Source organism: Nostoc sp., from assembly GCF_036919555.1.
Taxonomy (GTDB): Bacteria; Cyanobacteriota; Cyanobacteriia; order Cyanobacteriales; family Nostocaceae; genus Nostoc.
The window spans coordinates 1-57,671 of record NZ_JBALCS010000004.1 but is presented as its reverse complement, the minus strand read 5'-3'; the positions used below and the strand labels follow the sequence as shown (position 1 = coordinate 57,671).

Annotated in this window: 45 protein-coding genes, 1 other RNA gene and 5 pseudogenes (1 of these 51 running past the window's edge); 22 read left to right on the top strand and 29 right to left on the bottom strand. The window is 42.6% G+C overall.

Features of this window, described 5'->3' with window-relative positions; all coding sequences use genetic code 11:
• Positions 1-586, bottom strand: partial view of a GNAT family N-acetyltransferase gene (locus tag V7K36_RS00960; protein WP_335112430.1) — the 5' portion only. The gene continues 593 nt to the left of window position 1, outside the view; only the first 586 of its 1,179 coding nucleotides appear in the window; it begins with the start codon at positions 584-586; its stop codon lies off the left edge, out of view.
• Between the two features lie 111 nt (positions 587-697).
• Positions 698-1,438: a RibD family protein gene (locus V7K36_RS00955; protein WP_335112428.1), complete on the bottom strand. Its 741-nt coding sequence runs from the start codon at positions 1,436-1,438 to the stop codon at positions 698-700.
• Positions 1,439-1,732: 294 nt separating this feature from the next.
• Here V7K36_RS00955 and V7K36_RS00950 point away from each other — a divergent pair, with 294 nt between their 5' ends.
• Together V7K36_RS00950 and V7K36_RS00945 are read left to right on the top strand one after the other, a co-directional pair.
• On the top strand, positions 1,733-3,862 hold the full coding sequence (locus V7K36_RS00950) for an ATP-binding protein (protein ID WP_335112426.1): 2,130 nt from the start codon (positions 1,733-1,735) through the stop codon (positions 3,860-3,862).
• Between the two features lie 179 nt (positions 3,863-4,041).
• Positions 4,042-4,158, top strand: a pseudogene (locus V7K36_RS00945) (Ycf66 family protein); the annotation flags it as partial.
• 66 nt (positions 4,159-4,224) lie between these two features.
• On the opposite strand, the gene V7K36_RS00940 reads toward V7K36_RS00945, so the two are convergent.
• From V7K36_RS00940 to groL, 8 genes are all read right to left on the bottom strand, one after another.
• On the bottom strand, positions 4,225-5,298 hold the full coding sequence (locus V7K36_RS00940; protein WP_335112424.1) for a Gfo/Idh/MocA family protein: 1,074 nt from the start codon (positions 5,296-5,298) through the stop codon (positions 4,225-4,227).
• A 322-nt stretch (positions 5,299-5,620) separates the two neighbouring features.
• The gene (rnc, locus tag V7K36_RS00935) at positions 5,621-6,340 is read right to left on the bottom strand and encodes a ribonuclease III (RefSeq protein ID WP_335112422.1); all 720 of its coding nucleotides are present in this window, start codon (positions 6,338-6,340) and stop codon (positions 5,621-5,623) included.
• Positions 6,341-6,428: 88 nt separating this feature from the next.
• Positions 6,429-6,611, bottom strand: coding sequence for a hypothetical protein (locus tag V7K36_RS00930; RefSeq protein ID WP_334906029.1), 183 nt, complete (start codon positions 6,609-6,611; stop codon positions 6,429-6,431).
• Positions 6,612-6,805: 194 nt separating this feature from the next.
• A complete protein-coding gene (locus V7K36_RS00925) occupies positions 6,806-7,780 on the bottom strand; it encodes a family 43 glycosylhydrolase (protein WP_335112420.1) in 975 nt (324 codons plus the stop codon).
• 559 nt (positions 7,781-8,339) lie between these two features.
• Positions 8,340-8,766: RNase P RNA component class A (gene rnpB, locus V7K36_RS00920), an RNA gene on the bottom strand.
• 49 nt (positions 8,767-8,815) lie between these two features.
• Positions 8,816-9,511 carry a hypothetical protein gene (locus V7K36_RS00915; RefSeq protein ID WP_335112418.1) on the bottom strand — a complete coding sequence of 232 codons (696 nt, stop codon included), beginning with the start codon at positions 9,509-9,511 and terminating at the stop codon, positions 8,816-8,818.
• A gap of 64 nt (positions 9,512-9,575) precedes the next feature.
• A complete protein-coding gene (corA, locus tag V7K36_RS00910; protein ID WP_335112416.1) occupies positions 9,576-10,718 on the bottom strand; it encodes a magnesium/cobalt transporter CorA in 1,143 nt (380 codons plus the stop codon).
• A gap of 397 nt (positions 10,719-11,115) precedes the next feature.
• Complete coding sequence (gene groL / locus V7K36_RS00905) at positions 11,116-12,810, bottom strand: chaperonin GroEL (protein ID WP_335112414.1); 1,695 nt, start codon at positions 12,808-12,810, stop codon at positions 11,116-11,118.
• A gap of 157 nt (positions 12,811-12,967) precedes the next feature.
• Here groL and V7K36_RS00900 point away from each other — a divergent pair, with 157 nt between their 5' ends.
• Positions 12,968-14,050: an MraY family glycosyltransferase gene (locus V7K36_RS00900; protein ID WP_335112412.1), complete on the top strand. Its 1,083-nt coding sequence runs from the start codon at positions 12,968-12,970 to the stop codon at positions 14,048-14,050.
• A gap of 1,034 nt (positions 14,051-15,084) precedes the next feature.
• On the opposite strand, the gene fabG is transcribed toward V7K36_RS00900, so the two are convergent.
• Positions 15,085-15,831 carry a 3-oxoacyl-[acyl-carrier-protein] reductase gene (gene fabG / locus V7K36_RS00895; protein WP_335112410.1) on the bottom strand — a complete coding sequence of 249 codons (747 nt, stop codon included), beginning with the start codon at positions 15,829-15,831 and terminating at the stop codon, positions 15,085-15,087.
• 358 nt (positions 15,832-16,189) lie between these two features.
• Here fabG and trxA point away from each other — a divergent pair, with 358 nt between their 5' ends.
• Together trxA and V7K36_RS00885 are read left to right on the top strand one after the other, a co-directional pair.
• A complete protein-coding gene (gene trxA / locus V7K36_RS00890; RefSeq protein ID WP_334832771.1) occupies positions 16,190-16,507 on the top strand; it encodes a thioredoxin in 318 nt (105 codons plus the stop codon).
• Positions 16,508-16,622: 115 nt separating this feature from the next.
• Positions 16,623-17,031 (top strand): annotated as a pseudogene (locus V7K36_RS00885) (Rpn family recombination-promoting nuclease/putative transposase); the annotation flags it as partial.
• Between the two features lie 104 nt (positions 17,032-17,135).
• Here V7K36_RS00885 and V7K36_RS00880 read toward each other — a convergent pair.
• Positions 17,136-18,233: a CobW family GTP-binding protein gene (locus V7K36_RS00880; RefSeq protein WP_335112408.1), complete on the bottom strand. Its 1,098-nt coding sequence runs from the start codon at positions 18,231-18,233 to the stop codon at positions 17,136-17,138.
• 136 nt (positions 18,234-18,369) lie between these two features.
• On the opposite strand from V7K36_RS00880, the gene cysS reads away from it, so the two are divergent.
• The 3 genes from cysS (at position 18,370) to V7K36_RS00865 (ending at position 22,997) form a co-directional block, all read left to right on the top strand.
• Complete coding sequence (cysS, locus tag V7K36_RS00875) at positions 18,370-19,836, top strand: cysteine--tRNA ligase (protein WP_335112406.1); 1,467 nt, start codon at positions 18,370-18,372, stop codon at positions 19,834-19,836.
• Between the two features lie 13 nt (positions 19,837-19,849).
• Entirely contained in the window at positions 19,850-21,289 is a 1,440-nt protein-coding gene (locus V7K36_RS00870) for a TldD/PmbA family protein (protein WP_335112404.1), read from the top strand.
• A gap of 361 nt (positions 21,290-21,650) precedes the next feature.
• Entirely contained in the window at positions 21,651-22,997 is a 1,347-nt protein-coding gene (locus V7K36_RS00865) for a TldD/PmbA family protein (protein WP_335112402.1), read from the top strand.
• A 130-nt stretch (positions 22,998-23,127) separates the two neighbouring features.
• Here the strand turns inward: V7K36_RS00865 and V7K36_RS00860 are convergent, their stop codons facing one another.
• The 3 genes from V7K36_RS00860 to coaD form a co-directional block, all read right to left on the bottom strand.
• On the bottom strand, positions 23,128-23,454 hold the full coding sequence (locus V7K36_RS00860) for a Ycf66 family protein (protein WP_335112400.1): 327 nt from the start codon (positions 23,452-23,454) through the stop codon (positions 23,128-23,130).
• A 145-nt stretch (positions 23,455-23,599) separates the two neighbouring features.
• Positions 23,600-24,268, bottom strand: coding sequence for a DivIVA domain-containing protein (locus V7K36_RS00855; protein WP_335112398.1), 669 nt, complete (start codon positions 24,266-24,268; stop codon positions 23,600-23,602).
• Positions 24,178-24,729: a pantetheine-phosphate adenylyltransferase gene (gene coaD / locus V7K36_RS00850; protein WP_335112396.1), complete on the bottom strand. Its 552-nt coding sequence runs from the start codon at positions 24,727-24,729 to the stop codon at positions 24,178-24,180. Before coaD ends, V7K36_RS00855 begins: the two co-directional genes overlap by 91 nt.
• Before the next feature lie 300 nt (positions 24,730-25,029).
• Here coaD and lgt point away from each other — a divergent pair, with 300 nt between their 5' ends.
• Together lgt and cobM are read left to right on the top strand one after the other, a co-directional pair.
• Positions 25,030-25,905: a prolipoprotein diacylglyceryl transferase gene (gene lgt / locus V7K36_RS00845; protein WP_335112394.1), complete on the top strand. Its 876-nt coding sequence runs from the start codon at positions 25,030-25,032 to the stop codon at positions 25,903-25,905.
• Positions 25,906-26,109: 204 nt separating this feature from the next.
• Complete coding sequence (gene cobM / locus V7K36_RS00840; protein ID WP_335112392.1) at positions 26,110-26,934, top strand: precorrin-4 C(11)-methyltransferase; 825 nt, start codon at positions 26,110-26,112, stop codon at positions 26,932-26,934.
• A gap of 266 nt (positions 26,935-27,200) precedes the next feature.
• Here cobM and V7K36_RS00835 read toward each other — a convergent pair whose 3' ends face one another.
• The 6 genes from V7K36_RS00835 to V7K36_RS00810 form a co-directional block, all read right to left on the bottom strand.
• The gene (locus V7K36_RS00835) at positions 27,201-27,482 is read right to left on the bottom strand and encodes a hypothetical protein (RefSeq protein WP_335112390.1); all 282 of its coding nucleotides are present in this window, start codon (positions 27,480-27,482) and stop codon (positions 27,201-27,203) included.
• Between the two features lie 97 nt (positions 27,483-27,579).
• Complete coding sequence (locus V7K36_RS00830) at positions 27,580-28,593, bottom strand: AAA family ATPase (RefSeq protein WP_335112388.1); 1,014 nt, start codon at positions 28,591-28,593, stop codon at positions 27,580-27,582.
• Entirely contained in the window at positions 28,590-29,951 is a 1,362-nt protein-coding gene (locus tag V7K36_RS00825) for a WD40 repeat domain-containing protein (protein WP_335112386.1), read from the bottom strand. The genes V7K36_RS00830 and V7K36_RS00825 overlap by 4 nt, the downstream gene beginning before the upstream one ends.
• Positions 29,944-30,408 (bottom strand): hypothetical protein, encoded by a 465-nt coding sequence (locus V7K36_RS00820; RefSeq protein ID WP_335112384.1) that lies wholly within the window; start codon positions 30,406-30,408, stop codon positions 29,944-29,946. The genes V7K36_RS00825 and V7K36_RS00820 overlap by 8 nt, the downstream gene beginning before the upstream one ends.
• 49 nt (positions 30,409-30,457) lie before the next feature.
• Positions 30,458-31,570: an AAA family ATPase gene (locus tag V7K36_RS00815; RefSeq protein ID WP_335112382.1), complete on the bottom strand. Its 1,113-nt coding sequence runs from the start codon at positions 31,568-31,570 to the stop codon at positions 30,458-30,460.
• A gap of 536 nt (positions 31,571-32,106) precedes the next feature.
• The gene (locus V7K36_RS00810; RefSeq protein ID WP_335112380.1) at positions 32,107-34,104 is read right to left on the bottom strand and encodes a PP2C family protein-serine/threonine phosphatase; all 1,998 of its coding nucleotides are present in this window, start codon (positions 34,102-34,104) and stop codon (positions 32,107-32,109) included.
• A gap of 211 nt (positions 34,105-34,315) precedes the next feature.
• Here V7K36_RS00810 and V7K36_RS00805 point away from each other — a divergent pair, with 211 nt between their 5' ends.
• The 5 genes and pseudogenes from V7K36_RS00805 (at position 34,316) to V7K36_RS00785 (ending at position 40,033) form a co-directional block, all read left to right on the top strand.
• Positions 34,316-34,750: an NfeD family protein gene (locus V7K36_RS00805; protein WP_334827613.1), complete on the top strand. Its 435-nt coding sequence runs from the start codon at positions 34,316-34,318 to the stop codon at positions 34,748-34,750.
• Between the two features lie 117 nt (positions 34,751-34,867).
• A complete protein-coding gene (locus V7K36_RS00800; RefSeq protein WP_335112378.1) occupies positions 34,868-35,875 on the top strand; it encodes an SPFH domain-containing protein in 1,008 nt (335 codons plus the stop codon).
• Positions 35,876-35,949: 74 nt separating this feature from the next.
• Positions 35,950-39,134: pseudogene (locus V7K36_RS00795) on the top strand (pentapeptide repeat-containing protein).
• Between the two features lie 184 nt (positions 39,135-39,318).
• Positions 39,319-39,666, top strand: a complete 348-nt coding sequence (locus V7K36_RS00790) for a DUF433 domain-containing protein (RefSeq protein ID WP_335112376.1) — start codon at positions 39,319-39,321, stop codon at positions 39,664-39,666.
• Positions 39,667-39,682: 16 nt separating this feature from the next.
• Complete coding sequence (locus V7K36_RS00785) at positions 39,683-40,033, top strand: DUF5615 family PIN-like protein (protein WP_335112374.1); 351 nt, start codon at positions 39,683-39,685, stop codon at positions 40,031-40,033.
• Positions 40,034-40,087: 54 nt separating this feature from the next.
• Here the strand turns inward: V7K36_RS00785 and V7K36_RS00780 are convergent, their stop codons facing one another.
• Together V7K36_RS00780 and V7K36_RS00775 are read right to left on the bottom strand one after the other, a co-directional pair.
• A complete protein-coding gene (locus V7K36_RS00780; protein WP_335112372.1) occupies positions 40,088-40,324 on the bottom strand; it encodes a type II toxin-antitoxin system Phd/YefM family antitoxin in 237 nt (78 codons plus the stop codon).
• A gap of 440 nt (positions 40,325-40,764) precedes the next feature.
• Positions 40,765-41,169, bottom strand: a complete 405-nt coding sequence (locus tag V7K36_RS00775) for a Fur family transcriptional regulator (protein WP_335112370.1) — start codon at positions 41,167-41,169, stop codon at positions 40,765-40,767.
• Positions 41,170-41,313: 144 nt separating this feature from the next.
• Here V7K36_RS00775 and purS point away from each other — a divergent pair, with 144 nt between their 5' ends.
• Positions 41,314-41,592, top strand: a complete 279-nt coding sequence (gene purS / locus V7K36_RS00770) for a phosphoribosylformylglycinamidine synthase subunit PurS (RefSeq protein ID WP_335112368.1) — start codon at positions 41,314-41,316, stop codon at positions 41,590-41,592.
• Between the two features lie 133 nt (positions 41,593-41,725).
• Positions 41,726-42,400 carry a phosphoribosylformylglycinamidine synthase subunit PurQ gene (gene purQ, locus V7K36_RS00765; protein ID WP_335112366.1) on the top strand — a complete coding sequence of 225 codons (675 nt, stop codon included), beginning with the start codon at positions 41,726-41,728 and terminating at the stop codon, positions 42,398-42,400.
• A gap of 140 nt (positions 42,401-42,540) precedes the next feature.
• Here the strand turns inward: purQ and V7K36_RS00760 are convergent, their stop codons facing one another.
• On the bottom strand, positions 42,541-43,038 hold the full coding sequence (locus tag V7K36_RS00760; protein WP_335112364.1) for a DUF427 domain-containing protein: 498 nt from the start codon (positions 43,036-43,038) through the stop codon (positions 42,541-42,543).
• 677 nt (positions 43,039-43,715) lie between these two features.
• Here V7K36_RS00760 and V7K36_RS00755 point away from each other — a divergent pair.
• Positions 43,716-44,084 carry an antibiotic biosynthesis monooxygenase family protein gene (locus V7K36_RS00755; RefSeq protein ID WP_335112362.1) on the top strand — a complete coding sequence of 123 codons (369 nt, stop codon included), beginning with the start codon at positions 43,716-43,718 and terminating at the stop codon, positions 44,082-44,084.
• A 26-nt stretch (positions 44,085-44,110) separates the two neighbouring features.
• Here V7K36_RS00755 and V7K36_RS00750 read toward each other — a convergent pair.
• The 5 genes and pseudogenes from V7K36_RS00750 to V7K36_RS00730 all read right to left on the bottom strand — a co-directional run bounded on the left by V7K36_RS00750 (position 44,111) and on the right by V7K36_RS00730 (position 53,633).
• Positions 44,111-45,065, bottom strand: a pseudogene (locus V7K36_RS00750) (IS982 family transposase).
• A gap of 515 nt (positions 45,066-45,580) precedes the next feature.
• Complete coding sequence (locus V7K36_RS00745; RefSeq protein WP_335112360.1) at positions 45,581-47,161, bottom strand: HlyD family efflux transporter periplasmic adaptor subunit; 1,581 nt, start codon at positions 47,159-47,161, stop codon at positions 45,581-45,583.
• 175 nt (positions 47,162-47,336) lie between these two features.
• Positions 47,337-50,339, bottom strand: coding sequence for a peptidase domain-containing ABC transporter (locus tag V7K36_RS00740; protein ID WP_335112358.1), 3,003 nt, complete (start codon positions 50,337-50,339; stop codon positions 47,337-47,339).
• Between the two features lie 1,102 nt (positions 50,340-51,441).
• The gene (locus V7K36_RS00735; RefSeq protein WP_334827584.1) at positions 51,442-51,864 is read right to left on the bottom strand and encodes a hypothetical protein; all 423 of its coding nucleotides are present in this window, start codon (positions 51,862-51,864) and stop codon (positions 51,442-51,444) included.
• Between the two features lie 131 nt (positions 51,865-51,995).
• Complete coding sequence (locus V7K36_RS00730) at positions 51,996-53,633, bottom strand: CTP synthase (protein WP_335112356.1); 1,638 nt, start codon at positions 53,631-53,633, stop codon at positions 51,996-51,998.
• A gap of 84 nt (positions 53,634-53,717) precedes the next feature.
• Here V7K36_RS00730 and V7K36_RS00725 point away from each other — a divergent pair, with 84 nt between their 5' ends.
• From V7K36_RS00725 to V7K36_RS00710, 4 genes and pseudogenes are all read left to right on the top strand, one after another.
• A complete protein-coding gene (locus tag V7K36_RS00725) occupies positions 53,718-55,493 on the top strand; it encodes an N-acetylmuramoyl-L-alanine amidase (protein WP_335112354.1) in 1,776 nt (591 codons plus the stop codon).
• Between the two features lie 104 nt (positions 55,494-55,597).
• Positions 55,598-55,912, top strand: a complete 315-nt coding sequence (locus tag V7K36_RS00720; protein ID WP_335112352.1) for a hypothetical protein — start codon at positions 55,598-55,600, stop codon at positions 55,910-55,912.
• Positions 55,909-57,030, top strand: a complete 1,122-nt coding sequence (locus tag V7K36_RS00715) for a DNA cytosine methyltransferase (RefSeq protein ID WP_335112350.1) — start codon at positions 55,909-55,911, stop codon at positions 57,028-57,030. The genes V7K36_RS00720 and V7K36_RS00715 overlap by 4 nt, the downstream gene beginning before the upstream one ends.
• 60 nt (positions 57,031-57,090) lie before the next feature.
• A pseudogene (locus V7K36_RS00710) lies at positions 57,091-57,671 on the top strand (hypothetical protein); the annotation flags it as partial.

Here is a 57,671-nt window from a genome sequence, read left to right as displayed (position 1 = left end):
CGTTAAACACTTTCAAGTAATCATCAAAAGTTTTAAAGCCAGCATTTTCCCAGACATAGCTATGGTGCAGCCAAGTTGTAAAACCATGCCGTTCCAGCATCGGACGCCATTGGGGATCGACGTAGAGAAAATGACAGCCAGAAATCCGATTTTTGGAGCAAAAAGTGTCAATCTCATGCACCATCATCGCTGTGATTTCATCCTCATCTTCTCCTGGGGCGATTAAAAACCGATAACCTTCAGCTGGGGTAAATGGTGACATTCCCAGCAATTTTGGGTAATATTGGACTCCGATGCGATCGGCTAACTCTGCCCATTGGTGATCGAAAACAAATTCACCAGAACTATGTCCTTTGAGATAAAGTGGCGCAGCAGCAATCAACGTTCTATCTCGCCACAATGTCAAGTGATTTGGCAACCAACCAGTTTTAGCCATAACACTCTGGGAGGTTTCGAGATTGTTCAGCCACTCCCATTCTAAAAACGGCGTTTTGAGTGGCATTGCCAAAGCATTCCAGGCATTTTGGGGTACTTCAGCGATTTTGTTCGTCCAAACGACAGAATAGCGAGGCTTAAGGTGTTCCACTTTTTAGGGCAGTAGGGAGTAGGGAGTGGGGATTAGGGAGTAGAAGACAAGGGGACAAGACGAATAATCAATCCTCAATGCCCAATGCCCAATAACTTAACTTAGCGTAATCTAATCTCCTGGTCGTTGCAGGCGATAGTGCAAAAACACTTCTTGCTCAACTCTATGAACTTCTAGAAGTTGCAACTTGGGAGCTAAATCGGATAAAAATCCTTTCCCTTCGACGGGTGTGGGTGCGGTATTACCACCTAAAATCAGTGGGCAGACAGTCAGCCATAATTCATCAATTAAATCTAATTCCAGTAAGGAAGCGACTAATTCACCTCCACCCAAGACCACCAAGCGTGTTATATGTAGAGTGGCTAGATGTTTCAAAGCTGCGGGAATGTCAATTTCTCGCGTTGGTGTTTCAAAAACTAGAATTTGCTCAAATTCTGGAGGACATTCCCGTACTCTGGTTTCCATAGTTGAGGGAAGCGTCTGTAAGCGTCCTTTCCATGAAACTGCTCCTGCTGTTGTCGTGAGTAGCCAGCGTCTAACTGGTTGTTTAAAAAAGTGAATTTCCGGATTCAGGTTTGCAGAGTGTGTAGTTACTATATGAACTGGCTGCGGAGGCTTCCCCGCTTGCACCCGAAGTTGCACTAAAGTTGGATCTCTGACGGTGAGTGTTGTTCCGTAGGCGCCCAGAGTACCAGCACCGAATAAAACCGCATCAGCAGCAGCGATTTGTTTTTCTAAGTGTGCTTTATCAACCCTTGAGCCAAATCGAGCAGGCGATCGCCTAAAATCTGCTATTTTGCCATCTGCACTCATTGCTAAAACAACTGTAGTATGAGGACGATGTTGCAACATTAAATTGATTTGATAGTTTTAATATTTTCTTTGATCCTGTGTAGATTCTCAAAAAAATCCATGCCTGCAAGCTACTGTTTTACAATTTCACTACTGTATTCATCTACAACACAAATCGCTTCTACATCTAGTATATATGACTTTTGGTATAAGACGTTTCTTTTTGAATTATAGCAATTTGTTATTTTTAAACATTGAAAATAAAATTCTGATAATCTAATAAAATGTCTCATGTAGCTGGTCTAATTAGATATCTTTGGTGTTGTGGTTTGCAGATGCAAAGTGAGACACTCGATGGCTAATTCCCGCCAATCTTCCTTTCGTCGAATTTTAGTAACGAGAATATTGCTGCTGTTTGTCCCAGTTTTATTTACAGGTGAGATTGTTGCCTTGAATAAGGCACGTTCTAGCATATTGGAAACTGCACGTCAAAATTTAGCAGAAAGCGCTATCAGTAAAGGGGAGAGAATTGGAGATGCGATCGCAATCTTAAAAGCTAATTTGCTGAGTGTAAGTAAAACAACGGTGATTCCGTCGGGTTTGCCGATACAAGAGCAAGAAATTCTCACGCAGTTAAGGCAAGAACTTCCAGCCAATATTGAGTGCATCCAATTAACGAATCTCCTAAACCAGAAGATAATTGCCAGTAGCTGTGGGGATCAAGCTATTGGAGAATTGACATTACCTTTGCCTAGTGACGGAATTGATGTCAAAGCAATCTTCCCGCCAAAGGCAGGAATAACTGGTAAAAGAAACACCCAAAATCAACTGCGATTAGTGTTATCTGCACCAGTCTCTGATAGCCGAAAAAATTTAGTTTACAGCTTAAGTATTCAGTCTGCATTGTACCAACAAACCATAAATCGACCCGGATCGCTCACAGGCGCGATGGTAGTGATTGCTGAAGATGGCACAATTTTGGCGCACCCACTTACAGACTGGGTAGGAACTAATATCAATCAGCACCCAAATGCTTCCCAACTAAAGAGCGTAATTAAAAATGCAATTGCGGGACGAAACGATTCGATAAATTTATCTTTTACGGAGGGGAAAGAATTAGTCGGTGGCTATACAGCTATCGCAAATCCGCTCACCCAACAGCAGCAGGAAAAATGGATAGTCTTAGCCGTCACTAGTGTCGATAATGCGCTTTTTGGTTTACAAGAAATCAAACTAATTCTCATCGTTTTGACAGTTGGTTTGATTGGTGCAAGTTTGTTAGCATCCCTATATCTAGCTCCTTACTTGGCACGTCCTGTAGAAGAATTGCGAGATTACGCTCTCAATATTCACTCTCACCACGCCGCACAACCAGTTCCGCACAATTTTCAAATCAAGGAATTTAATCAACTAGCCCAAGCATTAGACCAAATGGTAGAACGGCTTAAAGCTGGGGCAGAAGAACTGGAAATAGCTTGGAAAGAAGCAAAAACCGCTAACCAGATTAAAAGCCAGTTTTTGGCTACGACTTCTCATGAATTGAGAAATCCATTAAATATTATTATTAACTGTATTCGCCTAGTTGAAGATGGCTTATGTGATGACCGAGAAGAAGAAATGGATTTCCTCAAACGTGCCGATGAAACAACGATTCACTTGCTAGGTATTATTAATGATTTACTCGACATTTCTAAAATCGAAGCAGGTAAGCTTTCAGTCGTCAGCACGCCTGTTGACCTCCGACAAATATTGTTAGAGGTGATTAATCTACAATCAGTTAATGTTCAACAAAAAGGCTTGCAGTTGAAATGTGAGTTAGATCCCCAAGCGATACCAATTAAGGCAGACGCGGCCAAACTGAAGCAGGTGCTGATTAATGTTATCGGTAATGCCACTAAGTTCACCGACACCGGAAGCATCACCATTGCTACAGAACTTCAATATAGTAGTGGTAAATCTCAGGTGGTAGTCGCTGTCAAAGATACAGGTATAGGAATTGATCCAACTCAACAGCACAAACTATTTCGCCCCTTTGTAATGGTGAATGGCACAACCACGCGCCAGTTTGAAGGTACTGGACTGGGATTAGCAATTTCACGAAACTTAATCGAACTCATGGGAGGCAGCATTTCTCTTGAGAGTGCGGGACTTTATCAAGGTACGACACTAAAGATTACCATTCCTTTGATTGATATCTCGCTGTTAGCTATTCCAAAGAAAGAAGAAAATGTCGGCGATTTGGGATTTTCCTCTGAGAATCAGGGGGCAAAAGCAAGCCGCTACCCTAGCTTACAGGAGTCTGGGGAAAGCCCCTCTTTAGAGAGCAACAAATCTGCGAAAGCAGGGGTAGACAACGAGAAGTTTCCGAAGTCTCTGCTGGTACTTCGGAAGGAGACTTGCGAGATTCGTCTTTCGCCGTTACAAACTATTGTGGTAAGTCTTCCAAAAATAGAAGTTTATGCAAATGGGACTTCTGAAAGGTAATAGTCGCTTTGCTCGAATCTCGCTTGAATTTGAGATATTGCACTATAGCAATCCGATCTGATTTCGTTCAAATTCGCACTGTCCAGATTCCCCACTTCTTTGAGAAGTCGGGGATCTAACTTTTCACGAATGATTTCTATTACTATCATCAGATAAAAATCAGAAACCTTTATTTTTATGGTTTTATTTTCATTTTTCAGGGATGGCGACTCGATCCAATTCTACAATTTTGTCAATTGCTATTGGTAATTTTTACTATCTTCTACACTATTGAAAGTATACGAATACGGCGAATTAATGGTTTGTTGGGTTTCACTTCGTTCAACCCAACCTACGATTATCCTTAACCCAAGCGTATTGGTTTATAACGGCTTCAGAAAAACAGGCTTGCCGCCTTGCTCAAGAGATACTGTTAGAGCAGCAAGAGTTTCTACTAACTCAGTGCCTACCCAGCCAGAGGAAACCTCTGAGGGAGTATTGTTGAGGATAGAGACAACAAAGGAGGAGCAAACTCGCCCCAATGGTTCACCTGGTTCTAATTCCAGCACCACCTGCCTTTGATTCACCGGAATAAATTGATTGCCCTGCTGTTCAAACTCCCCATGTAGCAGCATTAGAGGTGACGATCGCGACATTTCATCAAAAATCAAACTACCAAGGCTACCTACAATCCCCAGCCGTCGCTGCTTATCGGTATTCAGCCAGCACAGATGAATATAAGCTTGAAAGCCATCTGGGTATGTCAGTATTAACCATACTAGATCAGCTAAACCTTGAGATGGGGAGTGGGTCAGTTCCCTACTCCCTACTCCCCATTCCCTACTCCCCTCCCCTTGTAGCCATACCGTACCCGTTGCTTGTACTTTCACAGGAATCTGCCCCAACCAAGCGTTAAAGATAGCAATATCGTGAATAGCTAAGTCCCACAGTGCATCAACATCTTGCCGGACAGGCCCCAAATGGGTGCGGGTGGCGTAACCATAGCGTAAATCACCTAATTTACCCGCTTGTACTACAGTTTTTCCTCGCTCAACTGCTGGGTGAAATAAATAAGTATGGTCAACCATAAGTATCAAATCATGCTGCTCTGCTAACTCGCAAAGTTCCCGACATTCTGCTGGGTTGAGAGTTAGAGGTTTTTCTGCCAAAACATGGTATCCCTGTTGGAGAGCGTCTTTAATTAAAGCATAGTGGGTGGTAGCTGGAGTTGCGATCGCTACCCCTATTAACCCTGGTACTTTCTTGATCTCCTGCCACTGCGTTGTTAACAGTACATTTTCATCTAAATTAAACTGCTGCTTTACCGCCGCTAATCGTTCTGGATGTGGGTCTACTACAGCAACTACAATTATTTGGGGTTCTGCTAAGAAATTCCGCAGCAGATGCACTCCCCAACGCCCAACTCCGATGACAGCAATTTTAATTTGGTTTGTCATTTGTTATTAGTCATTAGTTATTAGTCATTAGTCATTTGTATACAGAAGACAAGGCAATACTTCTCGGATAAGGGTTGAGTCGTCCTAGATTCAGATCCCCCCGCCTACGGCGACCCCCTTTTTAAAGGGGTAAAAGAGGGTTAGAAGCCCCTCAATTTATCGGGGAGCCAGCGCGGTCTTGGGGTCTCCCCAAGTGGAGCGACTGGCGTGGGTTGGGGGATCTGCAACGACTAATTGCGCTAACCGAGAAGTATACAAAGGACGAGGGACAAATGACCACTGACAACCAACTGATTATCAGCTAATCAACCGTCTTTTAAGCTCAGGGGATTTGCGGATTAGGAATTGCTAAAAAAGCTACCTTAGCTGCGGCTTGTTCAGCAGTTTTGATCGAGCGTCCCTTACCAACTCCTAGCTTGTTTCCGTGCAGCCACACTTCAGCCACGAAACGTTCTTGATTGCGGTGCGGTTGAGTCAGTTCCACAACCCGATATTCTGGTAAAACTTTAAATTGCGCCTGAGTCCATTCTTGGAGAGCAGCTTTGTAATTAAGTCTGGCAGGATCGAGGCGAATTTCTGTCGTTAGTTCTTGGAAATGAGGATCTAGCCAAGAGCGGATCAATTCCAGATTTTGAGTACTTAAGTAAAGCGCACCTAAAACTGCTTCAAAAGCATCTGCCAGTCGTGACTCTAGACCAACTTTATCAGCAGTAGCACTGCCAGCGACTAGTAAGTATAACTCCAAACCATAAACTCTTGCCAATTGGGCGAGGATGCGATCGCTCACCAAAACCGAACGAATTGCCGCAAAATCCCCTACTGGACAATCAGGATAATTTTCCCATAACACAACAGCCGACACCAGGCGCACCACTGCATCGCCAACAAACTCTAGCTGTTCATAATTTGACGAATCAGAGACAGTGGGATGAGTTAGCGCTAAATCCAACAGTTCCCACTTTATAGGTGCTTCTACCGACAAACCAAATTTTTGGATTAAACTTTCGAGTTGCCGTTGACGGCGTGGATAGGCAAGGGGCATTACATGATAAGGGGAAGGGGGCAGGGGGAAGCAACTAGCTATTTATTCTTATATAGAGTTCTTGGACTATTACTTTAACAACTTTTCGCTACTTATCTCTATCTAGCTTCTCTTGAATAGCTTGACGGCAAAACTCAGGAGGGTCGTCTTTAGCTTTCACTTCTTCCTTCATTTCCTTGGTGACGCGCAAATGTAGATATTCAGTTAGTGGTCGCTCTCTGTCTGTGGTGAATGGCTTTAAGTTATCTGGATTACCTTTATTTTTAGACATTGTGTAGAAATACAAATAAAGTTATTCTCCACATGTATATTAGTGGAGAATGTTAAATCAGTGGGCATCTTAGCCTGAGAAACTTGTTGCCCACCGATTTCCACTTTTACAGGAGGTAACTCTATTTTATGTTTACACGCACAGAATTAGAAGTCAAAAGCTTGAGAGCGTTACGCGATAAAGTTGAGTTTAAACTAACGTTGCAGTATTAAGTTACCTTGATGATCAACCGATAAAGAAATTGGATTAATCAGCTCACCAACAAAATTATTGTCAGCATAGGATAAACGAGATGCTAGAAACCACCACTGTCCATATCTGTCTTGAACAGTTTTTCCACAGTAAAGTAGTCCCATTGGGTCAGTTGGGTCTCCCAAGAGAAATTTGTTGGTTGTCAAGTTAAAAATTCCTAGTAAATCATCCGCAACCATGTAGTGAATTCCAGTGACTGGCTCTTCTCCAAGACGTAAAAGTCTAGCCTGAGAGTGAGATGTAGAGAGAACAGAAAACAGCAAATAGTAACGATTTTTGATTTTGAATAAAGACGGCACTTCTAAATCACCGAACTCACCTGGTTGAGTCAACGGAGGTAGGACTTCCCAGTCAATCAAGTCATGTGAGCGAGCATGAGCGATAACACCCCGACCCGAAGGATGGCCAATGGCACAGCGAGCAGTTATTAGTGCATGAAAATAGCCTGTCTGGGGATGGCAAAATACCCACGGGTCTCGCCATGCTTGGTCGTGCCAAAAGGTCGGGTCAAAAAGTTCGTACCATTTGGGGTCAGCGCATAGCACTGGGTTATAAGGGTACTTAGTCCAATGCAGCAAGTCATCAGAGGTGGCAAGACCAATGCGTTGAATCAGTCCCGACTCCGATTTTTTGATCCCCGTATACAGTAAATACCAAATATCTTTACATTTTATGATGCTGCCAGTCCAAGTTCCGTAGTCGTCCCACTCTCCTGGCAAACCCACTTTTAAAGCGTCAGGCAAAACTGTCCAATGAATCAGGTCACCTGAAATAGCATGACCAATTGAGGTATTCCAATGTCGCAAAGAACCATCAATTAGCGATTTAGGAGCTTGTAGATAAAAAAGATGATAGTTGTGACCATCATCTACTACCCAAAAATCCCAAAGCCATTGGTTGACTAGCCGTAAACCCATTTCTACCTAAAAGGAGCAAAAAATTCAAATGTTCAAGCGTTGAGTCTGTTGGGGGCAAAAGCACTCCTTGTCCACTATGCAGTATCCAATGCAGGAGTGATACCACAAGTTTCTGGCGCTCGTTGCGCGGTCAAAAGCACGGTCAAAGGGGATGTGCAAAGAAAATCTTATCCCAAAGTGGATTATGGGAGCAACGCGATTTTGTGAGGTGGGGCAAAAAGTGTGCGATGCGATCACCAAACCCAAAACAGGCATCGCTAAAATGTTTTTCTAATTCCAAAGTCAAATAAATTACATTCAAAAAATAAAAGGGCATGACAATATATTTTCTGGAAATATCCCAAGAAGATATTTGTTCAATGATGTAGGAGGGAAAGAAGCTAGAGTACCCAGCACGGTACAGTCAAGAGAAATTGTTTGGACTCTATCGGGTTAAATGGCATCTGGATACAGCATTAGAGATCCTGGGAATGCTCTAAATGATCAATTAGCGATCGCACAAAATCCGTACAAAAAATAATGGAGTACAAACCGTGAAAGGTTCATACTCCATTACAGAGGAGAGAGCAGGACATAAGCCGGGTTCTGTTCTCTTGCGAGGGCAGTTATCTATCTGGGACGCCTGTTACCAAACGCCTCTAGCGGCTCTCATTGAGCGGAACTGGTAAAAGACCAACCGTAGTTCCTATCGCCTTGCTCCCAACCGGGGTTTACCGAGCCAGCACCTCTCGATACTGCTGGTGCGCTCTTACCGCACCTTTGCACCCTTACCAAAACAGTTGTGAGTGCTGAGTACTGAGTGCTGAGTTTTCTTTACTCAGCACTCAGCACTCATTACTCAGCACTGGTTTTGGCGGTATCTTTCTGTGGCACTATCCTCACGATCGCTCGCACTGGACGTTATCCAGCAAGTTTGGTCTTTCGGGAGTCCGGACTTTCCTCAAACCAGTGACTATGACTGATCTGCAACTGCCTGCGCCTACTCTCTCCTTAGATCCAGTGTAATCTTGGATGGCATAGTGTGTCTGGTTGGTATTACTTTTTTTTATTCCAAGGTAGAGCGTAAGTCCAAGGTAGTTTCCTGACTGTGAAAGGACAATTGATAATGCTAATATCAGGAAAATCACGACCTGGGGCTAGACCTAAACGCACCTCAGATATCCGTAGCACCAGTTGCAGGGAAAAATCCAACTCCTTTCTTCTGTTAATAAAGTCGTTGTACAACTTTTTTTGCCCTTTTTGCAGTCCGTTGATATCAATTAGTGGTTTTTTCGCTAAATAGGTTCCAGTTACTTGATCGCGCCCGAAAACATCTTCTGCTGTCACCGTTTCAGAAAGTGTTTTCTTGGGGGCAATCAGGCTAGGACTTTGGGGTACTGCTAAATCGCGGGTTAAGTCTGGTGATTTCCGAATCACGCGGCGCGATTGCTTGCTATGTTCAACTACTAAAGAGCTATTGTCCCAGTCAACGTATACGGCAATATTTTCAGATTTATTTTCAATGCTAAGTGATAAATCTTTCAAATCGTCAATTGGGTATGAGGAATTGAGTCTAAAGGAAATCCCAATTTTATCGTCGAGATTTTGTTCTTTGAGTTGCTCGTCAACGATTCCTTTTTTAAACTCAAATTTAATTTGGTCGTCAATGGATTCAACCATGCGGTTAAAAACATAGGAGACACCGATAATATAAATCGTCAAAACTATTAAATTCTGGTCGCTACTCCTCATAACTCAGAATTTCAACTCCCAGTGCTAATGAATGTATATTCGACTCATGGCTCATCTGCAATTTTTAATTGCGCTTGACTATTACAGAATTTTGCAGCCAGCCTCGTTGCCAAAAAAAGAATAGTAAAGCAAGTGCGATCGCAGCCATTACTACCAAGCAAACTGGGTAGCCCCAATACCAATTCAATTCAGGCATATTATATGGCGATTTTTCAGTATTGAAATTCATCCCATATATTCCTGCCACAAAAGTCAGTGGAATAAAAATTGTTGAAACTATTGTTAGTACCTTCATAATTTCATTCATTTTGTTGCTCACTGCCGAAAGGTACACATCCATTAATCCAGATGCTAGTTCTCGATAAGTTTCCACCATATCCATTACTTGTACCGTATGGTCATAACAATCTCGCAGGTAAATTCGCACTTCTTCACTAATCAAATCACTGCCATCTCGAATTAAGGAATTGATTGCATCCCTCTGTGGCCAGATAGCACGACGTAGTTGCAGTAATTCTCGCCTAATTTGATAAATATTTTGTAGTGTTTGTGGGGTTGGTTTAACTATTACCTCCTCCTCTAACTCTTCGATTCGCTCCCCATAAAGCTCCAGCACTGGGAAAAAGCCATCAATAATTGCATCTAACACAGCGTAAGCTAAATAATCCGCTCCCTGTTTACGAATGATACCTTTATTTTTTTCAATTCGCGATCGCACCGCTTCAAAACAATCATGCTCTGGTTCCTCTTGTACTGTCAGCAAATAATTTTTCCCTAATATTAAACTCACTTGCTCACTATAAAAACCACATGATCTTTCCTTTGCTACTACCATGCGGCTAATGAATAGCAATTGGTCTTCATAATCCTCTGTTTTGGGACGCTCCGGTACATTAACTACATCTTCTAAAACTAGAGGATGTAACTTAAAAACTTTACCCAATCGTTGTAATATGTCTTGACTGCCTAAACCTTGTACGTCTACCCAAGAAACCGATTCCATCTCCAGATATGGGATACACTCCTCTGGAGTTGCTATTTGTTCACGGGTAAAATTAGTTTGGTTATAGTCAATCAAGAAAATTATCGGTGGTGGAGCATCTGCATCAATAATAATGGTTCCAGGTAGAGTCCCTGGTTGGTGATAGAACTCATTTTCATCCGGTCTAGTTACTATTTTGGGGAGGCGGCGCAGTTTTCGTGTCATGTAATATTACCTAATAGTCATTTGTTATTTGTCATTTGTCATTTGTCAGTGCTAAAAACAACTGACTAGGGCAACTAACAACTTACACGTAATTTTACAAAATTTAATATAAAAAACAGTTTGCCTTGGCAAGACAAACTGCTTAAAAAATATTTATCTAGGTCAGTGAAGAGGAAAAGGGGCAGTTCTTGGTGGGGAGAAGACCCCATAAATAAATTTAGTTGCCCTGAAAACTTGGACGCGTTATTTCTGATGGCACTTGAGGCTCGAAATAAATATTTTTACCTTGAGCATAAATAAATTTATTTGCTCTCAAACCCTTGATTGCTGGGGAATTCCAAAATCTTTCTCCCCAGCTAAGAGTTAAGAGCTCCCCTGCCTCTTCGGTCAGCAGAAATTAGAACATGCCGCCCATGCCGCCCATACCGCCCATACCGCCCATACCGCCCATACCGCCCATACCGCCCATACCGCCCATACCGCCCATATCAGGGGCAGGAGCGGCGGATTTCTTCTCCGGCTTTTCAACAATGATCGCTTCGGTGGTTAAGACCAAACCAGCAATGGAACCAGCGTTTTGCAAAGCTGAACGCACGACTTTGGCAGGGTCGATAATGCCAGCAGCGATCAAGTCTTCAAATTCTCCGGTAGCAGCATTGTAGCCAATGTTAAAGTCGCTATCTCGGACTTGAGAGACGATCACAGAACCTTCAGCACCGGCGTTGTCTGCTATTTGGCGCAAGGGAGCTTCTAGCGCTCGTCCGACAATATCAGCCCCAATTTTTTCTTCTTCATCTTGCAGGCTGTTTTTAATCGCTTCTACCGTCTTAGCTAAGTGAATTAAGGTCGTCCCACCACCAGGAACAATACCTTCTTCCACGGCGGCTTTAGTAGCGTTCAGTGCGTCTTCAATTCGCAGTTTGCGGTCTTTGAGTTCGGTTTCGGTTGCCGCACCCACTTTAATCACTGCCACACCGCCAGCGAGCTTGGCGATGCGTTCTTGTAGTTTTTCTTGATCGTATTCAGAATCGGTTTCTTCCAACTGTCGGCGAATTTGAGCAATTCGCTTTTGTACCTCTGGCTTCGTGACACTGCCAGCTACAATTGTGGTGGTTTCTTTGTCAATGGTGATTTTGCGGGCAGTTCCCAGCGCTTCTAGAGAAGCGGTATCCAAGCTTAAGCCGATTTCTTCAGAAATCAACTGTCCATCGGTGAGAATAGCAATATCTTCTAACAAAGCTTTGCGGCGATCGCCAAACCCAGGCGCTTTAATTGCAGCCACAGCCAGTACACCCCGCGCTTTGTTCACCACCAGAGTTGCCAAAGCATCACCTTCGACATCTTCAGCGATAATTAGCAAGGGCTGACCAGAACGGGCAACTTTTTCCAAAATCGGCACTAAATCTTGGATGCTGCTAATTTTTTTGTCTGTCACCAAGATCCGGGCGTTTTCAAATTCGACTATTTGCCGCTCGTTGTTGGTGACAAAATAGGGAGAAATATAGCCCCTGTCAATCTGCATCCCCTCAACTACTTCTAGTTCGGTGGTTAGAGATTTAGATTCTTCAACGGTAATTACACCATCTTTGGTGACTTTTTCCATTGCTTCGGCTAACATTTGGCCAACTTCTTCATCATTACCAGCAGAGACAGTGGCAACTTGAGCGATCGCACTTCCTTCTACTGGCTTGGCTACCCTAGCAATTTCTTTTACCAGTGCCTCAATGGTTTTGTCGATCCCGCGCTTCAAACTAACTGGGTTACTACCCGCCGCGACGTTCTTCAAACCTTCCCGAATTAAGGCTTGTGCTAAAACTGTGGCCGTGGTAGTGCCATCCCCAGCGACATCTTTAGTTTTTGAGGCTACTTCCTGGATGAGTCTTGCACCAGTATTTTCCAAAGGATCTTCTAATTCAATTTCCTTGGCAACAGTGATACCATCGTTGACAATTTGAGGTGCGCCAAATTTTTTCTCTAAAAGGACATTGCGACCTTTTGGCCCTAAGGTGATTTTTACGGCATCGGCAAGGGCGTTAACACCCCTTTCTAGAGCTCGCCGCGATTCCTCGTTAAATGCAATAATTTTCGCCATGTTTTATTTCTCCAGCGCTTCCATTAGACAATTTAGCACTCACACGTCAAGAGTGCTAATCTCTCAAGCCGCTCAAATTATAAATGGAAATAAAAAAATTGATTAATATACAGGTGATGCTCATATTAGATACTGGCAGTAATGCTTGAATTGGGAGATGAATCTAGACAACTCCCTTAAGTCCCTCGGTATTGCCGACCCTAGCGGCACCGGCTGGTTGGCGGTAGTATTTACATTCCTGTTGGCTTGGGTTGTAACTTGGCGTTTAATTCCGACAGTACGCAAATTCGCCTTGCGGGTAGGTTGGGCTGACCAACCCAACGCACGGCGACTCAACCGAGAACCTTTACCCAATGCAGGGGGGCTGGCTATCTACGCGGGTGTAATTGCCGCGCTGGTATTAGCTAGCCTTTTACGACCGATCGAACTCCAAAACGTATTGGCTCAGGTACTCACTATTTTGTTGGGGGGTTCGATATTAGTCCTTGTGGGCTTTATCGATGATCAGTTCGGCTTACCGCCCTCTGTTCGATTGTGGGCGCAAATTGTCACGGCACTGTTGCTGGTAGCTAATGGCATCAGCGTCAAAGTCCTGTTTGGCACCCCCATCGACTCGCTGCTGTCCATGTTGCTAACAGTGCTGTGGGTAGTAGGGATTACCAACGCCATCAACTTGATGGATGGTATGGATGGCTTGGCAGGAGGAATCAGCTTTATTACCGCTATGAGTTTGTTGGCTGTTGCAGCCCAATTTAATAATCGTGCAGCAGCAATCTTGGTACTTGCAGCCTTGGGAGGTGCTGCACTGGGCTTTTTGCGCCATAACTTCCATCCGTCACGAATTATTATGGGTGATGCCGGAGCATACTTTTTCGGCTATGTACTGGCAGCAACCAGTATTTTAGGTAAACTGCAACAAAACACACTTTATGCGCTAATTCCTACGGTTTTATTTCTGTTGTTACCAGTGCTAGACACCACTCAAGTATTTGTGCGGCGGTTACTAGCAGGAAATAACCCTCTGAGTACTCCTGGCAAAGACCACCTGCACCACCGCTTACTTGCTTGGGGACTCTCCCAGCGCAATGCTGCGTTCACGCTTTGGTCAATTACCTTAGTTTTCAACTTGCTGGCCATGAGAATACAAGGTATGAGTTTGGCTGTGATGCTGGCTACCGCCAGTAGCATTATCATTCTTTTGGGCTTTACTATCTGGCAAAGGATACGCCAACAGCCTTAGTTGCTTGTAGGGTGGGCATTGCAATGCTAGCCCTACTAGGTTTCTTCAGTCCACCAAAAATTCAAGCTTGAGTTAAATTATTTTACAACCAAGCAACTAAATATTATTCTGTCAAGTTTGATTTAATAATTTCGTAGTTGGCGCTTTAGCATTAAAGTAGCTATTCTATGAGCTTTAGAGCATTAGGATTAGCCTACATGGTAAATGCGGGTATAAGTAAGTGGGTCAAATTAAATATAAAACCTCACCCTGCCTCCGGCTTCCCTCTCCGAACTCACGGAGAGGGATTGAGGGTGAGGTTTGATCTTATATTTAATTACGCCTACCTACTTATTTGCCAAAATTCGTTGAGAATAAGAGGTTGACGAGCCATGAAGTGAGTTTAGAAGTTCAAAACTTGATTTAGAAGTTCAAAACTCGATTTAGAAGTTCAAAACTTGATTTAGAAGTTCAAAACTCGATTTAGAAGTTCAAAACTCGATTTAGAAGTTCAAAACTTGATTTACGAGAGTGGAATTAACCGAACCGTATTGAGAGTATATAGGAATCCGGTTTGATTTATGAAAAGATATGTAGGGTGTGTTAGCGACAGCGTAACGCACCAAACCCTTGATAATGGTGCGTTACGAACTTCGTTCTAACACACCCTACAATACCTAATTTTGTTCAAAAATCAAGTAGGAGTCCTATATATTCGATTAATCGCGTCTCTATTATTTATTTAACGCAATGTGCAACTTATTCTTATAACCCCACTTCCATTCCTCTCCCCCACTCCTGAGAGGCTTTGATACTTACTCCCCAACGCTAGTAGGGAAGCAGGGTGGTTTCATACGAAGAAAGAAAAATACATAAGTCTTGATTCTCGTTTTGTGACATGGCTTTTTACCCCACTTCCATTCCTCTCCCCGAAGCGGAGAGAGGCTTTGGAACTCAGTTTTATTTTTTCTCTGCTTGTATGAAACCATCCTGCCTGACGCTAGTAGGAAAGGGGTTGGGGGTTAGGTTTGAGAGAAAGTTGCACACGGCGTTATTTATGCCATCACCATACCGCCATCAACGTTAAATACTTGTCCAGTGATGTAGCTTGCGGCGGGATCGGCGGCGAGAAAGCGCACCATCCCAGCGACTTCTTCGGGCTGACCAAAGCGACCGAGGGGGATGTATTTGAGAATTTCTTCGGGGTTGTTGAGATTGCTGGTCATGTCGGTGGTGATGAATCCAGGGGCGACAGCGTTAACGGTGATGCCGCGAGTAGCCAGTTCTTTAGCAACGCTTTTGGTGAAACCGATTACACCTGCTTTGGCGGCACTATAGTTTGATTGACCTGGGTTGCCAATTTGCCCAGCAACGGAGGTAATGTTGATAATTCGCCCCGATCGCTGCTTGAGCATGATTTTACTGACGGCGCGTGTACATAAGAAAACACCAGTTAGGTTAAGGTCTATCACAGCTTGCCAATCTTCTGGCTTCAAACGCAAAAGCAGCGTGTCGCGGGTAATACCTGCGTTGTTGACTAAGATATCCACACGGCTGAACTTTCCGATGACGGCGTTAACTAATGCTTCTACTTGATCGATTTTAGAAACGTCAGCTTGGATAGCGATCGCCTGACCTCCTGCTGCGATAATTTCTGCAACGACTGCCTCAGCTGCTGCACTAGAACTGGCATAATTGACAACTGCGATCGCTCCTTGTGTGGCTAATTCAATTGCGATCGCTCGGCCAATTCCTCGTGATCCACCTGTAACGATTGCGACTTTATCTTGTAATAGTGTCATTTAATGTTCCTCAATCTGAAAAATACCGCGCTAATTATCTTATGGTGATTTAGGGAACATCTGAATATTGTCGGGATAAAATCTAACTCTTACGGGGTGACAATCTTGCTGGCATGATGCAAATTAGATAGCTAATAGATAAAAATAATAACAGGATAGGTTTAAATATATATCTAATCCATATGCACAAAAGACAAGAATATACGTATTTTATTATAATTATTTAAGATTTTTGGCTGGCAAATCAGTCTATATTCACTCATCTAATCTTTTCCCAACAAAAACCCATAAATCTATACCGATTTTATTTTCTAAGAATTACTATTGAAACAAACAATTGAAAATCGGTGTGTGTCATATGGCAACTAAAAAGCAATTTAACAGCTTTGAAGAGATGCTGTCCGCTTCTGATGTACCTGTATTAGTAGATTTTTATGCTGACTGGTGTGGTCCCTGTCAGATGATGGTGCCAATTTTAGAGCAAGTCAATGCCCAACTTAAGGATCGCCTACGGATTGTCAAAATAGATACAGAAAAATACACAGATTTGGCCACTCAGTATAAAATTGCCTCTCTCCCAACCTTAGTACTATTTAAGCAGGGTCAGCCTGTGGATCGGATAGAGGGAGTGATGCAAGCACCGCAGTTGGTGCAATATCTAGAAACAAAGGTTTAAGCTAACACTTAGAATTTGGATTTTGGTTCTTAGAGGCGCGAAATGTCGCGTCTCTTTTAGTAGATAAGTAATACACGGTAGGGTATCACAGCTAGTCTCCTTGATTAATGAATCAGCTATTGCCGTGATATTGCTCCAATCCGATGAAGTTGTGCTGCATTTGGAATTCCAAACCCAACCGAAAGCTGATATTCCCTTTCGGATGATTGATTATCGGTTGCGAGTGTATCGCCGTTTTAAAAGCAAGCGAATGCGCCAAGTTCTGAATTTATCTGCAACAGACAAATTCAGAACTTGTACAGCAAACCACATTCACTTTGGAAGAAACCTTTCATCGGTTCGAGGTAATTCGTCTTTGGGAGCAACCAACAAGTGTATTTTTGGAGCATCCAGGATTATTACCATTTGCGGTGTTAAGTCAGACAAATAACCGTACCGCTACGTTACAACAAGTTGCTGAGGAAATTTCAGAAATTAGTGAGGAAACGATGTCTACGACGGGCTGCGCCTACGCTATTCTCTCATTTTCATTGCTCAAAATCGATGGCGGAGCCATTAGGAATGCATTCCCAGGTGGAACCTGGGAACGAGTACGAGTGTTAAACTCTTAATTCCTCACTCCTAACTTTTATTTTCCAAACCCTTTACCGCGAGAGGTTGAAGGTAGGCAAATGCAGTTTTCGAGTTGAGCAATTAAAGCGTCACGATCCAAATTTTGACCAATCAGCACTAGTTGGTTTTTCAATTTACCTTGCCATTCATCATCATCCAAGGTGAAGCGTTTACCGCAAAGGTGGAAAATATGACGCTTCGGACTTTCATCAAACCACATAATCCCCTTCGCTCGGAAGATATTTGAGGGTAGCTGGTTATCTAAGAAATATTGAAACTTCTTAATAGAAAAAGGCTTGTCACTTTGGAAAGATATGGAAGTAAAACCATCATTTTCTAAATGGTCAGAATGATGGTGATCGTGGTGATCATGGTCATGGTCGTGATGATCATGACCGCAGGTTGAGTGATCATGGTCATCATGATCGTGATGGTCGTGGTCATCTACCACTGTGTCAAAATATTTATCAGACTCAAACAGACCAACACTGAGAATTAAAGGAAGTGGCACTTGCGATCGCGTGGTGCGAATAATTCTTGCTCCTTCCTTAACTTCATTAATTTTTCTTTCTAACTCCTTCAAAGTGGCTTCATCAACCAAATCTGTCTTGTTCAGCACAATTACATCACCATAGGCAATCTGGCTGTATGCTGCCTCAGAGTTAAATAAATCTAGGCTGTAATTCGCCGCGTCTACCACGGTAATAATCGAATCCAGACGAGTTAAATCCCGTAATTCTGTACCCAGAAATGTTAAAGCTACTGGTAGCGGATCTGCTAATCCAGTTGTTTCCACTACTAGATAATCTAGATTTTCTTGGCGTTCTAAAACTTTGTAAACTGCATCTACCAAATCATTATTAATAGTGCAGCAGATACAACCATTATTTAGTTCCACCATGTTCTCACCAGTGGAAACAATTAGCTCGTTATCGATGCCAATTTCGCCAAATTCATTCACGAGAACGGCGGTTTTCAAACCCTGTTGGTTGTTGAGGATATGATTAAGTAAAGTCGTCTTGCCACTACCGAGAAAACCCGTAATAATTGTTACTGGCATTCCTTGTTTGGGCGTATCCATTGCGGAAGATTCGGGTGTAACTGCTGATTGCATAGCGCTGTTATCAAATGTCAAAAAATAGTAATGTAGCGCAGATAGTCCAGAAAACATTAGCATAGGGATGCTGGACTGTCATCCCAGCTGCCTTACCCTATTATTACGTATCTCCTTATTTCCGCATTACTCTGTTATGACCTTAACCCTTTACAATACCCTCACCCGTCGTCAAGAACCGTTTGAAACAGTCGAACCAGGCAAGGTTAAGATGTATTACTGCGGCGTGACGGTATATGATTACTGCCATTTGGGTCATGCTAGAGCTTGCATCGTTTGGGACGTAGTGCGCCGATACCTCCAGTTTATCGGCTATCAAGTCCGATATGTCCAAAATTTTACTGATATTGATGACAAGATTCTGAATCGAGCCTGTCTTGAACATTCATCAATGGAAGTTGTAGCCGATCGCTTTATCAAAGCATATTTTGAGGATATGGCGCGGTTGGGAATCAAAGAAGCCGATGAGTATCCCCGTGCTACCCACACAATGAATGGCATTCAACGGTTAATTCATGAGTTGGAAAATAAGGGTTTTGCCTACCCTGCTGACGGCGATGTGTATTATGCAGTACGGCAGTTTGCTGAGTATGGGAAGCTTTCGGGACGCAAGTTAGAAGATATGCAAGCAGGGAAAAGCGATGTCTACGACGGGCTGCGCCTACGCGTCAACGTCGAAGATCCAGAGTACCAGAAAAAGAAAGATCCCTTTGATTTTGCCTTGTGGAAGGCAGCAAAACCGGGAGAACCAGCTTGGGAATCACCTTGGGGCGCAGGTCGTCCGGGGTGGCATATAGAATGCTCGGCAATGGTGCGCGATCGCTTGGGTGATACCATAGATATTCATGCTGGTGGTGCTGACTTAATTTTTCCCCACCACGAAAACGAAATTGCCCAATCAGAGGCTGTGACAGGAAAACCTCTAGCCCATTACTGGTTGCATAACGGCATGGTAAAAGTAGATGGTGAAAAAATGTCCAAATCTTTGGGCAACTTTATCACTATTCGAGAATTGCTGGATCGAGGAGTTGACCCGATGGCGGTGCGGTTATTCGTGCTAACCGCTCAATATCGCACACCTATAGATTTTACCGATGAAGCGATCGTCGCAGCAACCAACGGTTGGCACACCATTAAAGAAGGTTTACTCTTCGGCTACCAATATGGCAAAAAACTAGGCTGGGAAGTGCGAACTGGCTCACTACTGCCTGAAACTGTTGAGCGCTTCCAAGAAACTGTGAATAATGACTTTAATTTTCCTGGTGGGTTAACAGTGCTGTTTGAATTAGCCAAAGAACTGCGCCGTGAGGGAAATATTATTGTGCATGAAGGGAAAACCGAAAGATCACCACAGGAGTTACAGTGTCAATGGCAAACTCTCGTCACATTAGCTGGAGTTTTGGGTTTAGAAGCCAAGCCTGAGGTAGAAACTTCTACAACAGAAGGTTTAAGCGATGCGGAAATTGAGGCTAAAATTCAGCAAAGACAACAAGCACGTATTGCCAAAAATTTTGCCCAAAGCGATCGCATTCGTGACGAACTTCAAGCAGAAGGTATTACGCTAATTGATAGCCGTGATGGCACACGCTGGCATCGGAATTAAATTTTAAATTGTTATGTGGATTACTCTAACAAAAGCGATCGCTAGTTTCGATATTCCTGCTGATTGGATTGGTATCAGAGCCGTCAAAGAGACTTCTGCTACTCGTTTAGTCCGTGACGCCTTACCCCAGTTAAATGGCAAATCCTTCACTGTAGGAGCCATGCTGGAAGTTTTGGTTAATGGCTGTCTGGGTTATGCAGCTACTAACTCTCTGGAATTACCGTCTCTACAAGCTGCTGCTCAAATAGCCTATAAACAGGCACTAGCAGCCAGTGAATGGTGGATATATCCCTTCAGTGAAAGTCAGCGCCCTAAAGTCGTTGGTGAATATAAATCTCCATTTCTTGAGCCATTGGATGCTCTGAGTTCGGGAGAAATCAACGATTTACTGATTCGTATTTGCCAAACGCTGAAAGTTGACGACAAGATTGTGCAAACCATAGCTAGTGCTAGCACAACCGAGAGAGAATCTTGGTTTATCAGCAGCAACGGCTCAGAAGTCTATCAAAAAATACTATCTATAGGCACTAATTACGGAGCCACTGCCCAAGATGGGGTGATTGTACAGCAGCGCACTCACAATGGTTCCCAGGCAAACTGTTATCAAGGCGGACTAGAGCTTTTAAAACAAGAAGATTTATGGCAGCGGGTGCAACAAATTGGCAAACAAGCAGTAGAACTTTTGACAGCAGAAGAATGCCCAACCAGCCGTACCAATTTAGTTTTAGCCCCAGATCAAATGATGCTGCAAATCCATGAAAGTGTCGGACATCCCCTAGAAATTGACCGAATTTTGGGAGATGAGCGTAACTATGCTGGGGGCAGCTTTGTTAATAAAAGTGATTTTGGCAATCTAGTATATGGTTCGCCACTGATGAATATTACTTTTGATCCCACCGTGCCTGGTGAATATGCCAGCTATGGCTTTGATGATACAGGCGCTGTGGCAACACGGGAGTATTTGGTTAAAGAAGGAGTACTCCAACGGGGTTTAGGCAGTCTGGAGAGTCAAGCAAGAGCAGGTGTACCAGGAGTTGCCTGTGCCCGTGCTTCCTCATGGAATCGACCAGCGATCGATCGCATGGCAAACTTGAATTTAGAGCCTTTAAACGCTACCTTTGAAGACATTATTGCTGGGATAGAACACGGTGTTTATATGGAATCTAACCGGTCTTGGTCAATTGACGATCGCCGCTACAAATTTCAATTTGGTTGCGAGTACGCTAAATTAATTGAAAACGGTAAATTTACTAAAACCCTCCGCAATCCCAACTATCGCGCCACAACACCAGAGTTTTGGCACAGCTTAATCCAAGTAGGAAATGCTGACAACTGGCAAATGTATGGTACTCCCTACTGTGGTAAAGGCGAACCAAATCAGGCCATTTCGGTAGGACATGGTTCACCTGTTTGTGTATTTGCTAATGTCGAAGTTTTTGGCGGAGGAAGTTGAATAATTCGTAATTCGTAATTCGTAATTCCTAAGGGCTATTCGTTCTAGACATAAACCGTCCAGAACTAAAGTTCACAGGCTTTTAGCTAAAGTCCGTTAAAACGGACTATAACCTTTTCTCAGTCGTCTTGAGACGACTTTCGCTATTAGACTCAGAATTCATTCTGAGACGGGCTAAGTAAGTTGGCGTTAAAAAATTAAGCTATGTGACGAAATGTAAAATCAGCAAATAGTTTAGAGATTGTTCATTGCAGAGTTTTTACAAAACTAAACATACATGGGTTTTATCGTGCCGACTTACTTAGATGAGAATGAAAAAGCCCTGCTATCATCCCATCTACCTAATTAATATTTAATATCCATGAAAATTGAGGAATTATCTGCGTTAGAAGTCAGCTTTAATCAACTGATTGAAACTCTACTTATCAAAAAAGCAGAAAATGAACAATTTACTGTGAGACTCAGCAGTGAAAGAAGTCAATTTACTCGTTTCAATCATGCGAAAGTACGACAAACTGGTTGTGTTGCTGATGGTTGGATAGAACTAACTTTGATGGCAGATCAACGCAGCAGTGTTCGGCAGTTTCCCTTTACTGGAAATTGGAGCGGAGATTGGCAGTTAGGATATGCTGCTTTGCAGGAACTACGTGACGAACTTATTCTACTACCCATCGATCCATATCTAGTTTTGCCATCAGGAAATAATACCAGTCGAGAAATACACTCTGGGAATTTATTGGTGGCGGAAGCAGTAGTACCAACTATTCTAGAACTAGTTGCTGAATTAGATTTTACAGGAATATATGCAGGGGGAGTGGTAATTAAAGCTTATGGTGATTCTAGCGGACAGAAACACTGGTTTGCTACTGATTCTTTTACCTTAGATTATTCTCTATTCACCACCTCTGGACAAGCAGTTAAGGGCATATTTGCAGGGAGTGATTGGGATAAATCTGCTTATATAGCCAAAATCAGCGAAGCCAAAAAGCAACTAGAATTGCTTGCTCGCCCAGCTAAAGAGCTTCCACGGGGACAATACAAAACTTATTTTGCACCTGCTGCTGTTGCAGATTTATTAATAATGCTTTCTTGGGGATCTCTAAGCGAAGCTGATATCCAACAAGGACACAGCGCTTTAGCTGCTCTCTGGCGCCAAGAAAAACAACTTTCGACTGCATTTAGTTTGAAAGAAAACTTTCAACGGGGATTAGTACCGCGATTTAATGAATTGGGAGAAATAGCAGCACCGGAGTTACCTATAATAGAAAAGGGAGATTTAGTAAACACTCTGGTGAATTCTCGGACTGCTAAGGAATATCAAAAAATTGCTAATGGTGCTAATGGTTCAGAGACTTTACGAGCGCCAGAAGTAAGCCCAGGAAGTTTAGTATTTGAGCAGATTCTTCCGAGTTTAGATACAGGATTATATTTATCGAATTTGCATTACTTGAATTGGAGCGATCGCCAAACTGGTAGAATCACAGGCATGACCCGTTATGCTTGTTTTTGGGTAGAAAATGGAGAAATTATTGCTCCCATTGAAAACTTACGTTTTGATGAAAGTCTCTATCGCTTTTGGGGAGAAAACTTAGTAGATTTGACCACTTTTCAAGAATTCATACCCGAAGTAGGTACATACGAGAGTCGTCAACTTGGAGGTAGTTTAGTTCCCGGTATGCTGGTAGAAGATTTTACATATACTTTGTAATCAGGTGTTGACAGACAATCAAAAGCCAACAAATAGAAATCTAACCTTACCCCAATAAAACTGTGCTTTATCTCCCCTCTCCTTACTAAGGAGAGGGGTTGGGGGTGAGGTTTGTCTCCCAATTTTAAAATCACCGATCTCTGTAAACTGCATTAATTACAATATCTTTGATACTCAGGTAAAGAATTAATATTAACAATAAAACTTGCTCAAATTGAAGAATTGGATCTAAACGCCAACCTTGATAGAACAATATTACTCCACTTAACAACATTATAATTGGCGTAAATATAAGTTGGATAATGTAAAGGGTTAAAGCCCAACCTCTAAGTCTGCTTCCACGTTGGACTAGCCAAGCTACTGTTAAAATCAAGTAAAGAATTGCCCAAAGCAAATATATAATTCCAATTAAACCAGCTATATTTAATCCAAAATTCACTTGAGCGAAAGTAAGCATTTATTAAAAATCCTGCTTAATTACAAGCTAAAATTTTAAATCTATTACCAGATAGGTTCCCCAAAAGTCTTACTTAATAAAAATTGTTGGGTTAAGCAATGGCGAAACCCAACCTATAATTCTTCTCCATCTCTTGTTAGAGCCTCTATCTTTTTTTACCAGGAGGTGAATTGCGCTGAGTGAGGTTATCAATTTGCAATTGTTGCCGTCCGTTGGTGATAATTCGCAACATATCCTTGAGATCCTGCTCAATATTTCCCAAAACGCCATCGGCATATACATCAGCACCATCTTCAATTTCTTGAGCCTGAGCGATCGCAGTTTGTCGCATTTGCTCTAATTCTTGCTGACAAGCATACCGCTTGCGGTCAATCTCGGCAAGGGTTTCTTGCATTATGGCCTCACACTCTTGTTGCGCTTGTCGCCGCAGTTGTTCAGCTTCTTGTTCTGCCTGTTGAATAATATCGCTTTCAGCTAAAATTTGCGCTCTTTTTGCTTGCGCGGCCTGAACAACCTGCTGCCCATACTCTTCTGCTTCCAGCAGAATTTCAACCTTTTGTTCCAGAATCACTGCTGCTTCTTGAAAAAGTGATGGTAAGGCCAGCCGGATGTAATCAAGCTGATCGAGTAACTTTTCTTCATCTATGAGTGTGCGTCCCGTCAGTGGAATCCTGAGACTAGAGAGAACCATTTCCTCTAGGCGGTTGAGTTCCTGCTGAATATCTACGCTTCCCTCTCCACCGAGATATTCTTCAGGGGGGGGATTGCTTCCGTTGAGATTGGGTTCAACATTGGAGAGTTGTGATTGTAGCATTGGTATATCTCTAGAGCAATGTGTGGGGGAACAAGATGATCGATAGAACCACCAAACCTTGCAATCTCTTTTACCACACTACTACTTAAAAAACTATACTCATTTGAGGTTGCGAGAAAAACTGTTTCTATTTGAGTAGAAAGAGTTTTATTAGTGTGAGCCATTTGCAGTTCCACTTCAAAATCTGACACAGCCCGTAAACCTCGCAGCAAAACTTGTGCTTGTCGCATTTGGGCATAGTTGACGGTAAGACCATCAAAGCTGTCTACTTCTACATTGGGTAGATGTTGCGTAGAATGACGGATCTGATCTAGCCGTTGCTGCACACTAAAAAGTGGCATTTTGTTGGGGTTCCGCAGTACAGCGACAATCACCTGCTCAAACAGCCGACTACCGCGCTGGATGAGGTCAAGGTGTCCCAAGGTTATGGGGTCGAAGCTACCAGGATAAATAGCAATCACAATTTTAGATATATCAAAGTTGTTTAGGTGATTATATCGAAACCGTTTTGTGTAACTTACTCAAATCTACCATTTTGCGCTCTGGGTAAGAATGAGCAACTCAATTGTTCTGGCGAGACAAGTTATGCTCAACTAGGCGTTAAAACTTAGACTCCTAAATATGGATGCTGGATTTTTACCTGTGTCTTCACAATTCTATTGTGGTAGATTCAAACGTAACTCACTAGTATTCGAGACACAAGAAACTCCGTACTTAGCAAAGTGCGTGAGTAGTTAACGAACTTTTTTAGGTAATTTCTCATGGGACTGGATTTTTCCACCTTGCCCTTGGCGTTTCAATTTACTTCTCCAGGACCGATTCTGGTGAAATTAGGACCACTAAGTATTCGCTGGTATGGCTTATTGATTGCCACAGCAGTATTAATTGGCGTTATCCTTTCCCAGCATTTGGCAAAACGCCGTAATGTTAATCCTGAGTTGCTAGGTGATTTGTTTTTTTGGTTGTTGATTGGGGCAATCCCTGGCGCACGGCTATATTACGTTTTCTTTGAGTGGTCAAAATATGCCCAAACTCCAGAAAAAATCTTTGCTATCTGGGAAGGAGGTATTGCCATTCACGGAGCAATTCTTGGTGGCGTTTCGGCTGCGTTAATCTTTGCTAAAATCAAGCAGGTTTCTTTCTGGCAACTAGCAGATTTAGTAGCGCCTTCGCTGATTTTAGGGCAAGCGATCGGACGTTGGGGCAATTTTTTTAATTCTGAGGCTTTTGGCAATCCTACTGATTTACCTTGGAAGCTGTATATTCCACCAGACCATCGTCCTCTAGAATATGCTAGTTTCGATTACTTTCATCCCACCTTTCTCTACGAATCTCTATGGGATTTAATGGTGTTTACGCTACTAATAACGTTGTTTTTCCGCTCTTTATCCGGTAAGCCACGTCTGAAGCTAGGCACGCTGTTTCTAGTTTACTGGCCAGCATATAGTTTAGGACGCTTGTGGATTGAAGGCTTTCGCACAGATAGCTTGATGCTGGGGCCATTACGGATGGCACAAGTAGTCAGTAGTCTAGGAATTTTATTGGGATTAGTTGGGTTAGCTTGGCTTTACTTGCTCAAACGCCCTTTACCCGATGTAGTTCCTACTCCGAAGTTAAATGGGGAGAGTGGGAGATGAGGCGACACGGGGAAGAAAAACCATTGATTATTGACCAATGCCCAATGCCCAATGCCCAATACCCAATGCCCAAAAATAAAAAATGCCCCAGAATATTTTCTAGGGCTTAACCAGGGTGCATCTACCATTACTCTCTACTAGAGGAAGAGGGTGAATCCGGAAAGATACTGAGAAAATGCCCAAAAAATTTTTTGAGGGATTGCCGTGTGTGCTTTTAAGAGTGAATATACCGAAAACCTAAGCTATAAAAAAACATTATATGCTGTAGAACCATCTGTGTATATTGTGGGGGCAGGCCCTGGAGATCCTGATTTATTAACGGTGAAGGCACAGAAACTACTGGCTGCTGCCGATGTGATTTTGTTTGCTGATTCTTTAGTACCCGAACAGATTTTAGAACTTTGCCGAGAAGATGCGGAGATAATTAGAACTGCGAATCAGACTTTAGAAGAGATTTTACTGATTATGATCGATAGGGTGCGATCGCAGCACAAATCTCTAGTTCGTCTCCATTCTGGCGACCCCAGTCTCTACAGCGCCATCCACGAGCAAATGCACCTCCTCGCCGAGGCAAATATCCCTTTTGAAGTTATACCAGGTATCAGCGCCTTTCAAGCTGCTGCTGCCAAACTTAAAGTAGAATTGACTGTCCCTGGTTTAGTTCAAACCATCATTTTGACACGTATCAGTGGACGTACAGAAGTCCCCACCACTGAAGAATTAGCCTCTCTTGCAGCGCATCAGGCTAGCCTTTGCCTATATCTCAGTGCGCGTCACGTCGAAAATGCTCAAGCTAAACTACTCGAATATTACTCAGCCGAAACCCCCATTGCGATTTGCTTTCGCATCGGCTGGCCTGATGAAAAAATCAGGGTTGTTCCCCTTAATCAAATGGCAGACTGCACTCATCAAGAAAACCTAATTCGTACTACACTTTATATAATCAGTCCAGCACTTTCGACAGCAAAAGGGCGATCGCGTTTATATCATCCCGAACATAGTCATTTATTTCGCTCATCTCATCAGTGAAGTACCTACACTGATATCTTTGGATACAGAGTTATGTGTGGTGCGATCGCTGACCTAAATCTGCTTACTAATTATCACCATTTCATTAGTCGTCACTTTGAATGTAAAAGCTGTTCTTACTAATATCACGATATTTCTTACCAAGATTACGATATTTCGGTATAATCTATTCTTTAAGTCCCCAGTCTCTACTTTCTAGGCGGACAAAGTTGCTGTATTCTTTGGGGAAGTTGCCGACACATCTGCTGTAATCCTTGAGGATTAATTTACCACAAAGCAAATAATCCCAGACTTATACCCCCCACAAGCAACGCCAACACTCCCCCCAGCACTACCAAGCGTTTACCCCGATGAGGTTTTGTAATTAAGGTTGGTGGGATTTTTGGGCTTGTAAATGGTTCCTCTGAAAGATCCAAATCTAGATCCAAATCTAGATTTGGATCTAGCAGCGATCGCGAACTTTCTGTAAAGGAAATTGGTTCCTTTTGTTCCTCTTGTTCTTCTTGTATTTCTGCTTCTATAATCTCTTCTGGCAAAGCCGGAGTCACAGGTACTAAGTATTCTGGAGAGACACGGTAATAAGTGAGAACAACAGGGGTTGGGGGTTAGGTCTCTATTGGATTCAGCTGAGAAACGCTATAGAATCTAAGCAAAATTTGCTTGCTTGCTTAAGAAATTGCGGAAGCTGGAATGATAAAGACTGTAGCGGATTTCTCCATCAATTTCCTGGAGTATTAAAAACTCACGCCAATTTTCCAGAACTTCTTCAACATCGTATTCATCAGCATCAATCGCACTAGCAATGATTTCTGCTGATAAGGGTGATGAAACTTGCACTAACACACTCAGCACAAATGATTTCAATTTCCTCTCAAAAGTTGGCGAATTAGGGGGAATCATCTTGTGCAAATGCTGTTGATAATACGCCTCTAAACCAGGGGGAAGTCCATCAAACTCCTTAGAGATAGCAGATAATATCTGGCTGAGGTACATGAAATTATTTTCGCTTCTGGCGGTTAGCTGTGCTGTGAGTTCTTCTGAGTTATTGACGTCTCGCCGAATGTATGCTTCGACATCTTCCTGGTTTTGTTGTGGGTATTCTGCTAAATCGAGAATTTGGGAAGGTGCTTCTATCAACAAACCAGATTGTTTTCGCACATAGGGACGGCGGGTGAGAAAGAAATAGACGCCACGCGGGAGATATCTGGGAAGATAAAAGAGATTTGAGCCTGGGGTTTGATCGGTGGGGTTAACGGCATCCAAGGCATCAATAGCAATGATAAACTTTTGTTGAGGTTCTAGCTTGTCGCTGACTTGCTGAAGCAAGGAAGGTAGAGAGGTTTCTTGAGATGTCTGGGCAATTTGCGTGCAGATAGTAGCAATAAATTCCTCAGTGCGATTTTTGTCTGGAAGTTGGGCGTTGTAATAGAGAACGTGAGGATTTTCTGTCACGTAGTTGGCGAGGATGGCACTTTTGCCGCTACCGGGTGCGCCAATTATGGTAAAGTAACCGCGATCATAACGCTGGAGAAAGTTGGATATAGCAGTGAAAACGAAAGCGCGACTAACAAAGTTTTGGCTTTTTTCGAGAATGACTTGTTGAAATTCTGTTGGGTAGGAGGGGGAATTGATGAAGGCTTGGTAAGATGGGGTATTCATGGTGACGCTTCTATGCCTTCCAAGCGCAGGAAATGCAAACGCCCAGATGTATCGCCTGCGACAATTGTTACGCCATCTGGAGCAACGACGCAGCGATATAATCTATAATCACCTGTGAAGCTGGTAATTATGTCTCGGTTTTGCCAATTCCAGACCTTTAGTGTAGTGTCACTGGAACCAGAAATTACGTATTTGCCATCCGGTGCGACGGCAACTGCATTTACACTTCTATGATCCTTGAGAGTGAATTTTAATTTGCCAGACTGCAAATCCCAGACTTTGAGTGTTTTGTCACTGGAACCAGAAATTACATATTTGCCATCCGGGGTGACAGCGACTGCATTTACTGGTTTAGTGTGACTGCTGAAGTTACGGCTACGATGACTAATCAGGGTGAATTTTAATTTGCCAGACTGCAAATCCCAGACTTTGAGTGTTTTGTCACGGGAAGCAGAAATCGCGTATTTACCATCCGGTGTGACTGCGACTGCATTCACCCAGCTAGTATGACCACTGAAGGTAAACTTTTCCTCTGCTGTATCTAAATCCCAGACTTTGAGCGTTGCATCAAGGAAACCAGAAATCACGTATTTGCCATCCGGTGTGACTGCGACTGCATTCACCCAGCTAGTATGACCGCTGATAGTAAACTTTTCCTCTGCTGTATCTAAATCCCAGATTTTGAGTGTTTTGTCATAGGAACCAGAAATCGCGTATTTACCATCTGGCGTGACAGCAACTGCACTAACGGAGTCACTGTGACCTATAAGGGTGAACTTTTCCTCTGCTGTATGTAAATCCCAGAGTTTTAGTGTTTTGTTCTGGTAAGCACAAATCACATATTTGCCATCCGGTATTACTGCAACTGCATTCATCTGGTCACTATAACCACCAAGGGTGCGAACTAACCCAGTACCAGGTGGAGTTAAGCTAGCTGTCAAGGTACGCAAGCAAGTGGTTTGAATTTGCGATATTTGTTGCAGCACATCTTTAATTTCTGGCGCATCAAAATATAGCAAACGCCCTGATAACTGCCCTGCTAGTTGCTTTGTATCTTGAATTAAAATATATGCCGATAGTCGCAATGCTCCTTGAATCAACTTCAGTGCTTTTACAGTTTGGTCATTGTATTCTGGGTGAGTAAAAAATTTTGTATCATCAATCAAATCATAATCTTCAATTAGTGACTGCACACCAAAATCAGAATGGTTGATTTTAGCATCGATAAAATCAAAATCAGTCAGTCTTTTATAAAGTGTTTTCCACTTTCCTATCTTGGCTTTAATACGAGGGTCAATGAGGATGGTTCGCTGGTCGCTTAACGATAACTGGGCAAATTTTCCAGCAAAACTACTCATCTTCATCCTCACCTGGTTTTAGACTTGACAACAATTGATCATTAGAGTCAGAAATCAAACGTAGAACCTCTTGCCAATCAATATTATTATTCTTTTTTTCTCTTTTTAAAGTAGGTTGGGTGCGGAGGAAATCTGCAAAACTTTGGTGATAAATTGAATAGTAGTCTTCCGGATTTTGTTTTTGTTTTCTCAAGAATTCCAGCCACTTATTCAAAATCTCCAAGACATCATATTCATCTCGACCAGTGATGCGGGCAATGGATTCACAGGAAATTGGTTTACCTCCCTCAACCAGTACACAGAGGATAATCGCATTTGTCCGCTTGTCTGGAGTATCCATTTCCATCTGCTTCCAATGCTGTTGATAATAACCCTGAAGTCTCTCAGGTAATTCTTCTAAACTTAAGTCTTGATAAGCTCCTTCAGCAATACTTGGTAATACATAGTATAGGTACATAAAATTGTTTTCACTTTTTTGTGCTACCTGCTCAATAAAATATGGCGGCTCAATCTTGCGTTTTTGAATCCATGCATGCCTTCAAACCCTGATGCTCTGGCTCATCATTGATAAATGCACTAATATACTCTTTCACATCTTTTCGATTCCAGACCTCATACTTCTTCTTTGTTAAATCTAACAGCCACTCAACTTCTTCAGTCAGCAAGCGCTTTTCATTTTGGGCATAGCGTCGCCTAGTTAGCAGAAAATATATCCTTTCTGGCAGATTTTTGGGTAAATATAAAAGATTTTCTGACCCTGGTTGTTTGACTTCATCGAGTGCATCAACCACAATTACCAAGCGTTCACTAGCTGCCAGCTTTTCATTTACTTTCATCAGCAAAGTAGGTAAATTATCATTCTCTGCATTCTGTAACTGATAGCGATTAATCAGTTGTTGACAAATACTTTGTAGAAACTGTTCTGGTGTGTTGAGACCTTGTGCCTGAAGATTGAAGTAGCAAATAGCTTTGTATTTTAAGACGGATTGGGCCGCGATCGCACTTTTCCCCATCCCCGCATCCCCAATCACAGTAAAATAACCTTTGGGATGTTTTTTGAGAAAATCATCAAACTCATTAAATACAAATACCCGACCACAAAATGCCTTAGTTTTTTCTTCGATTAGCGCTTTAAACTCATCTGGATAAAGAGACTGTTTTGGAGGTTCTGTAAATGTCTTCAGGTGTTCTGGAAATTGTACATTACTTATAACTTCTCCAGGATTTCTAGACCGTTTTGCCAAACTGACAAAAACTTCATGAAATTCCTGAAACTGAGCTAAGTCTATTTTGGCTTTTTGTGCCTCATCTTTTAATGTATTCCATTCCTCGTTATTGATAGCCAATGCATTTTCCACAAAAGACTTGGCAAAAGCTTTTTTAATCTCTTTCTTTCTAAAAAATTTGAGTATATAATCAGCTTTAAATACGCCATACTCTACCAAAGTATAAGCATAAACACCTTCAAAATCTTTGGGAGGCTGTATTGGATCAAGGTTTAAACTTTTTAAAACTTTAATAATATATTCGTTACGTTGAGCCTGCTGCATACCAAGGGAAACAGTAGCAGGTGCAACAGCTTTAATAGCATTAACTACAGATACGGGGTCAATATTCATCTTTCCTGTGGTGAGAGCAGGTTATGATACTCTTACCTTATCGCAGATTCACTTAGTCAAATTGCTTGCAAGCTCCCACGTTGGTGCAAGATGTGATGTAGAGTTATGTGTGGTGCGATCGCCATAATATATCAACACAGTATTCCATAAATAGCTAGCGATCGCCTTTGCCATTGTGATGTAAAGTTATCTCTGGTGCGATCGCTTCACAGTATCAGTTCACCACTTAAACCGTCACTGTGAATGCAGAAACTGTTTAGACCGCTCCCATCACGAGTCAGACCGCTCCCATCACGAGTCAGACCGCTCCCATCACGAATCAGACCGCTCCCATCACGAGTCAGACCGCTCCCATCACGAGTCAGACCGCTCCCGTCACGAGTCAGACTACTCCCGTCACGAGTCAGACCGCTCCCGTCACGAGTCAGACCGCTCCCGCTAAAACATTGGTCACTAACATCCTGACTTTCGTGACTAACAATAGCTGAGAAACCTACGGTAGTTGTTACTGTAAGCTATTCCCCAGTCCCCATTCTTTACTTTCTAGGCGGACACACTTGCTGTATTCTTTGGGGAAGTTGCCGACACATCTGCTGTAATCCTTGAGGATTAATTTGCCACCAAGCAAATAATCCCAGACTTGTACCCCCCACAAGCAACGCCAACACTCCCCCCAGCATTACCAAGCGTTTACCCCGATTAGGTTTTGTAATTAAGGTTGGTGGAATTTTTGGGCTTGTAAATGGTTCCTCTGAAAGATCCAAATCTAGATCCAGATTTAGATCCAAATCTAGATCCAAATCTAGATCCAAATCTGGCAAAGTTTGTGAACTTTCTGTAAAAGAAATTGGTTCCTCTTGTTCCTCTTGTATTTCTGCTTCTATAATCTCTTCTGGCAACGCCGGAGTCACAGGTACTAAGTATTCTGGAGAAACACGGTAATAAGTGAGAACAACCGACGTATTATCACGCCCATTTTTTTCGTTTGCCAAGTTAATCCAGTTGCGGACAGCATCTTCAACTGTCAGTTGGCCTGTGAACACGGGTATTGCATAATCCTGCCAAGATTGTTCTACCCAGTTATTATCACTCAAACCATCAGAACAGAGTAACAGGATGCCATCTTCTTCCACAATGAATCGCTGAAGCTTGAGACGTAAAGATTCTGCATCTCTTGTCCCTAATGCTTGAGTTAAAGCACTAGCATCTGCTCTCAAAAGTGCCTTCCGATACAAGCTTTTAGCAAAGCGTACTTCCCGCGTTGCGACATCATCATCTACTGTTAGTAGTTGGCAATAATTGCGAGTAATCCAATAGGCACGGCTATCGCCAACATTGGCCAAGTAAAGTTCATGAGTATTATTTGATTGCCACTCAGTACTCGTCTGCACTTGTTGGGGAACTTGTACCGCCATGACAATAGTTGTAGCCATGCGTTCTTTGCCTTGGCGTTTTTGTTCGTTATTGCGGGCACAAATCACATTATTTACTACCCGTAAGCTTGCTTCTAATTGTTCCTGCAACAACTCTGGTGGTACAAGTACAGTTTGTTCTGTTACCTCCGTTAGTAAAGCGCGAATTTGCAACTTTACAGATTGCACTGCCAACTTACTGGCAACCTCGCCGCCTTCATGTCCGCCAATGCCATCGCAAACAATCGACAAGTGAGACAATAAAGGTTCATCTAAGTTACTCAAAGCATTGGGGTAGCAAGCGTCTTCATTTTGTGCCATAACTAGGCCAATATCTGTAGAACCTGCCACCTTTAGAACTAATGGCAATTCTGCAGCAGCTGCTAGTAGTAAATTATTAAGTTGAATATTAATAGCTTCTAACTCAACCTCAGTTTCACACATCTGCTGGACTATGTTCTCTAACCCTTTGGCAACTGATGCCTTTGCAGACGCTACCCAAAACCGCCAACACTGCCCCAGATTTTGTAAACTTAGCTTTTCATCTGCTGGTGTTTGATAGAGTTCCAACAGTTGCACACACCAACCTTGGACTCTCAAGTTATCTACTACCAGTAAACTGCCGCTAAGTCCCAATTCTGATAAGAGTATCCAAAGTTGGAGAATTTGCCACAGCCAATAAACTTGTCGTACTGCGGTTGCTTGCTCCCATGCCTCAACAATAGTTGGATAAATATTTCCTGTCTCATCTATTGGCACATTTTCCAATAAAAGGATATCAGTTGTATCTCTTTCAAAGTTACAAACAAACCCATAAGCCTGGGGCAAATGTAACCGCTCTTGATATAATAGTAGATAAGGAATTACTTCTTTTGGCAATTCTTCAGGTACATCTGGCGGCAGTCCCGGCTGAGTATCCAGCCAAATTTGGTGACTAATTACCTCATACCTGTCTGCTACCTTAGTGCCTGGTGAGATTTGAGCAGACAATGAGCCAGTAGCCCAAAGATACCGGTGAACTAAAGGAGTTTGGCAACTGGCACAAACACTATCTTCCATAGGATTAATGGGGCTATTACAGCCTGGATTTATACAATAAATTATCAGTTGAGTAGAAATCATAAAGGTATAAATTGAAGAAACCAATCAACTTATTGGCAATGACTTGAAGGCTAGAATAGACTAGATTGGTGTACCGCTAGCTACACCTTGTTACTGAAATTAATCAAAATATTGGTAAAAAAACCAAGTTTTGCTTTCTGTAAATAACTTAGTCTGGCTGTATCTAATTGTAGAAATACATTTACGTCAATGTAGAGTTTAGGATGGCGCTATGCCAAGTTTTACCTTAATCTGGCTTCTGGCAGGAGCAGTTCTGTGTCTAATGGAATTGTTCTTACCATCGGCGTTTGTCGCCTTCATGATGGGAATTAGCGCTTTTGTGGTGGCACTGCTGTCTGGAGTGGGTTTAGGAAGTGTATGGTTGCAAGTTGTGGTTTGGCTGTTGGTTTCCACAGCCCTAATCGTGCTTTCTCGTCGGTTTTTGCAACCGCGACAACGCAAATCTAAAATTCGGGATGCAGTCATAGCTGAAACCTTAACAGAAATTCTGCCTGGGAAAACAGGGCGGGTGCGGTATGAGGGAAATTCTTGGCAAGCAAGATGTGACGATGACAAATTTACCCTACCACCCCATCAAAGAGTTTATGTGGTTAGGAGAGAAGGTACTACTTTGATTGTGATACCAGAAAATTTGTTGAATTCTTAGTTAATGGGCATTGGGCATTGGGAAGAATTGATTTCCCTCACCTCCTCTGCCTCTTTGTCTCTTCTCTCCTTTTTGCTTTTGAGTGACACTTAATATTTAAAAATTAGGAGACTTACAATGGAACAGTTCTTTTTACTTGTCTTTTTAGCCCTTGGTGGTTCTGCTGTAGCGGGATCTGTGAAAGTCGTCAATCAAGGTAATCAAGCTTTGGTGGAAAGATTAGGTAGTTATAACAAAAAACTGGAACCAGGACTAAACTTTGTCATTCCTTTCTTAGATAGAGTTGTCTACCGAGAAACTATCCGCGAAAAAGTCTTAGATATTCCTCCTCAACAGTGCATCACCCGTGACAACGTTGGTATTGAGGTGGATGCAGTGTTTTACTGGCGGATTGTGGATATGGAAAAAGCCTGGTATAAGGTAGAAAATCTCCAGTCGGCAATGGTAAACATGGTGCTGACTCAAATTCGCGCCGAAATGGGACAACTGGAGTTGGATCAAACCTTTACTGCTCGTTCTCACATCAGTGAACTTTTATTACAGGATTTGGACGTTGCTACCGATCCTTGGGGTGTGAAAGTGACACGGGTAGAACTGCGAGATATTATTCCGTCTCAGGCGGTGCGAGAATCGATGGAATTGCAAATGTCGGCAGAACGACGCAAACGGGCAGCAATTTTAACTTCTGAGGGGGAACGCGAATCTGCCGTTAATAGTGCCAGAGGTAAAGCTGACGCGCAAATATTGGATGCAGAAGCTCGTCAAAAATCGACAATTCTGCAAGCGGAAGCTGAACAAAAGGCGATTGTTCTGAAAGCTCAAGCGGAACGTCAGCAGCAGGTTTTAAAAGCGCAGGCGATCGCAGAGTCTACAGAAATTATTGCACAAAAGCTCCAGACTAATCCCAATGCGAATAAAGCGGTAGAAGTTCTGTTTGCCTTGGGCTATCTAGATATGGGTGCAACAATTGGTAGAAGCGATAGCAGCAAGGTCTTATTTATAGATCCGCGCACTATTCCTGCTGCTTTTGAAGGTATGCGTTCGGTGATCTCAAATGGTCAGGTTGACTCTAACGAGTTGTTTTCTAAGCAAATACCAGGATTAGAAAATAACCACCCTAGTTAAGAGTAGGGAGTGGGGGAGTGGGGACAAGAAGAATAACCCATGCCCAATGCCCAATGCCCAATGCCCAATAACTAATGATAATTAACCCGGAACAGGTCATCAGCGCTATTATTGCGATCGCTAATCCTTTAATTAAGGAAAAAATTCAGCGCAATGAGACTGTAATTAAATTACTTCAGCAGTTTAAACTTGACCCAGAGCATCCACCAGCAGATTTTAGTGGGGTTTATGCTTATGCACTGGTAGAGTACGGCGTTGGGAAACCCAAGCCTTTTTTAGAACTTTTTCGCCAAGAAGCAATAAAACAGGCTTTCCGCAAAGCATTTGACCATAATAACCCTTCAATTTTGCTTTCTGAGGTTGATGCTTGGCTTGATGCCTATGCGTTGGGTGATGACATTAGAAGTTTGGGAATTGACATTAGACGGGAAATTGCTGCGTTTTACATTGTTTTTGCGGAAGTTGCTAAACGCACTCGCAACCCAGCAGATACACTAATGAGTCAACAAATTGGCTCTTTGCAACAACGCATTGCCAATATCCAAGAACTACTCGACAGGTTGCCGACGCTGGAAGGTATTCGTACAGAAATGGCGCGGTTGACTGCACAGAATTCCCCTGCACTGCTGGAGGCCGAAACATCCACCGAAAATAAATGTCGAGCCATCGCCCTAGCTCAACAAATGCGCGGCTGGTTTGAAACCTTGGGCTACCGCTTTTAAAAGTATGAAATTTGGGGTGATTCATATTTTGAGTGGATTATCAATGTACCAACACGGCGTAACCGATATGACCGCATCCTGAGTTGGACTCAAGGATGTAGCTGTTTTGCGTTCCTCTGTGGAGCAGCAGAGAACTGATGAAGGTTGGTTAGTAACAGCAAGACGGATTGCCCGAGCAGCGCGGAATGAGGTGGAAAAGGAGGAAAATCGCCACTTAGGTTGTTACACTTTTGACGAACTCATTGACCAAGATGCTGATTTTAGTGATTATCTCGATTGGTTAGAAGCAGAAATTATTCGGCAGCAAATTGATACAAAATACGTTCCCTTAGCCTGCACAAAAGAGGAAATTGACCCCGATACTAAGCAGCGCATCGGTATTAGTCACTATAGCGATCGCGATGGTTGGATTGATGGTTATATTGATGTCTGGTTGGATGATCCAGCCAAAGAACATATTTCTATATTAGGAGAATTTGGTACGGGGGAAACTTGGTTTGCTTTCCACTATGCTTGGCTGGCATTGCAACGTTACCGAGATGCCCAAAAACGCGGTGTTGAGCGTCCCCGTTTGCCTTTGGTAATTACGCTGCGGGATTTTGCCAAAGCGATAAATGTCGAGAACGTTTTGGCGGGGTTCTTTTTTACACAGCACAATATCCGTTTAACTAGCGAAGTTTTTGACCAGTTGAACCGTATGGGTAAATTGCTGCTAATTTTCGATGGTTTTGACGAAATGGCAGCAAAAGTTGACCATCAGCAGATGATTAATAACTTTTGGGAACTGGCTAAAGTGGTGGTTCCTGGTGCTAAGGTTGTCTTGACTTGTCGCACCGAACATTTTCCCGATGCCAAGGAAGGACGCGCTTTACTCAATGCCGAGTTGCAAGCTTCTACCAAGCAGTTGACAGGGGAAACACCGCAGTTTGAAGTGCTGGAACTGGAGAAATTTAACGACGAGCAAATTCGGCTGGTGTTATCGCATCAAACGGAAGCTACAACGGTTGAACAAGTAATGGGAAATCCGCAATTATTGGATTTAGCCCGTCGTCCGGTGATGACTGAGTTAATTTTAGAAGCTTTGCCAGATATTGAGGCGGGTAAACCTGTGGATATGTCGCGGGTTTATTTGTACGCGGTGCGGCGGAAAATGGAACGGGATATTAAGAGCGATCGCACGTTTACTTCTTTGGCAGAAAAGCTATACTTTTTGTGCGAATTTTCTTGGGAAATGCTGTCTACTGACAAAATGAGTCTCAATTATCGGCTGTTCCCAGAACGCATTCGCCGCTTATTTGGTTCTGTCGTTCAATAAGAGAAGGACTTAGACCACTGGCATTATGACATGATGGCGCAGACGATGCTTGTCCGCAATGCTGATGGTGATTATACTCCAGCGCATCGGTCGCTGTTAGAGTTTTTTGTAGCGTATAAATTTGCGGCAGAGTTGGGAGCGTTGGCTGGCGATTTTATTGAATTAGCTCAAGCACAGTCAGGTTTGGATAGGAGTGTAACATCTGTTGATTATACTTGGTCTGGTTATTTTTCACGTCATAAGAGTAGTGTTGCGATGTCTACGACGGGCTACGCCTACGCACCACTAAAAGCATTTACAAGTGAGTCTTTTAAGAAGTTGAGGGAGACTTTTGGCAAAGCACCACTCACAAAAGCGGTCATGGATTTGCTTTTACTGATGATTAATGTTGATACTCAAGCTTGCATTGTTGATCTGATTCAGGCAACGCGGGGGAAAACAGAAGATGAAGTGGGTTATGTTGGGGGTAATGCAGCGACATTGGCAGTGAAGGTTGATAAAGCAGCTTTGTCAGGTCTTGACCTTAGTCATACTATTCTTCAGAAGGCTGATTTTTGCGGTGCTAGCTTACAGCGTGTTAATTTTGCTGAGGCCAATCTTGCCAATTCTATTTTCATTCAAGCCTTAAGCACTGTGTTATCGGTAGCATTTAGTCCAGATGGACAAATGTTAGCTACGGGTGACAGAAATGGCAAGGTTTGTTTGCGGCTGGTGAGTAATGGAGAGAAAGTTTTTACTCTTAAGGGTCACACAGAGTGGGTATGGTCAGTTCCATTCAGTCCTAATGGTCAAATTATCGCCAGTAGCGGCGACACTATAAAACTTTGGGATGTTCGCACTGGTGAATGCCTGAATACATTACAGGGGTCTAATAAATTGGTATGGTCAGTTGCCTTCAGTCCTGATGGTCAAATCCTTGCCAGTAGTGGTAATAACCATACAATAAAACTTTGGAATCTGAGCAATTATCAATGCATAAGTACTTTGCAAGGACATAGTAACAGGGTAAGGTCAGTTGCCTTTATGTTTAGATGGTCAAGTGTTAGCTAGTGGCAGCGATGATGACACAATTAAATTTTGGAATATTAATACGGGCGAGTGCCTAAAAACTCTAAGACCGGAAAGACCCTATGAGGGTATGAATATTACAGGCATTAAAGGCTTGACCTCAGCCGAAATTGCCACCCTCAAAGCACTAGGCGGAGTGGAAGATGGGGAATAAATTTTAGGCGATACCTGACGGTAAGCTAGTGCGATGTCTACGATGTTCACTAACTTGTACTGAGCGCAGTCGAACCATGTCGTTCGCGCAGCGTCTCGTAGAGAAGTGCGGGCTATTCGGCGTCGCACTTGTGTAGTAAATTTTCAAACCCCGTTAAAATATAGTTAATCTTAAATAGTTTCCAATGACAGCCCAAGAGTTAGAAACACAGTTACTATCCCTAACACCAGCCGAAAAGGTTGAAGCAATTCGCATCTTAACCCAAGGTATTAATACCAACAATCATGGAATTACCAAAACCCCTGGTGTAATGGGTGCTGATGCTTGTATTGCCGGAACACGCATTCCTGTTTGGCTGTTGGTAAGTTATCGACGACAAAGTGCTAAAGATGCTGATATTCTAGATCAATATCCTCAACTTAGCGCAGCTGACTTGGTAACAGCATGGCTTTATGCTGAAGCATTCCCTCACGAAATTGATACTGCTATTCACGAACAAGAACAAGCTGATACAATTTTAGATGCTTCTTAAAATATCTTGTTGATGTATGGCAAGGTTGTTAGCAGATGAGCAGTTTCCCCGCAAATCGGTAGAATTATTACGTACTTTTGGACATGATGTTATCACCATACAAGAAGCAGGTAAAGCCGGAATTTCTGATGATATGGTGTTAGATTTTGCAATATTAGAAAATCGGGCTGTATTAACTATTAATCGTCGTGATTTTTTTAAATTACATAAGATTAAACCCCACCATACTGGGATAATTGCGTGCAAAGATGATTTAGATTGGAATCGATTAGCAACAAATATTGATGCGGTGATTTCTACGGAATCGACATTAATAGGAAAAGTTATTCGCGTAAATCGATTTCCTTCTATAACACTCCTTCTATAACACTATAAATTTTGCGTGATTGCTGACGGTAAGCTTGCGCGATGTTTAAATAAATCAACGACGTTCCTCTGTACCCGCATTGATGACAGTTGCACTCAAAGACTCACCCTCAATCGCAAGGGAATCACGAAATTGTTTCATACTTGCTAACCGTTGTTCCTTTTGTAGCGGAGGAACTAAACGAGCTACAGCTTTATCTTGTTCTAGCAAAATTACTTCTTCTCCCCTAGCTACCCCTTCCAAGAGAGGTTTTAAATTCATAGCTGCTTCTTCAACGCTAATTCTCAACACTACATTACTCCTGTAGTTAGGCTTAAATCTCAAATAAAATTTCCTGTTTACATTATTGTAATTGGATTGAGCAGTTATCTATTTTCTTCAGTGATACAGCGTTTTTCAGGTAAATGAGGTACACAGGTAGGGGCACAACATTGTTGTGCCCTTACAATAATCTGTACAGAGGCGCTTGTTGCAATCTGCTGTATCTAAAAAATAGGTACAGTGGAAGATTAGAGAAGGAATTTTAGGCGATACCTGATGGTAGACATTGCCTCATATTCTATTTTATTTGACTCATTTGATAAAATTACAATGGCTAGTGAGGGGAATGCGATGTCTACGACGGGCTATTCGGCGTCGCACTAACTGTCGCATTCTTATAGTGATGGAATAATCAAGTTTTGATAAGTTGTAAATTATGACGTTATCTATTCAGCCAACCACAGCTATCATTATTGACCAATCGCAGTAGCTTGATTTATCTGGCATTTACTGCACAACCCAAAAAACTCTAGGGTGTGGTAAAAAACTTTAAACTTATGGCTGGATTCTAACTGGTTTTCTAGGTCATGAACGGGGCATTGATTAATTGGAATTGAAACACCGCATTGTAAGCAAGTTAGGTGGTGTTTGTCTTGCTGCGCTAGGCTGTAGAGGGCTTCACCGTTAGCCAAATTCCGCACTTGTACCATGCCTTCCAGTTTTAAGGCTTCTAGGGAACGGTAAACTGTTGCTAAACCCATGCTCTGATTTGTGTTACGTAGCTCTACGTAAATATCCTGAGCAGAAATGCCTTTTTTGATGGTTTTCAATAGGTTGAAAATACGCTCTTGACTGCGGGTGCGTATGGCTCTCATAGACAATTATTTAAATATGCCACTGTAGTTGAAGCTGTTAGATGAGCTAATTGATCAATTAACTTTAACCGCTTCGTAATCTTATTTTCACTCAGTTGAAGCATAAAGTTATAGTATAACGATCGCAGCATTCACCAAAAGCCCGTGCAAACCAAGTATTTAGCCAAAATTTTCGTAACGCTTCGTCCTTCAGTGTTAGACCCTGCTGGTGTGGCTGTACAATCCGGTCTTCAGCAACTGGGATACGATAACGTTGACCAGGTGCGGATTGGCAAGTACATTGAACTCACCATCACCTCGACTGATGAAAAGAAAGCGCGTCAAGACCTCGATACCATTTGTAACCAAATGCTATCAAATCCCGTAATTGAAAATTACCGCTTTGATTTGATTGAGGTCGAAACCCAAACTGGGGTATTTTAGGGATTGGGCATTGGGTATTGGGCATGGGGCATTGGGCATTGGGCATTGGTTATTTTTTCTTCCCTTGCTCCCCTGCTCCCCACTCTCCACTCTCCACTCCCCACTTCTGACTCCCCACTCCCCTTGACTAATCATGAAATTCGGCGTTGTTGTTTTTCCAGGTTCTAATTGCGATCGCGATGTTGCTTATGTAACCAGAGATTTGCTCTTACAACCGACTCGCATGGTTTGGCATCAAGAAACCGACATTGCTGATTTGGATGTCGTAATTATACCTGGTGGTTTTAGTTACGGGGATTATCTGCGCTGCGGTGCGATCGCCCGTTTTTCACCGGTGATGCAGCAGGTTGTCGAACACGCCCAAAAAGGTAAGTTTGTTCTCGGTATTTGCAATGGTTTTCAGGTATTAACTGAAGCTGGACTTTTGCCAGGAGTGTTAACTAGAAATCGGGATTTGCATTTTATCTGCGATCGCGTTCTTTTGAAAGTTGAGCGGACTAATCTCTCATGGACGCAAGCTTATACCAATAGTGAAGTTATCACTTTGCCGATTGCCCACGGAGAAGGACGATTCTACGCTGATCAAGCCACTCTCGCAGAAATTGAAGATAACGGGCAAGTTGTGTTTCGTTATGAAGGGGAAAATCCTAACGGTTCACTAAATAACATTGCCGGGATTTGCGATCGTCGAGGCAATGTGTTGGGGATGATGCCGCACCCAGAAAGGGCGTCAGACGCGATGCTAGGGGGTAGTGATGGCTTGAGGTTGTTTCAGGGATTGTTAGAGAAAATAGCGGCATTAGCGTAGAGCAAATATCGAGCGAGTATGTTGGATTAGAGAGCGATCGCTGAAAGATAGATTCCAATACGCTTGGGTTAAACTTTTTTCTATCCCCCTGTTCCCCCTGCCTGCTTTAACAGATAAATTTCCTTAACCCAAGCGTACTGTCACCATCCCCAAGTACCAGGAGCGCCTTTGAAAGGCCCAACAATATCACTGGTGATCCAACCACCGTAGAAGTTACCTGGTTGTGGTTGCACCTCTTCGCCATTCACGTAGCATTTATCCATTACATGAGCGTAAAAAGCTACGTAGTCCTTGAGAGATTCAAACGCTGGTGTAGGGTTAGGGTAGAACCAGGCAGCATTATGGACTTCTTTTTCACCAACTCGAATTGTGTAATAAATAGCACTTCCCTTCCACTCGCAAAAGCTAGATTGCGGGGTCAGCTGCAAATATTCCATTTTGATATCCGCAGGGGCAATGTAGTAGGAAGGAGGATGACTAGTTTCTAAAACACGTTTGGCGTTGTGGGTATCTGCAATTATTACTCCGTTAAAGATTATTTGGATATGTTTACTTGTGTCCTCCAGACGAGGAGGACGGGGGTAATCCCAAACTGATTCTTGTCCAGGAGCGGGTTCGATGCGTTGAGAATTAACCATTGTAAAATCTTGATGTGTGTGATAGGCTTTTAACAATTTTATCTCAAGCTTTATGATCAAGCGATGTCTACAACGGGCGTAGCTGCGGCTCCATCATATCAAGTCTTAGCTGCAAGCAGCGATGAATTTGCGTCATTGATAGCGCAATACGCTTGGGTTAAAACTAAAACTCTTTTAGGACTTACGCATAACTCTCTGAAACTCTTATTCCTTTGCGTCCTTTGCGGTTCGTTTTTTTATTATTTTGCGTAAGTCCTGTCTTTGTCAAAGTCAATTTTTTTAACGTAGACCCAAAGCGGCTTGCCGCAGGCTACCGCCTTCGCGCAGCGTCTCGTAGAGAAGAACGTCAAGGACGCAAAGAGAAGGAGGAAATGCTTAACTGAACGTGAATTCGACGGATCTAAAAAACCCCTCTCCAAACCTCTCCCCCACAGGGAGAGAGGCTTTGAAAAGATAGATTTTCTCGTTTGAAACGAAGAATATTTCTGCCCCTCTCCGCGTCGGAGAGGGGTTGAGGAGAGGTTCAACGAACTGACTTAAATCAGAAGTAGAAGGTAGTTAAAAGGTAATACGATTCAGTTAAAGCTGAAATAGTTGTAAATTAGATTTATTCCGATGTACCGACTTGCTAGAATGCAACACGCTGTTAAATTCAATAGACTAAGGAGATTCAAGTTATGCTAAAATTTGTTGAAATGGATAAGTTAGTAACACTCCAAATGCAACTGGACGAAAATATCAGTCCTGTCATTTTAATCAACAAATTCAATGTTGCTCCTGAAGATGTTGATGCGCTTATCAAGGCTTGGGTAGATGACTCTGCCTATATGAAAGAGCAACCCGGATACATTTCCACACAGCTTCATCGTGGCATCGGTGAGAGTTGCGTCTTTATTAATTACGCGGTTTGGGAATCGGTGGAAGACTTTAAGCGAGCGTTCAATAATCCAGAGTTCAAAGCCAAGTTGAGCCATTACCCATCAAGTGCAGAAACATCGCCGCACCTTTTTCAAAAGGTTGCAGTGCCGCGAATCTGCGTTGATTAGCTTACATTAACGTGAGTTCGACAGCACTAAAAAACGGCAGGAGACAGTGCAGGCAAATCTTTTGGGTAAATGTCAATTGAGGGTTTTTTGGGCAGATAGGTGTAGGCAGCCAAACCAGCCATCAAGTTGACCAAAAAGTTAAATAGACTACGATGTCGAGAGTGTTCTATTTGACACATATTTTTGAGATGGTCATTGACCGACTCAATGACTGCTCGCTTGCGTAAAAGAATTTTATCAATCAGTTTTACCAAGCGGTTTTTCATCTTCTTCTTGGATTTGGTAACGAACTGTAATCCCCGTTCATATAATTCTTCAAATAATTTTTGGGAGATATATCCCCGGTCGCCAAATAGTTTACCAATTAGATCCTTAGTCATATCTGGGACTGGCACTCTGTCGTCAACCTTTGCCGGAGTCAGCTTGAATGCAAGCAATTCTCCACAGTCGTTAATAATCAAATGAAGTTTAAAACCTGCATTGCCAACCGACCGAATTTTTACCCCATTTGACTAATCCTTTAAACACCTTGTGCGCGTGTGCGCGGCATCGATGACAAACTTCAATTGGGGTTGAGTCAATAAAACTAATCCCCGTAACCTCTCCCGTGCGTGTATGTAAGAAAGAACACAATAACATTAAACACCTTCGCGTAGCGTCTCGTTGGCGCAGCCTCTCGTAGAGAAGAGAAGGCATCAGTTCCACAAACCTGGTGTAACTCACCAAGTTGGGGAATGCTCCACGCCACCTTTGTAAAACATGCAACGTGTAGAACTCCTTGAAAGTCTTATAACCACTACCATGAAATGCAATGGCTATTGTCATCACCTCTGATAAATGCATCCTTGATTTACTGCGAGGTTCTCCCGTTGTTGATGGTAGCTGTGGTATTTGCTGCCACAATTTTTCCCATTGATTGCAGAAATCATCTATGTCACAGAAAATTTGCACGATATCGAGGCGAGATACAATGGTAGACATAGCCGAGACCCTCATTTTTCTTAGATATTTTTAGTCTCGGCGTTTTTTTGTGCCTTTTTTACTTAATCTCAATCAATCTTAGCGCTCTTTAATCACTCTCTCCAGAGAAAAAACAATAATCCTTGCTAAACAAGACTTTCAGGCAAAAAGGATGATTTTAGCCATAATGTTAGAAAATAAAGCTCCAAACCTAGTTTCTGACTCTTATTTAAAAGTTGGCTGAGATTTTTCTTTGAGCAGAGTGATGAAAGAGCGTTAGCGTAGGCGTAGCCCGCCGCAGGCATCGCACGCAACACCTGCCCAGTTTATCATGTTTCATATCTAGCAAGCTTTTTGCCGTTTTCTAACCGTCGAACTCACGTTAACTGAACTGTATTGACTGATAGCGTCCCTTGCGCGTCTGGTAGAGAATCGTTAGCAAGTATTCGTACCCCTAAGGGGAAGTAAGCTAGCAAGAGCGTCTCGTAGAGAGGGTCACAGCCCGTTGTGAGAGATCACTTTTACAAATTAACAAATTAACGTACCTCTTTAAGAGTATCAACTTGCTTGGTAAACAACTCAGTGAATAAACTCAGCACACTCCGTTCTTCGCGCACTTTTATATTGGCACTGATGGACATACCTGATTGCAAGTTGACTTTTTTACCCTTAATCAATAAAGATTGTTTATCCAATGAGATTCTTGCCGGAAATCTATAAAACTGATGTGTTTGGTCTGGCGGTAATGCGTCTGAGCCGATGTCAATCACTTTTCCTTTGATATCGCCAAACTCACTGTAAGGAAAGGAGTCAATTCTGACATCTACCTTCATGTCTTTTCGTACAAAACCAATATCTTTGTTAGTGATGAAAACTTCAGCTATATAGTTTTCATTTGGGACAATTTGTAGCAGTTTTGTCGTTGGAGTCGCTACAAATCCAGGGCTTTTTGCTTGTAAATCGAAAACTGTTCCAGCTACAGGCGCACGGAGTTCTTCATATCTAATATTTAACTGTGATTGAGATATTTTACTATTAACATCTGCCAAACGCTGCTCATTATCCAGCACAACTTTCGTGAATTGGCTATCGATTGCGGCAATACGCTGTTTGTTATCAGCTATCTTATCCAAAATGGTTTTATCAGAAAGAGCCACAGTATTGCTTAACTCTTGTCGTCCTTTTTCTATATCAAACTGGAGGCGTTTTGTTTCCTCACCTAGTTGCGCTACTTCCGCCGTACGGTTTTGTACTTCTTGTTGCTGGTTGAGATACTGGAGTTGAGAAATTCCACCTTCTTGTGCTAATGTCCTCAGCTTATTTAAAATCCCCCGTTGAATAGCTAAACTTGCTTTACTATCTTCCAGCTTAAATTGATTTTGACTAAGTTGTTTTTTAGTTTTTTCTACTTCTAATCGGGCTGCTAAGGAGCGAGAATCTAATTCTTTCTTGGCAACTTCTAGAAGTTTTTGCTCATCAATTCCTACCGCAGTATCTTGTCCAGAATTTTTTAATTGAGTCCGCAATAATTCATTTTCTTTTACTAGCGCTGACCGACTTTTCAACAGAAAAGCAGTTTCTGGTGGCAAATTCCCGCCCAAATATGAGAGTTCAGATCCTGTGGTGGTGCTTGCACTCATCAATCGGCGATAAATCTGGTTTTCTTTAATTAATGCAAAGCGAATGTTCTTCAAAGAATTTAATTCAGCAACAGAAGCGATGGAATCAAAAGTCAGCAACAAATCTCCTGGCTTTACTTCTTGTCCATCTTTAACATTAACCGTTTTCACCACTCCACTAACAGGAGCCTGAATTTCTTTGACTGTTCCTTGTGGTTTTAATTGCCCTGTTGCTGGCACTACTTGCTCAATTTTTGCAAAATAAGCCCAACCAATTCCAAAACAGGCTAGCAGAATTAGAGTAACCATGATTGTACGCGACCAAATTGGAGATTGGCGCAAGACAATGGATTGCTCAAATTCTTGAGTGTTTGAGTTAGTTAAAGACTGTCGAGCAGCTTTCTGTTCCTTTGTCTGTTGCTTTGTAAGTACCTGTGAATCTTGCTTTACTCCGTTTTTCTGATTACCGTTGAGGTGATTCCCATTAAGTTGAGTCATAACGATTTTGGGTTTTGGGTTTGAGATTTTTTGTAGGGTGGGCACTATTTATCAATGCCGAAAACTGGGATTTTGATATTTGTGACATTGCCTACTTTACACTGATTGCTGTATCTATGGAATGTTAGTCAAACAGAGAATTTTCTCATGCCATGCTCCCACCAGCAATGACTAATTACAAGTTAACATCTTGTTGCTGATACAGATAAGAATAATGACCTTTAATAGCCATTAGTTCTTGATGGCTGCCTTGTTCTATAACCCTGCTATTATCCATCACGACGATCTTATCTGCATTACTGACGGTGTTCAGTCGGTGGGTAATAAAAAATACTGTATCACCCTTGAATGCTTTAGCTAAATTCAGACATATTTGCCGTTCTGTGGGATAATCTAAGGCGCTAGTTGCTTCATCTAAAACTAATAATTTTGGTCGTTGTAAAACAGAGCGGGCGATCGCAATTCTCTGTCGTTGTCCACCTGAAAGTGCAGAACCCCGTTCTCCCACCCGCGTGTTGTAACCGTTGGGCAAGTTCATGACAAACTCGTGGGCGCAAGCCACCTGAGCCGCTTCGATAATTTCTTCGGTTGTTGCATCGGGATTCGTCAGAGCAATATTTTCCTGAACGCTGCCGTCAAACAATAATGTCTCTTGGGGAACTACGCCTATCTGCCGTCGCAGTGAATAAAGTTCCACTTTGGCAATATCATAATCATCAATCAAAATTCTGCCGGACTCGGTTTCGTAAAGTCTCAGTAGCAACTTCATCATCGTACTTTTACCAGATCCACTTTGTCCGACAATGCCGATAAATTGACCTGGAGCAAATTCGAGGGTGACATTAGAAAGTTGCAGAGGGCCACTTGTGCCAAACCGGAAGGAAACATTTTCGTATTTGACAGCTCCCTTGATCGTCGGTAAGGGTATATTGTAACGGTCTGTTTCTCCTTCTTGTGGTGTATCGACAATATCCCCTAAACGTTCTATGGACAAGGCAGTTTCTTGGAAGCTTTGCCAGAGTTGAGCCAAGCGCAATATTGGACTGGTGACGTAACCCGATATAATCCTAAAGGCAATTAATTCGCCTAAAGTTAATTCTCCTTTAAGTACTAAATAAGCTCCAACCCATAAGACTAGTAAGCTGCTGAGTTTGTTGAGGAAGCTGCTGGTAGAGTTGGCGAGGGTAGAAGTCACAACTGTTTTAAAACCAGCGGCGACAAATCGAGCGTAACGTTCTTGCCAGGAAAAGCGGGTTCGCAATTCAATATTTTGCGCTTTTACTGTTTGAATTCCTGACATCACCTCCACTAAATAAGATTGAGTTTCAGCGTTGCGTTCGGCTTTGCCACGTAATTGTCTGCTAATGGTGGGAGAAGCAATTAAGATCACAATGATAAACACCGGAATTGTGCTTAAGCCTACTAAGGTGAGTTGCCAACTGTAAATCAGCATCACACCGATATAAACCAGTGAGAATAGAGCATCTAACCCCACTGTTAAAGCAGTACCCGTGAGGAATTGGCGGATATTTTCTAGTTCGTTGATGCGAGTGGAAAGTTCCCCCACTGGTCGGCGTTCAAAATAGCGCAGAGGTAAACGTAGTAAGTGATCGATGATTTCCGACCCTAAACTCATATCGATCCGGTTAGTGGTATCAACAAATAAGTAGGTTCGTAAGGTAGTCAACACCGCTTCAAATATCGCCACTACTAATAGCAAAACCCCCAAAATATGTAGAGTACCAATACTATTTTGAGTGATAACTTTGTCAATAATTACCTGGACGACCAGAGGATTTGCCAACGCCGCCAACTGCACGAAAAAGGAAGCGACAAAGACCTCTATCAGGACTCGACGGTAGCGTGACAAATAGGGCAGAAACCACCGTAAACCAAAGCGCTCTTGGGGTGTTTCTTTGGTAGGAGTGAGCAGTAATACTCTAACTTGGGGCGGAAAGTTGGTTGGATCAACATCTAATTGTTCAATCAATTCGGCGGGTTTGCAGCGCACAATTCCTTCGGATGGGACACCGACAACCACAGTATTTGCATCTGCTGCATATAAAACCGCAAAATTATCACCATAGCGAATTAATGCTGGTGTAGGAATGCGCGTTACAGAGGCGACTGGTAGCTCTATCAACTGCGCCTTAAGTCCGATTAACTCTGCTAGGTAAGCAGTAACTTGAAACGATATAGTACCCTGACGTTTGACTTGCTCAGTTAAGATGCGGCGAACCACCTCTCGACGAAAGGGCATTTCTAGGTGCTTCGCGATCATTTGGAAGCAGGCGAAGGCTGTATTTAGTTCTCCGTTACCACTAAAAAACGGGTATTTGTATTTTAGCGAACTCTTTGAGGTCTGAGGGGCTGTCTGTGGAACTATTTCGTTCGATGCATAGGGGATATCTAGTTCCTGGGCGCTATTTGATTTGGTGTCACTTACCACAAGTTCTGTCTGATGAGGGACTTCCAAGATCAAATCTGACGGATGTATACCAAGCAACCGTGCGGGGTTTTGACTGATGACTTGGATATTGTCTCTATTATCGTCCGATTCTAGGCGATCGCTAGGTGATAAATTCGTGACTGTCCCACCGCCACTGATAAACCAGACCCTTTCGCGATCTAGTTGGTTGAATGGAGTTTTTCCTGGAGAGAGGTAGTGTATTTTCGCCTGTGGTAAGGCATTTTCTGCCAGTTCTCTGAGATTTAAAGTAGCTATTGCTTGCTTTTGCCAATAGGAACTGAGAATATCGAAAACTTCCACCAAATAACTGCGGTTCTTGCGAGCATCGGCAAAAGCTGGGTATAAAGTCAGAAAGCTAAAATATGCCGATGCACTCAAGCTTAAAGATACTACTTCGGTGGAAGCGATCGCTGTCTCACAGGCGACATCGCGCAGCAAACCAATTTCGCCGATAATTTCGCCCGGTTGCAGTAATTTTAGGGTGATTGGTAGTTGCGTCTGGGGGTCATATCCCAACAGGCGCACTTGTCCCTCATAAATGATCGTGATCTGTTGCGGCAGACTTTCTTTACCAATGATTTTCTGACCGATGCGATAGCGCCAAGCTTGCAGCTGTTCTGATAGATTGGCGATCGCTCCATCTGGTAACTGATCAAACCCTTCTAGGGTGGTGAGAAATTCGGCAAAAGTGTTCTTAATGTAAGTCATATAAAACAAGTCGAAGGAAAAAGTGAGGAATAAAGTCGAAAATATTAGGGAGTATCTCTTTTACTAACAGTAGCAGTGTTTAATTTTATGCCAGCAGCCGCAAGATTTCTCTGCTATTCAGTGTGGATGAATATCTAAAAGCACAGAGGGTAGCTTTGTCTAATTGCAGTTCTGCATCCATATCACAGGGTTCCTAATGTTATGCATTATTCAAAACAAAGATACTGTAAATAGATCGAGGACAAGTTATCACTTGGTTAACGCTAGATAATTTACGCCATCATCGCGTTAATTTATACAAGTTGAAAATTAATATTTAGCATTGCAAGTATGCAAGATGGATACTTATCGTCAAACCAAGACACATAAACGCAGTTGTTAAACTTAGCGTCGGATATTTTAATTTATGATAATCTACATGAAAATATCACAAATGCTTTCCTAAGTAAATCCCCTCATTAAGAATTGTGTAATTAAAAAAACTTTAAATTTCTGAATTCTTTTTGACAAATTCTTAAATATAGGGATTCATCCCATCACTATTGATTAGCGAAAAACAACAAACTTTGGTTGTCAAACAGCAGCCATGACTTCTCGTCCAGATTAATTCAATAAAAATTAACTGGAAAAGTAAAGGTAAAGATTTTTTGATAACCTGACAGTAATCAACTACTCAATTTATGAAGAAAAGACAATAACTGCCTTCAGTAAATCTACTAATTTAATTAATATCGAGTCCATCTTTATCTGATACAAGCATTAAACCCGTATTTCTCACAAGTATTGCGTTGGCTACATCAGCACTTCGACCCTTCTCGTAGAGAAAGGCAAGCTCAGTTACCACCGCCGGCATCGCATTAATCATAACCTTTGCCCAGACTATATTTCGGGCATTTTTGTCTGGGAAGAATTTTGATCTAGTGTGAAACGCAGAAATCTAGGTTTTATCAGGCTTTGAGAAATGTGGTGAGAAAGCCGGGATAAAGCAACCTGATCTCGCAACAGGGATGAGGTTGATAAATTTTATACAAAAATTACTATTACTTAATACTATGCAGCATTAACACTTAGATTCACACGTAAAATGATATTGTCCTAATTCCTAAGACAAAGAATATCCAGTTGCTTTCTTAACGTATTGAATGACTTTTTGATATGATTCAGGATTACTCACAGGGTTGATGATGATGGAGATAGTGCCATCTGGCAACCAAAAAGTTATCCTACCGTTCGGTTCATGACAAAAGCAACTGATGCAGTTGAGATTAATTACATATTCCTTTTTTTCGTAAATAATTTTCACCCAGTGGGCATGATCTAATTTCAACCCCGTCACAGATTCTAAATAATTGAGAATTTTTTGATAGTCTTCCAGGTTACTTTGTGGGTTAATCACTATGGGAATGGCACTATCGGGCAACCAAAAAGTAACCCTACCATTCAGTTCATAACAAAAAGCATGGACACACTCAAAATCCACTACATATTCTTTCCTCTCGTAAAGGATTCTCACCCAGTACGCCACAACATCTCCTCAAGTCCGAAATTTACAAATGATGCACCCTGAATGTCCAAATCTGCTGAAGCCTTAAGTTAATGTTGCTATGCACGAATTCAAAATCTAAAAATTAATTTTGAATTTTGAATTTTGAATTGTTACGACACCTCCAATGGTGTTGGTTTACCAGATGTTGAGATAGAAAGAGCGATCGCTGCTTGAATCAAGCCTTTAAATAAGGGATGAGGGGTACTGGGGCGCGATTGAAATTCTGGATGGAATTGGCAAGCAAGAAAGAATGGGTGCTTGGATAATTCCACAATTTCAACTAAGCGTCCATCGGGAGAAGTGCCACTGATCACATAGCCAGACTTCAATAACAGATCGCGGTAATCATTGTTAAACTCATATCGATGTCGATGTCGTTCATAAATTACATCTTCTTGATAAAGCTTGAAAGCTAGAGTATTAGGAAGAACACGACAAGGATATAGCCCCAAGCGCATTGTACCCCCTAAATCAACTACTTCCTGCTGTCCTGGCAATAAATTAATTACCGGATCGGTTGTATAGGGGTCAAATTCAGCACTATTAGCATCTGTCAATCCCCCTACGTGCCTAGCCCATTCAATCACAGAACATTGCATTCCCAGGCATAAACCCAAAAAGGGAATTTGGCGATCGCGCGCGTATTTAATCGCAGCAATTTTCCCATCCACTCCCCGAACACCAAAACCTCCCGGTACAACTATGCCATCGACACCTTCAAGATGAGTTTCGGCTGGCTCAGTTTCCAAATCTTCTGAGTTCACCCAACGCAGACGCAGTTTGCCATAAGTGGAGATTGCAGCATGGTTAAGTGCTTCCACTACAGATAGGTAAGCATCACTTAACTGCACATATTTACCGACAATGGCAATTTCTACCTCGTGCTTGGGACTATGTAACCGTTTTACTAGGGTTTGCCACTGGGTCAAATCTGGTTTACGTTGCTCCATTTGCAGCAAGTCCAGCACTTGTTCTGCCATTCCCTCCCATTCCAGATTTAGCGGTACTTCATAGATACTTTTGGCATCTTGGGAAGTGATCACACATTCTTCGGGGACATCGCAAAATCCCGACAATTTCTGCTTTAATCCCTTGGGTAAGGGGCGATCGCTCCGACAAACTAAAATATCTGGTTGAATGCCAATGGATCTCAGTTCCTTAACTGAATGCTGTGTTGGCTTAGTTTTCATTTCACCCGCAGAGGCAATCCACGGCACCAGCGTTACGTGCATATACAACACATTCTGCCGTCCCACCTCTTTGCGGAACTGGCGAATTGCTTCCAAAAACGGCAGTGATTCAATATCTCCCACCGTACCGCCGATTTCTGTAATCACTACAGAGGGGTTTGTACTTTTAGCAACTCGCAGAATTCGCTCTTTTATTTCATTGGTAATATGGGGAATCACCTGTACAGTACCGCCATTGTAGTCTCCGCGTCGCTCTTTATTGATGACTGCCTGGTAAATCGAGCCAGTAGTAACACAGTTCAAGCGCGACATTGAGGTATCAGTGAAGCGTTCGTAATGCCCCAAGTCCAAATCTGTCTCCGCACCATCCTGGGTAACGAATACTTCCCCATGCTGAAAGGGACTCATCGTGCCAGGATCGATATTGATATAAGGGTCGAGTTTGAGAATCGACACCGAATATTCGCGCGACTTGAGCAAACGCCCTAGACTTGCTGCTACAATGCCTTTACCAATACTGGAAACTACGCCTCCAGTTACAAAGATAAACTTAGTCATAGGACTTTGAATTTCTAACAACTTCTAAAAATACATCCCGTCATTGTGCCACAGTTATTGTGGTGTAATCTTCTGTGATTTGCTGTGAAAAACCTTTTAGGATTAGTAATATTCGGCTGTATTCTCACATCCTCCGTAGCATTGGCAGAGCCATCTCTTATAGTCATTTTTCCCCAGACAAACTACCAGACGAGTGCCGAAAAAATCTTCTTTCTGGGCACTGCACCACCAGATGGTCAGGTTTTGATCAATGGTAAGCCAGTTACCCGCAGCAAAGCTGGTCATTTTTCCCCTAGTTTCCCCTTGCAGTTGGGGGAGAATCTTTTTACTGTGCGTCACGACAATCAAGAACTCCAGATTAAGGTGACAAGGCTTACCACTGGACTTGAACTACCACAAGGTTTAGGCTTTGCGAAAGATTCCCTGACTCCCGCAGCTGACATTGCCAGACTACCGGGAGAACTGATCTGTTTTAGCGCGTTAGCGAAACTTCCCCAAGGGGTCGCACCCCCTAACGCCAATGTCTCTGTCAAGTTGGCTAATCAAACTATTGCCCTTTCACCCCAACCTCAACAGGTACAACTACCAAGTAATTTGGCAGTTTTGACAGGGCAAAATCAGCCTTATGCCCAGTCTAGCGTAGGCAATTATCAAGGTTGCACCACAGTGGCAACAGCCGCCGATCTGGGGCAACCTCAGTTTCAACTGACGCTCAATGGCAAGACAATAACTCAACCAGGATCTGGTAAGATTCAAATCCTCTCAAGATCAGAGTTGCCAGTTGCTGAAGTAACGGCAGACGCAGGCGTTGCTCGCACTGGTCCGAACACCGATTATTCTCGACTTACACCACTGCCCAAAGGCACACGCGCAACAGTAACAGGTAGGGAAGGTGAATGGTTGCGCCTAGACTATGGCGCTTGGATTAATAGTCACGAAACGCGCATTCTACCTGGTGCAATTCCGCCACAGACAATAATTCGCAGTGTCGGATACCGTCAACTCCCTGGTGCGACAGAGATAGTTTTCCCCTTACAAATTCCCGTACCTGTGAGCGTACAACAAAGTCAGCAAGCGATCGCTCTCACTCTCTACAATACCACTGCCCAAACCGACATTATTCGCCTGGATGATGACCCCCTGATTTCTGGCCTAGATTGGCAACAGGAAGCTCCAGGACAAGTAAAATACACCTTTAACCTCAAAAAAGCCCAACAGTGGGGATATAAGCTGAGATACGACGGTACAACCCTGGTTTTAGCTTTGCATCATCCGCCTAAAATCGGGAACACAAGACGCAAGCCTTTAGCTAATTTCAAGATTGTACTAGATCCAGGGCATGGCGGTAAAGAAACTGGTGCCAGTGGCCCAACTGGATATTTAGAAAAAGATGTGAATTTGGTAGTATCTAAGTTGCTGCGCGACGAGTTGGTGAAGCGAGGAGCAACGGTGGTAATGACGCGGGAGGACGATCGCGAACTTTCGCTAGTAGAACGTCAGGCAATTATCAGTCGAGAAGAACCAGTGATCGCTATTTCCATACATCACAACTCCCTACCCGATGATGGCGATGCCGAAAAAATCAAGGGATTCGCCGCATTTTGGTATCAACCCCAAGCCCATAACTTGGCAATATTTTTACAGAACTATGTAGTCAAAAAACTTGGCAGACCTTCCTATGGTGTGTTTTGGGATAACCTAGCGCTGACACGTCCAACTGCTGCGCCATCGGTGTTGCTGGAATTGGGTTTTATGAGTAATCCCGATGAATTTGAGCAGGTAGTGAACCCAGAAGAACAAAAGAAAATCGCAAATGCGATCGCTCAGGGGATTACTGAGTGGTTTAGAAGCGTTAAATAAATTTGCAGGTACAACTAGACTTTACAAAGCCGATCATCGTCAAAAGCATTGCTACTGTATCAATTGAGTAAAATGAAAGTTCAGTTGTTCCTGCGAGATGTCCGATGACTATCCTTGACCGCCGCCGTCAACTTCAACAACAGATTGCTCAACTTCCAGATGACCAACTGACTCAGGTTGAGCAATATATAGCATTTCTTGTTTTTCAGAAAACAGTTCCATCTCAATCAGAAGTGACCAGATCACCTTCCACTGGAGCTTCGATTCTGGCATCTTTAGAGCAAGCACACACTCCGCCTGATTCTGCTTTGGAGGATGAGAACCTAGCACAATCACCTGAAGATTTTGCTGCTAAAATCGCTGAAATCAAACAACGTGGCGATCGTTCTCAATCTGTTATCCGTCAAGGAGTAAAATGAATTACGAACCTGTGGTATTAGAAAAAAAATTAAATGCTCTAAAAATTAGAGAAATGACAGCAATAGAGAATAAACTTAATGCTGGCACAAAAGAATTGATGGCACTATCTCTATTCTCTGGAGGAGGAGGATTAGATTTAGGATTTTCAGCAGCAGGATTTAGAGTTGGATGCTCTACTGACATAGATTCATTTTCTTGTCAAACGCTAATACTCAACAATGGAAGAAAAATATTTTATAACGACGCGCACTCAATAACGGCTGATATAACAGAAATTTCAGCAGAATATTTGCTAAGAAAGGCAGAGCTTTATGATAGCGAAATTGACATTATTTTAGGTGGTCCACCATGCCAAGCATTCTCTATATTTGGTCGTCGTAAAGGGCTAGATGATCCACGCGGTAATTTAGTATGGGAATATCTAAAAATTATTCAGGAAATCAAACCTAAAGCATTTGTTTTTGAAAATGTACCTGGCTTAAAATCTATTCATGATGGAAAGTTGTTTGAAGAAATACTGAGTGAATTAACAATAGGCGGTACATACGCAATATCTACACATAGTTATCAAATGGCTGAATATGGAATCCCTCAATTCCGTGAAAGGGTGTTTGTTATAGGAGCAAAAAATGGGTCAATTGTTCCCCGAATGCTTCCAACGCACGGTAGTAAATCATTATTAGCACTTAAGAATTACCGTACTGTTAGGGAGGCGCTCCGATATTTGCCTGAGCCAGGAACATTCAGTACAGTTCTTAATCACATCGGAAGAAAACATAGCCCAAGAATTGTCTCTCGGTATGAAAACTTAAAATTTGGAGAGCGCGATCCAAAAACGAGAATAAATAAACTACATCCAGAGCGTCCAAGCTTTACGATAATTGTTGGTTCTGACAAAGGTGGTGGTAAAGGTCATATTCATCCATTCGTTCCGAGAGAAGTAACGCCACGTGAATCAGCACGTATGCAGACTTTTCCAGATTGGTGGGAATTTTATGGTACTGGACGGCACGTTATTCGGCAAGTCGGAAATGCGGTTCCTCCCCTTTTCGCTACACTTCTGGCAGAGCATCTGCGTGTGCATATTTTTGAGAAAAAAAAAACAAAGGAGCTATGAAGATTTCATACAAATATTAGGGCTTGATTATCTTCAAGAATAAATAAAAACTTGTAGCTCATGATTATTGATTTGTTCAGCCATAAAATACATTCAAGCGGCGATGAATGGCCTGATAAATTAGCGGAGTTGGCAGCAATATTTGGTGAATTTGATGGACGGCTTTATGATCGTTCTGCGTTTGAAAGCCGTCTACAACGTATTAGTCCACGCGCATCTTACCTAACGCAAGCAGTGTCTGCATTACCTTTGACACAAGCTGGTAGGTTAGATGTATCAAAGTTTCGTGATGAAATAAGTGCTTATCCAGCGTACTTAGGACTTTACTTTCTTGAGAGATCAGTATCTGGGTGGGTGGTTAGAGTTAGTGAGACAACCAAACGTTTCTTGTTGAGAGAAGAACCTGATGTCGCCTCGTTTCTTCGCCTTCAATTGCCTTTGTTCCAATATCCAAATGCAATGGGAGCGGTTTACACAAGCTACTCTAACAATCTCCGAATTCAAGCTAATACAAGAGATCGAACATTAGGATTTATAGGACAAGCTGCTAGAGAACTGGCAGATGAAATCATCAAACAAGGGATTATTGAAAGCATATCTGTTCGCCATATTGGAAGATTACTAGAAGAGGCAGAACTTAA

What these genes read in the sequence shown, in the direction of transcription:
- purQ (WP_335112366.1), top strand. Translation starts at nt 41,726, where the DNA reads ATGAAATTCGGCGTTGTTGTTTTTCCAGGTTCTAATTGCGATCGCGAT.
- lgt (WP_335112394.1), top strand. Translation starts at nt 25,030, where the DNA reads ATGGGACTGGATTTTTCCACCTTGCCCTTGGCGTTTCAATTTACTTCT.
- V7K36_RS00900 (WP_335112412.1), top strand. Translation starts at nt 12,968, where the DNA reads ATGAATCTAGACAACTCCCTTAAGTCCCTCGGTATTGCCGACCCTAGC.
- V7K36_RS00830 (WP_335112388.1), bottom strand. Translation starts at nt 28,593, where the DNA reads ATGAATACCCCATCTTACCAAGCCTTCATCAATTCCCCCTCCTACCCA.
- V7K36_RS00870 (WP_335112404.1), top strand. Translation starts at nt 19,850, where the DNA reads ATGTGGATTACTCTAACAAAAGCGATCGCTAGTTTCGATATTCCTGCT.
- V7K36_RS00800 (WP_335112378.1), top strand. Translation starts at nt 34,868, where the DNA reads ATGGAACAGTTCTTTTTACTTGTCTTTTTAGCCCTTGGTGGTTCTGCT.
- V7K36_RS00755 (WP_335112362.1), top strand. Translation starts at nt 43,716, where the DNA reads ATGCTAAAATTTGTTGAAATGGATAAGTTAGTAACACTCCAAATGCAA.
- V7K36_RS00880 (WP_335112408.1), bottom strand. Translation starts at nt 18,233, where the DNA reads ATGCAATCAGCAGTTACACCCGAATCTTCCGCAATGGATACGCCCAAA.
- V7K36_RS00820 (WP_335112384.1), bottom strand. Translation starts at nt 30,408, where the DNA reads ATGTACCTATACTATGTATTACCAAGTATTGCTGAAGGAGCTTATCAA.
- V7K36_RS00955 (WP_335112428.1), bottom strand. Translation starts at nt 1,438, where the DNA reads ATGTTGCAACATCGTCCTCATACTACAGTTGTTTTAGCAATGAGTGCA.
- V7K36_RS00865 (WP_335112402.1), top strand. Translation starts at nt 21,651, where the DNA reads ATGAAAATTGAGGAATTATCTGCGTTAGAAGTCAGCTTTAATCAACTG.
- V7K36_RS00925 (WP_335112420.1), bottom strand. Translation starts at nt 7,780, where the DNA reads ATGGGTTTACGGCTAGTCAACCAATGGCTTTGGGATTTTTGGGTAGTA.
- V7K36_RS00950 (WP_335112426.1), top strand. Translation starts at nt 1,733, where the DNA reads ATGGCTAATTCCCGCCAATCTTCCTTTCGTCGAATTTTAGTAACGAGA.
- V7K36_RS00825 (WP_335112386.1), bottom strand. Translation starts at nt 29,951, where the DNA reads ATGAGTAGTTTTGCTGGAAAATTTGCCCAGTTATCGTTAAGCGACCAG.
- trxA (WP_334832771.1), top strand. Translation starts at nt 16,190, where the DNA reads ATGGCAACTAAAAAGCAATTTAACAGCTTTGAAGAGATGCTGTCCGCT.
- V7K36_RS00775 (WP_335112370.1), bottom strand. Translation starts at nt 41,169, where the DNA reads ATGAGAGCCATACGCACCCGCAGTCAAGAGCGTATTTTCAACCTATTG.
- V7K36_RS00810 (WP_335112380.1), bottom strand. Translation starts at nt 34,104, where the DNA reads ATGATTTCTACTCAACTGATAATTTATTGTATAAATCCAGGCTGTAAT.
- groL (WP_335112414.1), bottom strand. Translation starts at nt 12,810, where the DNA reads ATGGCGAAAATTATTGCATTTAACGAGGAATCGCGGCGAGCTCTAGAA.
- V7K36_RS00930 (WP_334906029.1), bottom strand. Translation starts at nt 6,611, where the DNA reads ATGTCTAAAAATAAAGGTAATCCAGATAACTTAAAGCCATTCACCACA.
- V7K36_RS00855 (WP_335112398.1), bottom strand. Translation starts at nt 24,268, where the DNA reads ATGCTACAATCACAACTCTCCAATGTTGAACCCAATCTCAACGGAAGC.
- V7K36_RS00785 (WP_335112374.1), top strand. Translation starts at nt 39,683, where the DNA reads ATGGCAAGGTTGTTAGCAGATGAGCAGTTTCCCCGCAAATCGGTAGAA.
- rnc (WP_335112422.1), bottom strand. Translation starts at nt 6,340, where the DNA reads ATGCCCCTTGCCTATCCACGCCGTCAACGGCAACTCGAAAGTTTAATC.
- V7K36_RS00790 (WP_335112376.1), top strand. Translation starts at nt 39,319, where the DNA reads ATGACAGCCCAAGAGTTAGAAACACAGTTACTATCCCTAACACCAGCC.
- V7K36_RS00715 (WP_335112350.1), top strand. Translation starts at nt 55,909, where the DNA reads ATGAATTACGAACCTGTGGTATTAGAAAAAAAATTAAATGCTCTAAAA.
- V7K36_RS00915 (WP_335112418.1), bottom strand. Translation starts at nt 9,511, where the DNA reads ATGAGGAGTAGCGACCAGAATTTAATAGTTTTGACGATTTATATTATC.
- corA (WP_335112416.1), bottom strand. Translation starts at nt 10,718, where the DNA reads ATGACACGAAAACTGCGCCGCCTCCCCAAAATAGTAACTAGACCGGAT.
- V7K36_RS00720 (WP_335112352.1), top strand. Translation starts at nt 55,598, where the DNA reads ATGACTATCCTTGACCGCCGCCGTCAACTTCAACAACAGATTGCTCAA.
- cysS (WP_335112406.1), top strand. Translation starts at nt 18,370, where the DNA reads ATGACCTTAACCCTTTACAATACCCTCACCCGTCGTCAAGAACCGTTT.
- V7K36_RS00940 (WP_335112424.1), bottom strand. Translation starts at nt 5,298, where the DNA reads ATGACAAACCAAATTAAAATTGCTGTCATCGGAGTTGGGCGTTGGGGA.
- V7K36_RS00730 (WP_335112356.1), bottom strand. Translation starts at nt 53,633, where the DNA reads ATGACTAAGTTTATCTTTGTAACTGGAGGCGTAGTTTCCAGTATTGGT.
- V7K36_RS00760 (WP_335112364.1), bottom strand. Translation starts at nt 43,038, where the DNA reads ATGGTTAATTCTCAACGCATCGAACCCGCTCCTGGACAAGAATCAGTT.
- V7K36_RS00860 (WP_335112400.1), bottom strand. Translation starts at nt 23,454, where the DNA reads ATGCTTACTTTCGCTCAAGTGAATTTTGGATTAAATATAGCTGGTTTA.
- V7K36_RS00805 (WP_334827613.1), top strand. Translation starts at nt 34,316, where the DNA reads ATGCCAAGTTTTACCTTAATCTGGCTTCTGGCAGGAGCAGTTCTGTGT.
- V7K36_RS00815 (WP_335112382.1), bottom strand. Translation starts at nt 31,570, where the DNA reads ATGAATATTGACCCCGTATCTGTAGTTAATGCTATTAAAGCTGTTGCA.
- V7K36_RS00745 (WP_335112360.1), bottom strand. Translation starts at nt 47,161, where the DNA reads ATGACTCAACTTAATGGGAATCACCTCAACGGTAATCAGAAAAACGGA.
- fabG (WP_335112410.1), bottom strand. Translation starts at nt 15,831, where the DNA reads ATGACACTATTACAAGATAAAGTCGCAATCGTTACAGGTGGATCACGA.
- V7K36_RS00740 (WP_335112358.1), bottom strand. Translation starts at nt 50,339, where the DNA reads ATGACTTACATTAAGAACACTTTTGCCGAATTTCTCACCACCCTAGAA.